The sequence below is a fragment of the Streptomyces sp. NBRC 110611 genome, from assembly GCF_001590865.1.
Lineage (GTDB): Bacteria > Actinomycetota > Actinomycetes > Streptomycetales > Streptomycetaceae > Streptomyces.
The window spans coordinates 455853-513523 of record NZ_BBUY01000005.1; the positions used below are offsets into that span (position 1 = coordinate 455853).

General features: G+C 69.1%; 42 protein-coding genes and 2 pseudogenes (2 of these 44 cut by a window edge). 21 read left to right on the plus strand and 23 right to left on the minus strand.

Annotated elements, in window-relative coordinates; all coding sequences use genetic code 11:
* The 4 genes and pseudogenes from AZE13_RS15230 to AZE13_RS39025 form a co-directional block, all read right to left on the minus strand.
* On the minus strand, nt 1–498 hold the 5' portion of the coding sequence (locus AZE13_RS15230; protein ID WP_066931233.1) for a DUF6339 family protein. It extends 390 nt beyond the left edge of the window; the window shows 498 of its 888 coding nt (coding positions 1–498); it begins with the start codon at nt 496–498; its stop codon lies off the left edge, out of view.
* Nucleotides 495–1487 carry a hypothetical protein gene (locus tag AZE13_RS15235; RefSeq protein WP_066931235.1) on the minus strand — a complete coding sequence of 331 codons (993 nt, stop codon included), beginning with the start codon at nt 1485–1487 and terminating at the stop codon, nt 495–497. Before AZE13_RS15235 ends, AZE13_RS15230 begins: the two co-directional genes overlap by 4 nt.
* Entirely contained in the window at nt 1484–3583 is a 2100-nt protein-coding gene (locus AZE13_RS38085) for a transcriptional regulator (RefSeq protein WP_066931463.1), read from the minus strand. Before AZE13_RS38085 ends, AZE13_RS15235 begins: the two co-directional genes overlap by 4 nt.
* Nucleotides 3584–3832: 249 nt before the next feature.
* Nucleotides 3833–5077, minus strand: a pseudogene (locus tag AZE13_RS39025) (RNA polymerase sigma factor RpoD/SigA); the annotation flags it as partial.
* Between the two features lie 149 nt (nt 5078–5226).
* Between AZE13_RS39025 and AZE13_RS15245 the strand changes: the two are divergent.
* Genes AZE13_RS15245 through AZE13_RS15260 form a run of 4 tightly spaced genes read left to right on the plus strand, consistent with a single transcriptional unit; the run spans nt 5227 to nt 12996 of the window.
* Nucleotides 5227–6843: a nuclease-related domain-containing DEAD/DEAH box helicase gene (locus tag AZE13_RS15245; RefSeq protein ID WP_066931237.1), complete on the plus strand. Its 1617-nt coding sequence runs from the start codon at nt 5227–5229 to the stop codon at nt 6841–6843.
* Nucleotides 6840–9998, plus strand: coding sequence for a helicase-related protein (locus AZE13_RS15250; RefSeq protein WP_066931239.1), 3159 nt, complete (start codon nt 6840–6842; stop codon nt 9996–9998). Before AZE13_RS15245 ends, AZE13_RS15250 begins: the two co-directional genes overlap by 4 nt.
* A 5-nt stretch (nt 9999–10003) precedes the next feature.
* Entirely contained in the window at nt 10004–11899 is a 1896-nt protein-coding gene (drmB, locus tag AZE13_RS34055) for a DUF1998 domain-containing protein (RefSeq protein WP_220127578.1), read from the plus strand.
* On the plus strand, nt 11896–12996 hold the full coding sequence (locus AZE13_RS15260) for an AAA family ATPase (protein WP_066931241.1): 1101 nt from the start codon (nt 11896–11898) through the stop codon (nt 12994–12996). The genes drmB and AZE13_RS15260 overlap by 4 nt, the downstream gene beginning before the upstream one ends.
* 429 nt (nt 12997–13425) lie before the next feature.
* Here AZE13_RS15260 and AZE13_RS15265 read toward each other — a convergent pair whose 3' ends face one another.
* Nucleotides 13426–14481, minus strand: a complete 1056-nt coding sequence (locus AZE13_RS15265) for a LysR family transcriptional regulator (protein WP_066931243.1) — start codon at nt 14479–14481, stop codon at nt 13426–13428.
* Nucleotides 14482–14918: 437 nt separating this feature from the next.
* Here AZE13_RS15265 and AZE13_RS15270 point away from each other — a divergent pair, with 437 nt between their 5' ends.
* From AZE13_RS15270 to AZE13_RS15295, 6 genes are read left to right on the plus strand one after another with little or no spacing between them, the layout of a single operon-like run.
* A complete protein-coding gene (locus tag AZE13_RS15270) occupies nt 14919–15656 on the plus strand; it encodes a class I SAM-dependent methyltransferase (RefSeq protein ID WP_066931245.1) in 738 nt (245 codons plus the stop codon).
* 3 nt (nt 15657–15659) lie between these two features.
* Nucleotides 15660–17291: a class I adenylate-forming enzyme family protein gene (locus tag AZE13_RS15275; protein ID WP_066931247.1), complete on the plus strand. Its 1632-nt coding sequence runs from the start codon at nt 15660–15662 to the stop codon at nt 17289–17291.
* Complete coding sequence (locus AZE13_RS15280) at nt 17284–18129, plus strand: alpha/beta fold hydrolase (RefSeq protein ID WP_066931249.1); 846 nt, start codon at nt 17284–17286, stop codon at nt 18127–18129. Before AZE13_RS15275 ends, AZE13_RS15280 begins: the two co-directional genes overlap by 8 nt.
* Before the next feature lie 42 nt (nt 18130–18171).
* Nucleotides 18172–19305 carry a RimK family alpha-L-glutamate ligase gene (locus AZE13_RS15285; RefSeq protein WP_066931251.1) on the plus strand — a complete coding sequence of 378 codons (1134 nt, stop codon included), beginning with the start codon at nt 18172–18174 and terminating at the stop codon, nt 19303–19305.
* Entirely contained in the window at nt 19302–20561 is a 1260-nt protein-coding gene (locus AZE13_RS15290; protein ID WP_066931253.1) for an AMP-binding protein, read from the plus strand. The genes AZE13_RS15285 and AZE13_RS15290 overlap by 4 nt, the downstream gene beginning before the upstream one ends.
* A complete protein-coding gene (locus AZE13_RS15295) occupies nt 20558–21982 on the plus strand; it encodes a DHA2 family efflux MFS transporter permease subunit (RefSeq protein ID WP_066931255.1) in 1425 nt (474 codons plus the stop codon). The genes AZE13_RS15290 and AZE13_RS15295 overlap by 4 nt, the downstream gene beginning before the upstream one ends.
* A 67-nt stretch (nt 21983–22049) precedes the next feature.
* Here AZE13_RS15295 and AZE13_RS15300 read toward each other — a convergent pair whose 3' ends face one another.
* Entirely contained in the window at nt 22050–22883 is an 834-nt protein-coding gene (locus AZE13_RS15300; RefSeq protein WP_220127579.1) for an alpha/beta fold hydrolase, read from the minus strand.
* A 493-nt stretch (nt 22884–23376) separates the two neighbouring features.
* Here AZE13_RS15300 and AZE13_RS15305 point away from each other — a divergent pair, with 493 nt between their 5' ends.
* Nucleotides 23377–27573, plus strand: a complete 4197-nt coding sequence (locus AZE13_RS15305; protein WP_066931260.1) for a hypothetical protein — start codon at nt 23377–23379, stop codon at nt 27571–27573.
* A 255-nt stretch (nt 27574–27828) separates the two neighbouring features.
* Nucleotides 27829–28587, plus strand: coding sequence for a glycosyltransferase family 2 protein (locus AZE13_RS15310; RefSeq protein ID WP_066931262.1), 759 nt, complete (start codon nt 27829–27831; stop codon nt 28585–28587).
* A gap of 29 nt (nt 28588–28616) precedes the next feature.
* On the opposite strand, the gene AZE13_RS15315 is transcribed toward AZE13_RS15310, so the two are convergent.
* The 6 genes and pseudogenes from AZE13_RS15315 to AZE13_RS39030 all read right to left on the minus strand — a co-directional run bounded on the left by AZE13_RS15315 (nt 28617) and on the right by AZE13_RS39030 (nt 33047).
* Entirely contained in the window at nt 28617–29837 is a 1221-nt protein-coding gene (locus AZE13_RS15315; RefSeq protein ID WP_066931264.1) for an amidohydrolase family protein, read from the minus strand.
* 149 nt (nt 29838–29986) lie between these two features.
* The gene (locus AZE13_RS15320; protein ID WP_258527804.1) at nt 29987–30487 is read right to left on the minus strand and encodes a nitroreductase family deazaflavin-dependent oxidoreductase; all 501 of its coding nucleotides are present in this window, start codon (nt 30485–30487) and stop codon (nt 29987–29989) included.
* Between the two features lie 75 nt (nt 30488–30562).
* Nucleotides 30563–31018 (minus strand): annotated as a pseudogene (locus AZE13_RS34060) (nucleotide disphospho-sugar-binding domain-containing protein); the annotation flags it as partial.
* The gene (locus AZE13_RS15330; protein WP_066931270.1) at nt 31014–31670 is read right to left on the minus strand and encodes an SDR family oxidoreductase; all 657 of its coding nucleotides are present in this window, start codon (nt 31668–31670) and stop codon (nt 31014–31016) included. The gene AZE13_RS15330 and the pseudogene AZE13_RS34060, both read right to left, overlap by 5 nt.
* A complete protein-coding gene (gene rfbB, locus AZE13_RS15335; RefSeq protein WP_066931272.1) occupies nt 31667–32653 on the minus strand; it encodes a dTDP-glucose 4,6-dehydratase in 987 nt (328 codons plus the stop codon). Before rfbB ends, AZE13_RS15330 begins: the two co-directional genes overlap by 4 nt.
* Nucleotides 32654–32753: 100 nt before the next feature.
* A complete protein-coding gene (locus AZE13_RS39030; protein ID WP_066931274.1) occupies nt 32754–33047 on the minus strand; it encodes a hypothetical protein in 294 nt (97 codons plus the stop codon).
* Nucleotides 33048–33544: 497 nt separating this feature from the next.
* Between AZE13_RS39030 and AZE13_RS15350 the strand changes: the two genes are divergently transcribed.
* The 3 genes from AZE13_RS15350 to AZE13_RS15360 all read left to right on the plus strand — a co-directional run bounded on the left by AZE13_RS15350 (nt 33545) and on the right by AZE13_RS15360 (nt 34626).
* A complete protein-coding gene (locus AZE13_RS15350) occupies nt 33545–33907 on the plus strand; it encodes a hypothetical protein (protein ID WP_066931278.1) in 363 nt (120 codons plus the stop codon).
* A 162-nt stretch (nt 33908–34069) separates the two neighbouring features.
* The gene (locus AZE13_RS15355) at nt 34070–34396 is read left to right on the plus strand and encodes an ArsR/SmtB family transcription factor (RefSeq protein ID WP_066931280.1); all 327 of its coding nucleotides are present in this window, start codon (nt 34070–34072) and stop codon (nt 34394–34396) included.
* A complete protein-coding gene (locus tag AZE13_RS15360) occupies nt 34393–34626 on the plus strand; it encodes a hypothetical protein (protein ID WP_066931282.1) in 234 nt (77 codons plus the stop codon). Before AZE13_RS15355 ends, AZE13_RS15360 begins: the two co-directional genes overlap by 4 nt.
* A 22-nt stretch (nt 34627–34648) precedes the next feature.
* On the opposite strand, the gene AZE13_RS15365 is transcribed toward AZE13_RS15360, so the two are convergent.
* The 4 genes from AZE13_RS15365 to AZE13_RS15380 all read right to left on the minus strand — a co-directional run bounded on the left by AZE13_RS15365 (nt 34649) and on the right by AZE13_RS15380 (nt 39199).
* A complete protein-coding gene (locus tag AZE13_RS15365; RefSeq protein WP_066931284.1) occupies nt 34649–34849 on the minus strand; it encodes a hypothetical protein in 201 nt (66 codons plus the stop codon).
* A gap of 195 nt (nt 34850–35044) precedes the next feature.
* Nucleotides 35045–35356 (minus strand): phospholipase, encoded by a 312-nt coding sequence (locus AZE13_RS15370; protein WP_066931286.1) that lies wholly within the window; start codon nt 35354–35356, stop codon nt 35045–35047.
* Between the two features lie 345 nt (nt 35357–35701).
* Nucleotides 35702–36679, minus strand: coding sequence for a helix-turn-helix domain-containing protein (locus tag AZE13_RS15375; protein ID WP_066931288.1), 978 nt, complete (start codon nt 36677–36679; stop codon nt 35702–35704).
* Between the two features lie 162 nt (nt 36680–36841).
* The gene (locus AZE13_RS15380) at nt 36842–39199 is read right to left on the minus strand and encodes an MMPL family transporter (RefSeq protein ID WP_107288347.1); all 2358 of its coding nucleotides are present in this window, start codon (nt 39197–39199) and stop codon (nt 36842–36844) included.
* 335 nt (nt 39200–39534) lie between these two features.
* On the opposite strand from AZE13_RS15380, the gene AZE13_RS15385 reads away from it, so the two are divergent.
* Complete coding sequence (locus tag AZE13_RS15385; RefSeq protein WP_066931292.1) at nt 39535–40242, plus strand: TetR/AcrR family transcriptional regulator; 708 nt, start codon at nt 39535–39537, stop codon at nt 40240–40242.
* A 183-nt stretch (nt 40243–40425) separates the two neighbouring features.
* Entirely contained in the window at nt 40426–41715 is a 1290-nt protein-coding gene (locus AZE13_RS15390; RefSeq protein ID WP_066931293.1) for a cytochrome P450 family protein, read from the plus strand.
* 183 nt (nt 41716–41898) lie between these two features.
* Here AZE13_RS15390 and AZE13_RS15395 read toward each other — a convergent pair whose 3' ends face one another.
* A complete protein-coding gene (locus AZE13_RS15395; protein ID WP_066931295.1) occupies nt 41899–42732 on the minus strand; it encodes a class I SAM-dependent methyltransferase in 834 nt (277 codons plus the stop codon).
* 171 nt (nt 42733–42903) lie between these two features.
* Here AZE13_RS15395 and AZE13_RS15400 point away from each other — a divergent pair, with 171 nt between their 5' ends.
* Nucleotides 42904–44700, plus strand: coding sequence for a prolyl oligopeptidase family serine peptidase (locus tag AZE13_RS15400; protein ID WP_066931467.1), 1797 nt, complete (start codon nt 42904–42906; stop codon nt 44698–44700).
* 144 nt (nt 44701–44844) lie between these two features.
* On the opposite strand, the gene AZE13_RS15405 is transcribed toward AZE13_RS15400, so the two are convergent.
* From AZE13_RS15405 to AZE13_RS15430, 6 genes are all read right to left on the minus strand, one after another.
* On the minus strand, nt 44845–45942 hold the full coding sequence (locus AZE13_RS15405; RefSeq protein ID WP_079124011.1) for a cation diffusion facilitator family transporter: 1098 nt from the start codon (nt 45940–45942) through the stop codon (nt 44845–44847).
* Between the two features lie 279 nt (nt 45943–46221).
* Nucleotides 46222–47031 carry an SURF1 family protein gene (locus AZE13_RS15410; protein ID WP_066931299.1) on the minus strand — a complete coding sequence of 270 codons (810 nt, stop codon included), beginning with the start codon at nt 47029–47031 and terminating at the stop codon, nt 46222–46224.
* A gap of 111 nt (nt 47032–47142) precedes the next feature.
* Nucleotides 47143–48471: a hypothetical protein gene (locus AZE13_RS15415; RefSeq protein ID WP_258527805.1), complete on the minus strand. Its 1329-nt coding sequence runs from the start codon at nt 48469–48471 to the stop codon at nt 47143–47145.
* Nucleotides 48468–49130 (minus strand): SigE family RNA polymerase sigma factor, encoded by a 663-nt coding sequence (locus AZE13_RS15420; protein WP_398780150.1) that lies wholly within the window; start codon nt 49128–49130, stop codon nt 48468–48470. The genes AZE13_RS15415 and AZE13_RS15420 overlap by 4 nt, the downstream gene beginning before the upstream one ends.
* A 438-nt stretch (nt 49131–49568) precedes the next feature.
* A complete protein-coding gene (locus AZE13_RS15425) occupies nt 49569–50684 on the minus strand; it encodes an aspartate-semialdehyde dehydrogenase (protein WP_066931303.1) in 1116 nt (371 codons plus the stop codon).
* Nucleotides 50681–51952 carry an aspartate kinase gene (locus tag AZE13_RS15430; RefSeq protein ID WP_066931305.1) on the minus strand — a complete coding sequence of 424 codons (1272 nt, stop codon included), beginning with the start codon at nt 51950–51952 and terminating at the stop codon, nt 50681–50683. The genes AZE13_RS15425 and AZE13_RS15430 overlap by 4 nt, the downstream gene beginning before the upstream one ends.
* A 381-nt stretch (nt 51953–52333) precedes the next feature.
* Between AZE13_RS15430 and AZE13_RS15435 the strand changes: the two genes are divergently transcribed.
* The 3 genes in view from AZE13_RS15435 to AZE13_RS15445 are tightly spaced (each overlapping or abutting the next) and all read left to right on the plus strand, a layout consistent with a single transcriptional unit that may run on beyond the window.
* The gene (locus AZE13_RS15435) at nt 52334–55900 is read left to right on the plus strand and encodes a DEAD/DEAH box helicase family protein (RefSeq protein WP_066931471.1); all 3567 of its coding nucleotides are present in this window, start codon (nt 52334–52336) and stop codon (nt 55898–55900) included.
* Nucleotides 55897–57336 (plus strand): restriction endonuclease subunit S, encoded by a 1440-nt coding sequence (locus AZE13_RS15440; protein WP_066931307.1) that lies wholly within the window; start codon nt 55897–55899, stop codon nt 57334–57336. Before AZE13_RS15435 ends, AZE13_RS15440 begins: the two co-directional genes overlap by 4 nt.
* Nucleotides 57333–57671, plus strand: partial view of a class I SAM-dependent DNA methyltransferase gene (locus AZE13_RS15445; protein WP_066931309.1) — the beginning only. Its footprint extends 1233 nt past the window's final position; the window shows 339 of its 1572 coding nt (coding positions 1–339); it begins with the start codon at nt 57333–57335; its stop codon lies beyond the right edge, outside the window. The genes AZE13_RS15440 and AZE13_RS15445 overlap by 4 nt, the downstream gene beginning before the upstream one ends.

Sequence of the window (57671 nt, forward strand, 5' to 3'; positions counted from 1 at the left end):
GACTACAGGGTGATAGTCCGAGCCGTCGCGGAACAGCTCGGCCGCCCACCAGAGTCGGGCGAACGCCTGCTTGTAGTGCGCGCCGACGAACTTGTCCCGGGCCACACGGCCACGCGAGCCGTCCGCCTTCGGCTCGGACAGGTGCCGCCAGACAACATAATCCGGCGCCACCCCTAGGGCCATATACGTCCAGAGCCGCTTCTCGGCCGCTTCCCTGCGCGTCAGCCGAAGTGTCTCGTGCAGACGCGGCGCCAGCCACGCATCCGCTGCCGTGGGGCGCTCGTCCCGGAATTTGTCCAGGGCATCGTCTATCAGATCTCGAATCCGGTGCAGCCGCATTCGCACGTCGTCGCCGGGCAGCGGCTCGGCAACCTTGTTCAGCGCGATGGAAGGGACGTCCTCACGTCCCTCGAGCAGCCCTGTGGAAATGTACTCGGCGGCCTGCGCATCGGAGATCAGGGCAAGCCGTTCCGGCAGGTGCTCGGGGCGGGAAGTCACGCGTGGGTCTCCTGATCGAGTCGTTCGATGTCGCGGACCGTGCCGGCCAGCGCTTTGGGCACCTCGGCCCGGCGTGCGGCGGCGTAGTGGATGCGCGGTTGCAGATCGCTCCAACTCCCCTCGCCGGTACGGCGAATGTGTACCTCGCGGAGAGCATCCTCCAGCGACCGTCCGGGAACGATGTCCGGGAGCATCTCGCGGAGCACCGCACCTCGCCAGTCGGGAGGGAAGAGCGGCGCCCCGTCGTCTTCGATCTCCAGGTCGCCGATGGCGGTATGGAAGACGGCGGTCCACACGTCGGCGCACATCTGGGCCAGCACCATCTCCCCCACCATGCTCTCCAACTTCGAGCCCTCGCCTTCCACGAGCGCTGCAAGCCCCTCGAAGTCAGAGTTCAGACGAACGGTGGGCATCCGGCCCGAGATGTCCACAACCCAGGGTGCGTCCCGAAAGCCCTGCAACCACTCGGTGCTGCGGGCGAAACTGACGGTACTGACGTCGAGCTGCCGGTCCCTCAGCGGCACGTCGGCCGTCACGTCGACCAGCCAGTCCTGGTCGGTGGAGGCGATGATCCGGCCGGCCGTCCCGTCGACTGTGGCCACCACGTGCACGGCGAGCGTCGCGCGGTCGAAGTGGTCGTTCCGGTTGAGCTCGATCTCCCCGGTCCAATCCCTCCCGCCCTGCGGACCGGGTTCCAATCGGGCGACCGTGCGCGCGTTGGTGGCCCCTTCCGCCAGAACGGCGATCACCGCGATGTCCGACCAGTGCCCCTTCGCCTCGATCTCGCGAACCGGGACGGTCGCCGCCAGCGCGAGCCGTGCCGTGTGCCAGTCGTCGCGCTCCGCTCTGCCGAGTGCCACGACCTGCTCGACAACCGAATACCCCTTGGTGTCCAACTGCTCACGACTGTCTCCGGGGCCACGCAGCCGAACGGCCGTGACCCTCGCCGTCACCGCGCCGGTCAATCGGGGGTACGGGTAGACCTTCATGCGGCGCCTCCCTTGCTCTCCTGGAGTTCGACAACGAGACCGGTCAGGGCTGCCCGAACCGGATGCGTGGACACATCGGTGACGCCTCGAAACACGGCACGGCGGGACCCGGGCGTGAAGTGCAGCACGCCGTCGGCCAGTTCACAGTTGCTGACAGCGACGAGCTCGGCCCATTTGACCACCGGCCGAGGTCCGGAACGTACCTCCAGCTTCGCGACGGGACTCATGCGCCAGAGTTCTTGCCCGGCGGGCACCTTGACCTCGGCAGTGACCTGCCACGCCCCGGAGGAGTCGATCACAGCCTCGAGGTCCTGCAGCTTCGGCGGCCCCACCGTCCCCCTCGCCTTGGTGGTCGACTTGCCCGAGATCTTGAGACGCTTGCTCACCTTGCTCGCGCCGCCGGCTCTCTTCTCCCTGGGCACTGCCACAAGTCCGTGCACGGCCCTGTTGGTCTCCGTGGTCAGTGCGGCGATCCGCCGGTGGGCCGAGGGGGAGTAGCGCATCCTCAGTTCCTCGGTCTGGCCCCACTTGTTGTGCTCGGGCGGTTCGGAGGACCGCAGAAAATCTTCGGCTTCCGCTGCGAACGGCGCGCCGCCTCCTGCTGCCCGGCCTGCGAGCAGAACTGCCTGAAACGGGTTGGTCCCCACCGGCAGACCCGGGACCCAACTGGTCTTCACCGTCATGCGATTGCCACGCATCGCAGTCACCTGGTTGATCCTGCCGTCGGCATCCGTGGCCTCGGTGACGAGAAGCACAGCCCGGTGCTCTCCGGCCGTACCGGAGAGGCCATCTCTTTCAGGCACCTTCAACGGCACTGTGGTGAGGGCCACCTGACCTGCCTCGGTGAGCCGGTCCACCGTGGTGCCGTCCAGGAACGCCTGGAGAGCACGCGTGCGCGCGGGCTGGTGCACCCGCGGCTCGACCCGCTCCTCCTCGATGTACTCCACACCGTTGCGAAGGGTCCGCACCGATGCCTCCAGCAACGGCTGGTGGTCGCCCCCCGCCGTCATTGCAGCCCAGAAATTGCGGCCGAGTGCGCCCACCAGCCTGTGGTGCATGCGTTCCAGGCTGTCCTCGTCCTCCTCCGCATCGCCTTCGTGGGCCCTACCGACCTCGGCGAGGCTGGCCACATCGTGTGCTCCGACGATCAGGAAGGAGGTGCCGGGGTCGGAGCCCTCACGGGTGAGATGCAGACTCTCGACCGTCTCCTCGTCGGCCCACCAGGAGCGGACCACCTCCGTGTTCTCCGCCTCACCGTCCGGCTTCCCCAGCCAGGCCGGGCCGGCGAATCTCCGGCCGCCCACCTCCCTCCAGGGGAGATCGATCCGACCGACCAAACGTCGCTCCGTGCGCCCCTCGTGCGGCTCGGCGAGCGTTGAGTTCATGAGGACGAGCCCCAGGCGACTGGTCGCCCAGAGCGTGGCCTTCCCGAGGCCGTACGAACCTCCGGCCGCCGCATCCGTCTTCCGGCTGTCGAGTTGGCGACGTACCACGGCGGCGAAACGGCCGTCCTCGTAATCGTCACCGGTCAGCCCGTTGGCGTTGTAGTCGTCGACGCGCAGAAGCACCAGCCGGTCCCTCTCGCGCATTTCCCGCAAGCCGGCTTGGATGACGCGTCCGACCTTCTGGTCCTGCGCAGCGGCCGCCTCGTAGTGGGGGTAGAGGTCGTCCCAGTTTATTGCGGTGCGGAACCGCGCCAGGGCCTCACCGGTCAATTCATGCAGGGTGTAACGGACCCTGACCGGACAGTCATTCCTCCGGTCGCGTTCGTCCAGGCTGTTCTGCGTCGCCTCACGGGCCAGGACCTCCAGGTCGGCCTCGAAGGCGAAGGCCGCCGCGTTGCCGAATTCCCGACCACCGTCGTCGTGTCCAGGGCGGTGGTACCAGACGGCCGGCGTCATCGCGTGATGGTCCTGGCGCTCAGGAGCGACGACGGAACCGCGTCGGTCGTCCTCCTGGGGCGCCAGGACCTCCCGAAGCTCGACCATGAGCTCCGGACGAGGCACGGATCGGCCATTGATCCAGGCTTCGACCAGCGCCGACGTCACTCCCAGCCGGTGCGCAAGTCCACTTGCGTCCATTCCACCCTCGTGCATCCGATCGGCCAACCACCGATCGAACTCTGTCTCCTTCGAGGCCACCGCTCCCTCTCTCCTGTCGGAACTGCTTTTCGTCTGCGGGGTGCCGATCCTGCTCGACTGCGAATCGCCGGTACCCAATTTCTGCCGCTCCTCGGGGACTCCGCGACATACGCCCCCTCCAATCCGCCGAGTCACACTGCGAGCGACCCTCGGGCGGCGTCCCGCGGCAGGGTCATCGGGATCCAAGCCCATTTCAACCCGGAGGGCCTGCAGAGCGCGCTTCTCGATCTGCCGAATTCGTTCTCGCGTGACACCGAATTGCTTACCGATGTCTTCCAGGGTCCAGGATCTGTCATCGATGAACCCGTACCGCAGCAGAAGCACTTTTCGACTTCTCTCCGGGAACTCGCACGCGTCGAAGAACTGGAAAAGCTCCTGGCGTTCGAACTCGGGCCACAGCGCCCGCTCCGGCCCCGGAACCGATCGGAACTCATCGACAACCAACTCTCCCAGAGCCACGCCCTCACCGACGGGTTGCTCAAGTGAGAGGACCCGCCGGCGGATCAGCCGCAGGTACTCCTCCACCCTTTCGGGACTGAGCCCACACGCCAGCGAAAGGTCCATCGCATTGGGGATTCTGCCCTGGTCGAGGAAGGCCCGCTCACTCTTCCGCACCTTCTCCACTTCGGTCCACACGTGCACCGGGAGCCTGATGGTCGACCCTTCGTTTGCCATCCCTCGTGTGATGTGTTGCCGAATCCACCAGGAGGCATAGGTGGAAAACTTGCACCCCAGCAAAACGTTGAACTTCTCCACGGCGCGGATCAACCCGATCATGCCATGCTGCGCGAGATCCTCGTACATGGGACTGCCGGCCCGGTGCCCCAAGCCGTTCAGGATCTTATGAACGAGCCGCTGATTGTGGATGACCATTGCGGATAAGGCCCGATGCGCCTCACCGACCCGCGAAAGCGTCGCCACATAGCCATCGGGCAACGGCTCCGATGGCTTTACGGCACCACGGAACAACAGGCAGAGTCCCACTTCCTCCTCGGCACTCAGCACACGCCGGTGCGGATCCGGCCGCCTGCGATCGATCTCGAGCAGGTCCCGAGCGGCACGGCGAGCCGCCTCCCAGTCCTCGACACGTACAGTTCCGCGGAGCGACTCGAGGTCCGGGACCTCTTCGTCCTCCGCTTCTTCCTCGGAGGGATCGGTGTCGCCCGGCAGCCGTTCCGGATCGGCACGCCCGTCGGCAGCTTCACCGCTACCGAACACCCGTTCCGATTGGGTGCGCTCGCCTTCCCCCTCTTCCTCCTCCGCCGCCATCACGGCTTCGTACAAGGTCCGGGCGTCCTGCACATCCAAGCGCCCGGCTCTCACCACTTGCCCCAAGGCCGTACGGAGTTCCACGTCCTCGGCCAGGAACCGACGCACGAGCCCGGCGAGCAGAACCCGACGGGGCCCCGTTATCCGGCTACCGGACGCACGATCCCGCTCCCTGGTCATCACACCCCCGTGCCTGTGCTCCGCCTTGCTCCGCTCAGTCCATCATTCATCGGGCCACCGCTGCCAGCGCCTCCGCACCGGTGCCCGCATCCCGAGAATCCAGCACTCGGTATTTTGAAGGTGCGTGGGCGCGATCACGAGGAGAGTAGATGCGGATCATTCCGAGCGAGATCTCGAACAACACCAAGAGCCCGGCCGAGCGCAGTGTGTTCGCAGCACTCAAGGCGATTCCCGACGACCAGAGCATCGCACTGCACTCGGTTCACCTCCCCCGACACCACAAGAAGCGTGTCGGGGAGATCGATTTCGTCGTCATCATGCCCGACATTCTGCTCTTCATCGAGGTCAAGGGCGGCGAGGTCCATCACCGCGATGGAGGGTGGTACTATGGTCCGCTCGGCCGCGAAGCAGGCCCCAAGGAGAGCCCTTTCGCGCAGGCCAGCGGGGGTATGCATGAGTTCGAACGAGAGATCGGCGCCCTGATAGGCGACTTGAGGGCCCACGGCGTGCCCAGCGGCTACCTCGTGATCACCACAGATGTCGACATCCAGCGAACGACCGAGTTCGAGCCCCAGCAGTATCTCGGCAGCACCGCGTACGACGGCGGACGTGGTCTGGCCAAGGGCATCGAACGAGCCACCCGGTTCTGGTTGGCGCGAAACAGATGGGCCCGCACCCCTGTCTCCGCTGCCTTGCGCAAGAGGATGCTCGAGGCCGTCCGCCCGGATTTCGACCGCGTGCCCAATCTGCAGTCCCGACTGACGCACCTCGATGTCGCCTTCGAACGCCTCACCAACGAACAGCTCATAAGGCTCGACGAGTTGGAAACCAACCCACGCCTCATATGGACCGGAGGCGCAGGCACCGGAAAGACGTTCCTCGCCGCCGAGGCCGCCCGCCGCAAGTCCGCCCACGGCAGCGTCCTGTTCACCTGCTCCAGCATCACGCTCACAGCCCACATGGACCGGATCCTCACCGACGACGCGATCACCGTCCTGCCGTTCGAACGACTCGACGAGGTTCGGAACCGCTCCTTCGACCATCTGATCGTGGACGAGGCGCAGGACCTGATGACCTTCGCCAGGCTTGGCACCTTGGAGGAGCTGGTGCCGGGCGGCCTCGCCGAAGGGCGATGGATCTTCATGCTCGACCAGAACAACCAGGTGCTGGCCCCTGAGGCGTACGATCATGATGCCTGGGAGTATCTGCGCTCTCTGGGCTCCGTGTGCGGGCCCATGAGGCGCAACTGCCGCAACACTGTGCAGATCGTCAAACAGGTCCGCTTCTACACGGGCGCGGACCTGGGCGTCGCCTCCGCGGGTGAGGGGGAGCCGGTCCGGTTCGCCGACGTGCATGACGCGCAGGAGGAGGCCACCGTTCTCGACGCCTATGTGAACGAACTGGTGCAGGAGGGCGTCTCACCGCGGGACATCACGCTGCTGTCCGCTTCCGGTGACTGGGGGACAAGCTCGGCCCATCTGTCACAGAGAGCCTCCAGGATCGAGCAATTCACGGACGTGGTCGGGACCGCCCGAACGAAGCACCGGCTCACCTGGTCCTCCGTATCCGACTTCAAGGGCCACGAGAACCATGTCGTCTGTCTGATCGACCTCGAACCCGAACATCTCGACGGGCGTCTCGACGCCCTCTACGTCGCCTGGACCAGGGCACGCGCCCAGCTCTGGGTCGCCTGCCGCCCCGGCACCCGTCAGAAACTCAAGGAACTGGGCGTGGCCGCACTGACCCGGGAGGGGCATCTCGGATGAACGACTTCGCATCACGGCTCTCCGATCACCGGGCCGACTTCGTGACGTACCTTCGCCGGCAACTGGTCGGCCCGGCCATCGCCGAGGACGAGATCCTCGTCGACCCTCCGGACCGGCGTTACCTGATGGGGACCTTGTATCCGCGTGGAGCCTCCCTGCTGGAGCACTCGAAAGAGGCCGGCGAGCAGGCCTTCGACGAGGCAACGGCCGGCAACGGAGAGGAAGACGGCTTCGCCGACGATCCGGTGGCCGAGGCCAACGCGTGGCTCCCGTCCTCTCTGGGCTTCTCCTTCTTCACCAACGCCCACCGTATCGAGGTGTCCTGTGGGGCCTCCCGCTACGTGACGTCCCGCGAGGGCGGACGTCGCAGCTGGCGAAGGCAACCCCGACTCTCCGCGACGGAGACCATCGGCGTGGAACAGCGGGACTCGATCCCTGTACTGGACGGACACGGTCGTCTCCATGTGCGGTGGCGCCCGTTCGGCTCCGGGCACCTCGTCACATGCGTGCTGGCCAACGCGCACCACGAAGAGGAGAGCGCGTACAAGGACCGGGACCTGATGCTCTTCCAGGCCGAACTGCAGGCGACGACGCTCGGCGGGACGATCCTTGAGTATCCGAGCACTCGCCTCAACAGCCGCGACGAGGAGGAGCAAGAGCTTCGCGTCCAGTACCGGCACATCGTGACCAGGGCCGTGGGGCACGGATGTGCTGTCGAGTGGGACGACGGGTTCGCCCCCGTCACCACCGTGCGGGCGCAGGTCATGCCTCAGCAGGTGGTCGAGCACATCAAGCCCGACGGGCCCAAGGATCTCTCGGTACTCAATCTCGCGCACCTGTCCCGGCCCGGCCTTGCAGCGGAAGACCTCCGAGCCGAACTGCACTCGTTCGTCCTGGGCTACCGCAAGTGGTTCGACACCCAGCAGTCGGAGGCGGAGTCCCTGCGTCGATGGGCCGCAGCACCCGCCGCTCGTATCCTCGACCGCATCAAGGCTGCGCTCGACCGCATGGCCTCGGGGGTGGACGCGCTCACCGCATCGACACCAGCAGGCGCCACGGCACGCGAGGCTTTTCGTCTGGCCAACCGGGCCATGGCGCTCCAGATGCTCCACAGCCTGCCGGAACTGGCGGGCAGCCGGCACCGTAGGAACAGCGATGTGGTCGAACTCACCGAGCCTGATGGCGCCCTTGCATGGCATCCGTTCCAGCTCGCCTACTTCCTGCTCGTGGTCGAGGGCCTGATGAACCCCGAGCACGAAGATCGTAGGACGGTCGACCTCATCTGGTTCCCCACCGGTGGCGGCAAGACGGAGGCATATCTCCTCACCGCCTGCTTCGAGATCCTCTGGCGCCGGCTGCGGTTCGGTGCAGCAGGGGGCGGCACGGCCGTGCTGAGTCGATACACGCTGAGTCTGCTCACCACCCAGCAGTTCCAACGCACGGCGACGGCCATCTGCGCCCTCGAATACATCAGGATGGGGCACGACGGGCCACTGCCCCACGGCCTCGGACAGGAGCCCATCTCCATCGGGCTCTGGGTGGGCAAGGAGACGACGCCGAACAAGATCTCCGCCGCACAGGAAGCGCTCGGGAGCCTGAAGCAGATGAGCGAACCCGATGATCGCTTTCTTCTGGAACGTTGCCCCTGGTGCGGCACCGAGATCGTCCCGGAGCGACAGGGACAGGACCGGGACTTCGGCATCCGGGCCGACGGAGTCACCACCTCGTTCTTCTGCCCGCGCCGCACCTGTGTCTTCCACAACCGGCTCCCGGTGTCCGTGGTGGACGAAGAGATCTACAGAGAGCCTCCGACCTTCGTTCTCGGCACCGTCGACAAGTTCGCGCGACTGGCATGGGAACCGGAGGCCGGCAGCCTCTTCGGCAGAGACGGCAGGCGCGCACCCTCGCTGGTGATCCAGGACGAGTTGCACCTGCTCGCCGGCCCCTTGGGGACAACTGTCGGTCTGTACGAGTCGGCGGTCCTCGAACTCTGCGCCTGGCGTGGCACCGTCCCGAAGGTCATCGCGTCGACAGCGACCATCCGACGCTCGCAGGATCAGATTCGCAGCCTCTACGGCCGCCCCGCTCAGCTCTTTCCCCCGGCCGGAATCAAAGCCGGTCACTCCTATTTCGCCTCACCCGACACGGACAAGCCCGGACGCCTGTACGTGGGGGTCATGGCACAGGGCCACACAGCCTCGACCTCGACCGTTCACGTGGGTGCCGCCGCGTTGCAGGCCCCGAAGGAGATCTGTGACGACGACAGCCTCCGCGACGCGTACTGGACTGCGGTCGCCTACCACAACAGCCTGCGAGAACTCGGACGGACTGTCACGATCGCGAGGGACGACATCCCGGCGCGGCTCGAGCATCTGACGAAGAACGACTCCCGGCGACGCCAGCTGATCGACGACTCGGTGGTCGAGCTCACCAGCAACATCCCACGTGCTGCTCAACCCCGACTCCTCGAACGTCTGGGCAAGAGCTTCAAGGAACGTGGCAGCGTCTCCTTCCTCGCCACGACCAACATGCTCTCCGTGGGCGTCGACGTTCCGCGACTCGGCCTCATGATCATGAATGGACAGCCCAAGACCACGTCGGAGTACATCCAGGCCACCAGCCGTGTCGGTCGCCGTCATGTACCAGGGCTGATCGTCACGCTCTTCCGCTCGACCAAACCCCGCGACCGGTCCCACTACGAGTCGTTCGCCGTCTACCACCGCTCTCTCTACCGGCACGTCGAGCCGACCAGCGTCACGCCGTGGTCCATGCCCTCTCGAAAACGAGCCCTGCACGCGGTGCTCACCATCCTCGTGCGACATGGAATCGGCCTGAACGCGGAGAACAGGGCAGGCGACATCCTCGATCACACGGACGACGTCGCGCGGATCCGAGGCCTGGTGGTGGATCACGTGCGGCGCGCCGATCCGGAGGAGGCCGACGCCGCCACCGAACAGTTGGACTCGCTGATCGAATCCTGGCAACAGGAGGCCGAAATCGCGCGTGGCGAGGGCAGCCGTCTCTACTACCAGTCCCAGGGCCGGGGGTACATATCGCTCCTCACCGACTTCGGCAAGCAAGGGGGCCTGTGGGAGACGGCGCAGTCGATGCGCAACGTCGACCGCGAGTGCCTCATCGACGTGAGAGGAACGTGAGAGCAGTGAAGGACATTCGCCGCAAGGTCCGCAGGGCACAGACCATCGTTCCCTTCGGCGTCGGTGGAATCATCGATCTCCGAGGCGAGTCGTTCGTAGCCGCCGACATACGCAGTTGGGCCGCGAGAGGCGAGCGGGTGGAGTCACCACGGCTCGCATCGAAATTGAGGGTCGAGGGCTTCCGTTCGGCTCCCGTCATCCCCTCCGGAAAGGCCGCTTACACGACCCGTAGCGGGCCCACGTACGTACGGTTCCCCAAGTGGCTGTTCTGCCCCCAGTGCAGGGAAATGCAACTCTGGCGTCAGGAACTCGAGCTTCGGGACAAGCAACCGACCTGCGGGCGATGCCCCGGAAGGCCCCAACTGGCCCCGATGCGCTTCATCCAGGTGTGCAGGGCAGGCCACATGGCTGACATCGACTGGCATAAATGGTCTCACTCCAAGAGTGAAGGACATGATCAACGCCAATGCCGGGTTCGCCGGGGGCTTCGGTTCATTGCAAGTCCCGAATCCTCCGGGCTGGAAGCCCTGTGCGTCGTCTGTGCCGTCTGCCGGGCCGAACGAAATCTGGCGGGCATCAGCCAGAAGAACATCCTCAAGCAGATCGGACTGCAGTGCCGGGGAACCCACCCCTGGCAATCCGAGGCCGATGAAGCGGATCCCTGCGAGGAAACGCCGCAAGCGGTACAGCGTGGTGCCTCCAACGTGTACTTTCCGATCACGCACTCGGCGATCGACATCCCCGCGCCTGCGGGCCCATCCGACGACGACGAATTGGCCCAGCAGGTCGTCAATCATCCTCACTGGCCGAACCTCAACAGTACGGATGGCAGCCCGATATACGATGCCTTCAGAGCTGTCATCGCCAACCAGTGCGAAGTCACCGAGGAATTCGTGGAAACGCTGCGGCGCCGCCACGCTGACGAGGCTGCGGCAATGCCGTCAGCGGCCGATTCCGACGACGACCTCAGCATCGCCGAATGGGCGGCCTTTTCCGACCCGGAATCCGTCGCCGATTCGAAAACGTTCTCCGTGCGGCGGACCCACCTCGGGATCGGCCAGGATGATCCTCACTCCATGCAGGAGCTGGCCGCGCGAATCTCCGCCGTCGTCGTCGCGGACCGCGTGCGTGAGGTTCGTGCACTTGAAGGATTCTCGCGCTACGAGCCCAACTTCGGCGACAGTGATGAGGGCGCGGGCGGCCGCATCGTGTCGGTCAACACGGCCGCCCGGGCCCGGTGGCTGCCCGCCGTGGAAACGTATGGCGAGGGCATCTTCATCGCCGTTGACGAGGACCGCTTGAGCGCCTGGGAGAGGCTCCCGTCGGTGCGTGATTGGACACAACGGATCGAGCGCAACCTCGACGCCTCCTTCAAGGCCGAGCGGCTGAGAGGAAAATCGGGCCCGACGCTGCTCCCGCGATTCGTGATGCTGCACACCCTGGCCCATCAGTTCATACGCCAACTCTCCTATGACAGCGGGTACAACGCCGCGTCGTTGAGGGAACGCGTATACGCTCGAAGCCACGCCCCTGGCAGCGAACTTCCCGCGCAAGCAGGTGTGTTCATCTATACGGCCGCCGGGGATGCGGAAGGGACGCTGGGCGGGCTCGTCCGCCAGGGACAACCACCAAACCTCGTCGAGACGTTGATCCGCCTGCTGGAATCGGCGCAGTGGTGCTCGCAGGACCCTCTGTGCGCCGACTCGACCGGCAGGTCCTTGGCCAACCTCAATCGTGCTGCCTGCCATGCCTGCACGCTTCTTCCGGAGACATGCTGCGAGGTCGACAACTCGCTCTTGGACAGGACCCTGTTGATCGGTGACGGCGAAGTGCCGGGATTCTTTCAGGGAGTCATCCGGGCTGCACTCGTGGAATCGGCCGAAGCCGTCGATCTGCCATGAAGTTCCCTTCTCTCCTCGCCCTCGAGACCGAACAGCACGCAGTCATCGATCTGCCGTTCCACGGAATTCACGTCGTCACTGGGTCGCCTGGCGCCGGAAAGACCGTGATGGCTGTCTATCGCGCTTGGGCACTGACAACCGCCGGGCGCGACGTCGTCCTCCTCACTCGCTCCAATCTGCTGCATCAGTACCTCGCGCAATTGGCACCGGACCTCACGGAAGCACTCAATGTCACCACCTACCATCGGTGGATCAGGGATTTCTGGCGAGTGCGCTTCCAGGCCGACGCCCCGCAGACCGACGAGGATGGTTGGAGCTACGACTGGATCGAGATGCAGCGGGACTGCATCCTGCACAAGGTCACATCGACCGCGCAGCTGGTGATCGATGAGGGACAGAATCTGCCCATCGGCTTCTATCAGTTGTGTCGAGTACTCGGTGTGGGCGTTACCGTGTTCGCAGATGAGAACCAGCAGATCGACGGGGATCAGAGCACCATATCCGAGATATGCCGGGCACTCGCCCTGCGGGGCGTTCCACTCGTGCTGCGAGAGAACCGGCGGAACAGTCGCGAGATCGCGATGCTGGCCTACGAGTTCTGTAAGGAGAATCGGGACGAGATTCCCTTGCCGGAACGCACTGGCAATACACCCACTCTCCTGAAAGTCCCCTCCCTGGAATATCTGCTCGCCGGAGTTTCTCAGTACTTCAACGCGCATCCGGAGCGAAGCATCGGAATCATCTGCAGATCAACCCACTTGTTGCGGGATATCGAGAACAAACTCACGCACCTCGGGCTTGCGAAGTACACACAGGCTTATGTGCATGACGATCGATACCGGGACGCCATCGACTTCTCAACGCGCCCCATCCGGATCGTGAGTACGGCCAGTATGAAAGGCTTGGAGTTCGACAGCGTTTTCGTACCGGATCTGGACGCCTACACAGAAGACCCGACCGGCGTGGAGGCGCGTCTCCGCTTCTCCACGCTGTGTACTCGCGCGCGCGAGGACCTGCACTTCGCTCTCCGCGGCCCTCGGGAGCCCGCCATCCTGTCGAGGATTCCGAAAACCTTGTTGGTGCGACACACCAGTTGAATTCTGCGCGCCCCGCGCCGGCAGATCGGCCGGCGCGCCACCCCGCTCGACGACTGCCCGTCGTGTCTGCCCCCCCACGTCCTCGACCATGCCGAGGGCGGCCCAGCGAGTAGCCGTTTCCGGATCGCACCGATCGTGGTCGCCGTGCTGCGGTGACCGGCACCGGCACGAAGGGAGTCCGCCATGCCACGGCATAAGAACACCGCGCCGCGCGTCTGCGGGCGGCACACGCGGCGCCATATGGACGTCCTCCATGCACACGGCGGGGCCTCGGGCCCCTGAATGCCGGCACGTCGACTACCGGTACCCCGGTTCGTACCCGAGTGCACTTGCCGAGACGGCAGGCCATCCTTGCTCGGTCCCCGCCGCACGTTGACGCGCGAGGCGTTCGCCGGTCTCGTTCGGTTCGCCTAGACCCACGGGTGAGCCTCAGCCGTTCCGGGCGGAAGCCGTTCCGGCCAGAGCTCCGCCCCTCCGCCTGTTTCGGAGCGGCGGGGCTTCGGGCTGGACAGCGGGTGTCTGGATGGCGGGTGTCCGGACAGCGGGTGCGGGGTCGGCGGTGAGGTAGGGGCGCAGGGCCTGCTGAGCGGCGAAGAAGGCGGCCTCGGCCGTCGTCGCGCCGACGCGTGGTGCGACGGAGAGGGAGACGGTCAGGGGTTCGGGCGTCGGGAGCGCCTCGGCGGGCAGCCGCTGCACGCCCCTCGCGTCGAGCCCGGCGGCGGGCAGGCAGGTCACCCCCAGGCCGGCGGCCACCGCGGCCCGCAGTCCTGTCACATCGGGTCCCTCGTAGGCGAGGTGCCAGGGCCGGTCGTGGGCGGTGAGCGCGCCGAGGATGTGGCGGCGCAGATTGCACGGCTCGCCGCACAGCGCGATCGGTACGGAGCGGGCGGACGAAGACGTGGGAGTGGGAGTGGACGCCGGCGCGGACGCGGAAGTGGGCGCGGAAGTGGGCGTCGGTGTGGGGGTGGATGATGGGATGGGGCCGTACCAGGCGAGGGGCAGGGTTCCCACGGGCTCGGAGTGGGGGTCGCCTGACGGGCGCAGCAGCAGTCCGACGTCTATGTCGCCGTCCGCCACCCGGTCCGCCAGCGATTCGCTCAGCCCGGTGTGCACGGTGGGGCGGATCCACGGCATCAGGCTGGCGAAGGCGGAGAGGAGCCCCGGCAGGGCGCCTTCGAGGTAGGGGGACACGCCGATCCTGAGGCAGGTCTGCTGGCCGGCGGCGGTGATCCGGTCGGCGGCCTCGTCGTTGAGCGCGACGATACGGCAGGCGTAGTGGTACAACTCCCGCCCCGCGCCGGAGAGTTCGAGGCGTCGGCCGGTGCTGGCGAAGACCGGGCCGCCCAGCACCGCCTCCAGCCGCCGTATGTGCTGACTGACGGCGGGCTGGGTGAGCGATAACGCTTCCGCTGCCCGCCGGAAGCCTCCGGTGCGCATGATGGTGATGAGCGTTCGGAGCTGACCGACGTCCAGATTGCGATACACCGGCCCGCCTCCTCGTAGCTGATCATTGCCTCATTGCCCTCATCCTCGCCGTCAACACGGCGATCCACGCCGCCCTCAGCGCTTATGAGAACTTTTTTGCCTGCCCTTTCACTTTCCACGTGGCTGAGCGATTGATTTCAGACAGGTGTAGAGGGCACGTTCATGGCCGCGGTGCGGCGTAATGACGGCGGAGTAGTCAATCCGGAGTGCGATGGAAAGTGGCTGAAAAGCGCCCTGGCGGGGCAGCGAGAGGGGGCGTGGATGCGGTCGCGCGAGTACTTCCGCTGATCGAGCCGATAAGGAAGAAGAGTTTGCTCGGATCATCGGACCACCCGTAGCCTGACGGCGGTTTAGAAGAATTTCCGCCCAAAAGGCGAAGACAGAAGCGCGCAAACACTGAAACTCATTCACGGTAATTTAACGGGGAAGGTTCAATAATGTCGCAGACGACGACTGCCGCGACCGCCACGACTGCCTCCAGCGCCTCCGCCGATGCCGAACTGTGGAATCCGGAAACCTATGACGCGCTGCGCAGGCAGCTCATCCCGTCCTTCGATCTGCTCTATGACAGTGCGGTCGGCGCGGTGGCCATGACGGTGGGGGCCGCGGGGGCAGTGGGGTCCGGGCCGCGCGTTTTGGACCTGGGTGCGGGGACCGGGCTGCTCAGCGCCGCCCTGCGCAAGCGTCTTCCCGGCGCGGAACTGCTGCTCCAGGACCGCTCGGAGCTGATGCTCGGCCAGGCACGGCAGCGCTTCGCCGCGGACGACCAGGTATTGGTACGGGTGGCGGACCACCTGGACGAGCTGCCCGCCGGCCCCTTCGACGCCGTGGTGTCCGCGCTATCCATCCACCATCTGACGCACGAGAACAAGCAGGATCTCTTCGCGCGCATCCGCAAGGTTCTTCGCCCAGGCGGAATTTTCGTCAATGTCGAGCAGGTTCTGGCACCGACCCCCGCGCTGGAGAAGATGTACGACCAGCAACACGAATCGCATGTGCACGCCTCCGGAACTCCGGCCGAGGAATGGGCTGCCGGCCGCGAGCGCATGAAGCACGACATTCCCATCGACGTGGACACCCAGATCCAGTGGCTGCGCGAAGCGGGCTTCAGCACCGTCGACTGCCTCGCCAAGGACTGGCGTTTCGCCACCTACGCGGGCTGGAACGCGGGGTGAAGCGTGCTCTACCAAGCCCTGTGTGACATCGCGGCGCGGCAGCCGGACGCCCGGGCCGTCACAGCAACCGCAACCGCAACTGCCACTGCCACCGACGGCCCGGCGGTCAGTTACGCAGAACTGGTCGAGCTCGTCGACCGTACGGCCGCCGGGCTGCGTGGCCACGGCGTCGGCGCCGATGACGTCGTCGCCTGCTCGCTGCGCAACAGCATCGGCTATGTGGCGCTCATCCTGGCCGTGGCCCGCACCGGCGCCCGGTACGTACCGCTGATGAGCAACTTCGACGCGGCCGACACCGCGACGGCGCTGCGCCTGACCCGGCCCCGGCTGATCGTGACCGATCACGTCCCCGAGCACGAGCACGTCCCCGGGCACGTCCCCGGGCACGTCCCCGGGCACGATCACGGTCACGTCTCCGAGCACGACTACGGCCATGACCGCGTCCGCGAGTTCCCCGGCGGCGCCCCGCCCCGGGTCCGGCTCGACGACCTCACCCGTGCCGAACCGGCGCCGCGCCGGCCGGCCGAGACGTACGCCGGCCCTTTCCGCGCGCTGTGGACCTCCGGGTCGACGGGGTTCCCCAAGCAGATGGTCTGGCGGCAGGACCGCTTCCTGCGCGAACGTCGCCGCTGGCTCGCGGACACCGGCATCACCGCCGAGGACGTCTTCTTCTGCCGCCACACCCTCGACGTGGCACACGCCACCGACCTGCACGTCTTCGCCGCCCTGCTGTCCAGCGCGGAGCTGGTGCTCGCGGACCCGCATGCCGCACCCGGGGTGTTGCTGCGGCAGATCGCGGAGTACCGCGCCACCGCGATGAGCGCGCTGCCCCGCCACTACGAGGAGTACGTACGGGCCACGGCCGACGGACCGGCGCCGGACCTGTCGCGGCTGCGCCGCCCGCTGTGCGGCGGCGCATACCTCAGCGCGGCCCAACTGGACGACGCCGCCGAAGTATTGGGCATCCACATCCGGCAGATCTACGGATCGACCGAGTTCGGCCTGGCCCTCGGCAATATGGCCGACGTTCGCCAGACGGGCCTGGGGATGTTCCCCGTCGCGGGCGTGGGCACCCGGCTCGAACCCCTCTCCCCCGACTCCCCCGGGCTCGGCGAGCTGGTGCTGATGTCGGACTGCACGAGCGAGGGGTACGTCGGAAACGACGAGGCCAACGCCCGTACCTTCCGGGGCGCGGAGTTCTGGACCGGCGATGTCGCCCAACGGGAAGCGGACGGATCGCTGCGCATCCTGGGCCGGGTCGCCGAGACCCTGGCGGCCTCCGGCGGGCCGCTGCCCGCGCCGATGCTGGACGAGGAGATCGCCGCGAGCTGCCCGGTCCTGGAGTCGGTGGCGCTGCCCGCCCGCCCCGGCACGTACGGCGACCAGGTCCTGCTGGCGGTTCATGGCGACCCGGGCCGGCCCGAGGACGACGTACGCAAGTCCGTCGAAGCGGTCCTGCGCGGCCATGGTCTGCGGGGCACCGTCCGCCTGACCGACGACATCCCGCACACACCGGTCGGCAAGCCGGACAAGCCGCTGCTGCGGAAGCGGTGGGAACGGTGGGAACGGTGGGAGAGCGAACCCCGTGGGCAGTACGCACCCCCGCGCGAAAGCAGGGCCGACGACCGTGGCTGAACTCTCCCTGGACGACGGGCAGATCCTCCGCTTCGAGGACACCGGAGGCAGCGGGCCGCCGCTCCTCCTCGTCCACGGCCTCGGCGCGCCGTCGGCCTTCTTCGCCCGTACCGTCGCCGACCTGGCCCGCGACCACCGCGTCCTCACCATCGACCTGCGCGGCCACGGAGCCACCCAGCAAGGGACGGAGGGGACCGCCGGCACCGAGGGGACCGAGCCGGTCACCGTGGCCCGCTGTGCGGCTGATCTCCACGCTCTGGCCGAGAAGCTGGACATACGGCGGCTGACCCTGCTCGGCTGGTCGCTCGGCGCCACCGTCGCCTACCACTACCTGGACCGGTACGGATCCGAACGGGTCTCCTCCCTGGTCTCGGTGGAGCAGACGCCGTACCTCCTCACCGAGGGCGGCTGGCCGCATGCGGCTTTCGGCTCTCTGGACGCCACCTGCGCGGAAGACGTCGGCCGGGCGCTCGGCTCGCCGGACCGTGCCACGCTCGCCGGTCTGGTCGGCAGCTTCTTCGCCCAAGGCACCTCCCCGGTACCGGCGTTGCTCGACGAGCTGACCGACGCGGCTGCCACCTGCCACGCCGGCGCCAAGCGGCAGCTGTGGCAGGACGCCCTGCGGCAGGACTGGCGCGACCGCCTGCCCTCGCTGGGGGTGCCGACGCTGTTCCTGCACGGCGCCCTGAGCCAGGTCTACCCGAGCGCCGTCGGGGCCTGGCTGGCGGAGGCCGTGCCCGGGGCGCGGCTGGAGATGTTCGAGCGCAGCGGCCACCTGCCGTTCCTGGAGGAACCCGAGAGGTTCCACCGCGTGATCCGCGCGTGGATCGCCCGATGACGGACGGAAGCAGAACAACGAACGGAAGCGGAGCGAGCGTTGATGACCACTGCACCCGCTGAGCAGGACCAGGAGCAGGAGAAAGAGGACGAGAAAGAGAAAGAGGAAGAGAAAGGGCAGGAGCGGGCGGCCGGCCGCAGGCTGTGCTGGATCTACCCGGACCGCGGCACCGAGCGGATGCGCACCAAGGAGTGGACCCACGTCTGGGGGATCTACGAGGAGGTGGCCCGGGAGCGCGGCTGGGCGCTGTCGTTGCACCAGCCGGAAGAGGTGTCCGTGGACGCCTCCGCCGAGGGCGGCCCACGGGTCTTCCTGGACGGTGCGGCCGTCACCCCGCAGGACACGGTGTTCGTGACCTCGCTGTGGTCGCTGGCGCACCACGCCCCGGACGTCTGCAACCAGCTCTACCTCTACACCATCCTCGAAGCCGCCGGTTTCTACCTGCCCATTCCGCCCCGGCTGTCGTACATCGCCAACGACAAGACCTCGACCATGCTGCACCTCGCGGGCAGCCCGCTCCCCCAGGTGCCGACCGTGCGGATCGGGGCCGGCCGGGACTCGCCGACCAGGACGTACGAGGCGGCGCTGAGCGGGCTGAGCTATCCGCTCATCGTCAAGCCCGCCTACTGGGGCATGGGCCAGGGCGTGTGCCTGGTGCGCAGCGCCGAGGAGCTGAAGGGGGTGGTCGGGCTCGCCGCCGGTGCGGAGACCGCTCTGGTGTGCCAGCCGTATCTCGGCGAGGGCATCGAGGACTTCCGGGTGTACGTCGTCGACGGCAAGCCGCACACCGTGCTGCGCCGCATCCCGCAGGGCGCCGCGCTGACCGCCAACCTCTCGGCGGGCGGCGGGATGCAGCACGTACCGCTGCCGCCGGAGCTCGCCGACGCCGTCGACTACGTCATGGCCCGGATGCCCATGCCGTACATCGCCGTGGACTTCCTCCATGACGGGGAGCGGTTCTGGCTGTCGGAGGTGGAGCCGGACGGCGCGGTCGCGTTCCCCGGTTCCGAGCAGGCGGCGCGCGAGCAGCGGCAGATCATCGCGGCGCGCTTCGACGCGTACCGCGACGCACACCAGGAATTCCTGCGCCGGAACCGGGAATTCCCGGACCGGGACCAGACATTGCCGAACCGGAACCAGGCGTTCCCGAGCCGGAACCAGGAGCAGGGGCGATGATCGGGCACATCCCCGCGGACCGTCTGCTGGCGCACGCCAGGGAGCTGGCCGCGGCCGGCGGTCCGCCCGTACCCGAGTCCGCGCGGGAGGTGGCCGACCTGGCCGTCACCGGCCCCGTGGAGATCTACACCCACACCCGCGCGGCCGCCGCACAGGGCACCGGCAGCGTCCTGATGTCCAGCGGCGGCACGACGGGCCGGCCCAAACTGACCCACGTACCGCACGGCATGGGCCTGGACCGCCTGCTGGACTTCTGGCGGCCGCTGCGGCCGGGCGACGTCCTGCTCAACCTCTTCAACGCGGGCCGCATGTGGGGCTCCCACTACTACATGCAGACGCTGGCCGAGAAGAGCCACTGCACGGTCATCCCCTCCGGCCCCTACTCCCCCGAGGAAGTCGCCGGCTGGCTGGAGATGTTCGCGGAGGTCGGGGTGACCGCCCTCGCGGGTACCCCGACCGGGCTCGCCGACTTCGCCCAGGGCGTCCTCGACGCCGGTGCCGCTGCCGGTGCCACTGCCGGTACGAGCATCCCCGAACGCCCCGTACACCCCGTACTCCCCATACGCACCATCATCTGGATGGCCGAGCCGTGGACCGGCAACAAGCGCGACCTGGTCCGCGAGGCGTTCCCCGACGCCGGCCTGTGGGGCAACTACGGCTCGGTGGAGACCTGGGTGATGGCCGCCAACCAGCCCGGCTGCGACGAGACCACGCTGCATCTGCTGCCGGGTCAGATCATGGAGCCGGACGAGGACGGCGCCCTGCTGAGCCGGGTCGGCGACGGCTGGACCGTCCCCGTCGTGCGCTACCGCCTCGGCGACCGGGTCGCCCCGGCCACCTGCCGCTGCGGCCGCCCCGACGCGCTGACGGTGCTGGGCCGGGCCGACGACTCCCTCACCCTGCGCAGCGCGCTGTTCAAGGTGAGCGAGCTGATCGACCTGGTGCGCGGTGAACCGGGTGTCGTGGAGGCCCAGTTGAGGCTCACCCGCAGCACCGATTCGGCCCGGGCGGCCAGTGCGCTGACGCTGGACTTCACCGGCACCGCCGAGCCGGAGGCCGTCCGCGCCCGCCTGACCGGGGAGTTCTACCACCTGGCGGCGGTGGCCCGGCAGTACCCGGACGCCCTGCGGGCACGCCGGGTGAGCCGGCTGGCCCGTATCGAGCGCACCAACAAGGTGCCCGCGATGGTGTGGCAGGAGACCCCGGCGAACGACGACACGCAACAGCACGAGACGGAGGGTGAGAACGCCGCATGAACAAGATCCGAGGCAACCCCTGGGCGATCCTGGTCGTACTCTCCCTCGGCTTCTTCATGACGCTGCTGGACCTGACGATCGTCAATATCGCCATCCCCAGCATGATCGACAGCCTGCACGCCTCCTTCGACGAGGTGCTGTGGTCGATGAACGGCTACATCCTCGTGCTCGCCGCGCTGCTGATCACCGCGGGCCGACTGGGCGACCTGCGTGGCCCGCGCCAGCTCTTCGCGGTCGGGGTCGCGCTGTTCACGGTCGCGAGCCTGGCATGCGGCCTGGTGGACGGCCCGGCCGAACTGATCGTCGCCCGTGTGGTGCAGGGCCTGGGCGCGGCGCTGCTCGTCCCGCAGACCATGACCCTGATCGTCGGGGCATTCCCGGCCGAGCGGCGCGGCGCGGCCCTGGGCGTGTGGGGCGCGGTGGCCGGGGTCGCCGCCGTGGCCGGCCCGGCGCTGGGCGGACTCCTGGTCAGCGGGCTCGGCTGGCGCTGGATCTTCTTCGTCAACGTGCCGGTCGGCGCCCTCGTCCTGGCCGCCCTGTTCCTCGTCGTCCCGGACATCCGCCAGGGGACCACCCACCGGCTCGACCTCACCGGCGTACTGGTGTCCTCGGCCGCGGTGTTCTGTCTCACCTTCGGCCTGACCGAGGGCGAGCGCTACCACTGGAACGGCTTTGTCTGGGCCCTGCTCGCCGCCGCCGTGGTCCTCTTCGCGGCCTTCGTCGCCCAGCAGCGGCGCCGCCAGGACAACGAGCCCCTGGTGCCCTTCGCCCTCTTCCGCAACCGCAACTTCACCGCGATGAACTTCGTCTCGGCCGCGGTCTCGGTCGGCGTCCTCGGCCTGATGCTGCTGCTCTCGCTCTACTTCCAGAACGTCCTGCACTTCAGCGCCCTGAAGGCGGGCCTCGCGCTCGCCCCCGCCTCTCTGGTCTCGATGGCCCTCGCGCCGTTCGCCGGACGGCTCACCGACAAGATCGACGGCAAGTACGTACTGTTCACGGGCATGCTGCTGACGGCCGTCGGGATGCTCTGGAACGCCCTGGTCATGGGTCCGGACACGGCATGGGCGGCGTTCCTCGCCCCGATGATCGTGGTCGGCATGGGCAACGGCTGTCTGATCGCCCCCATGGCGGCCGTGGCGATGCAGGGCGTGGACCCGAAGGTGGCGGGCGCGGCCTCGGGCGTACTCAACACCGTGCGGCAGCTGGGCTCGGTCGTCGGCAGCTCGGCGGTCGGCGCACTGGTGCAGACGCAGACGGCGGGCGGCCACGGCGGAGTCACCGCGATGCGCACGTCGATGGCGCTCCCCATCGGCGTCATCGTCCTCGGCGCCATCGCCTGCGCGACGGCCCGCCGCAAGGACGCACCGGCCGCCGCACCGGCGGCTCCCGCGCGGGCGGAGGAGGCGACGGTGGCCGACTGAGGAAGCAGCAGTGGCCGACTGAACTGAGGAGCGGGCAACGGCGGCTGAGACTGGGCTCAGGCCCGGCTCAGCCGCCGTACCCCACGGAATCGAAGAACTCCTCCAGGGCGGCCGTGATCTCCGACGGCCGCTCCAGTGGTGGCAGATGACCGGTATCGGGAAGGTCGAGGCGCCGGGCCCCGGGAATCCCCCGCGCCAGCAACGCGGACACCTCCTGGATCTCCGGCACGTCGGCCAGCCCGCTGATCACCAGCGTCGGGGCCGTCACCTCGGCCAGCCGCTCCTTCGCCGCCGGCCGCGGCCTCGACCTCGGCTCGGCGGGCCGTGGTTCGGCTGAGCGCGGCTCGGCGGATCGCGGCCCGCGCCACATCCGTTCCCGCGTCAGCCGGTTCATCGCCACCGCCAGCTCCCAGACCTCGGGACGGAGCGCCGTACGGTCCCTCCCCTCCCCCGCCACCAGGAACTCCGCCTCCGCCGCCGCGACGGCGTCCAGGTCGGCGGGGTCGATCCACTCGGCGGCGCCCTCCTCGTAACGCCGCAGGCGCTCGGCCGGGACCGCACCGTGCAGGCACTGCCGCGCCCGCTCCACCATCGAGCCGGGCCACCGGTGCCCCGACAGCCCGGCGGCGATCAGTACCAGCGCCGCGAACCGGTCCGGTGCCGTCAGCACGGCGTCCAGCGCGATCCTCCCGCCGTCGGACGCCCCGACCACGGCGGCCCGCCGGATACCCAGCTCATCCATCAGGCCGATCAGATCGTGCGGGTGCGCCACCTCACCGGCCGCGTCCGCGGACTCGCCCCGCCCCCGCCAGTCGTAACGGATCACCCGGTACCGCGCCGCCAGGGCCTCGAACTGCGCCTGCCACATACGCCGGTCCGCACACCCGGCGTGCACGAACACGACGGGCTCCCCGCTCCCCGCCACCTCGTACACGATCCCCGCCCGCATCGGCCGAGCCGCTACGACACCCAATGCCGCCTCCCAGACCCCAGACATCTCGTACCGTTTGAGCGGGCCGCTCCGTGCGGTCTGCTCGTGCAGTCCGCTCCACGCGGTCTCCGCTCCGTGCGGTGGATCTACCCGTTGCGACGGGCGGGCCCCGGCGGTTTCACTCCGGGTGAACGGCTCCCGGTGAACAGCTCCGGGGGAACGGCGTGGTGCGCCGCTCGGTACCGGTCCCTCCCCTGTGAGGACCGGTACCGAACGACGCGCCCGGTTTGTGTGCCGCTGGGCGTGATCCTGCCCCTTGAAGCGACCGCTGAGAAGGTTCCGGCTCCGGAACCAGGGCTAATGCACAGGTCAGCGAGCTAAGGTGAGTTTTCCGGTCCGGATGTCCGCGTACCGGGGTAGTACCGGGTGCGGGGGAAGCAACCGAGTGCGGGGGAAGTAAGGAGTGGGCACCTTGGGTTCCGACTCAGGGGCACGTACAGCCTTCGCGGAGCGTCTCGCACTGCTGTACAAGGAAGCCGGCAACCCTCCCCTCAAGAAAGTGGCCGAGGCGGTCGTCCGGCTTCGGCGGGTCGACGAGCGAGGCCGGCCCGTACGGGTGTCCGTGCAGCGGATCAGCGACTGGCGACGGGCCAGGAACGTGCCCGCGCAGTTCGCCGCCCTCGCGGCGGTGCTGCACGTACTGATCCCCGAGGCCCGGCGCTTGCGGCCGGTGCCGGTGGTCGCGGACCTGTACGACCTGGCCCAGTGGCAGCGTCTGTGGGAGCGGGCGGTCGCCGTCCCGGCCGGCGACCACGCCGCGGCAGCCGCGCAGGGGGAGGAGCGTTCCCCGGCCGAGCCTCCGGCCGTCCCCGGTGTGTGCCCGTACCGCGGGCTGGCTTCGTACCGTCAGCAGGACGCGCGGTGGTTCTTCGGCCGGGAGCGGAGCACGGCCGCCCTCGTCGCCCAACTCCGGGCGGCAGAGAAAGCCGAGGAGTCGGACGAAGCGGACAGGACGGGTGGTCTGGTCATGCTCGTCGGCGCCTCCGGGGCGGGAAAGTCGTCCCTGCTGCACGCCGGACTGGTCCCCGCGGTGGAGAGGGGCGCGCTGGACGACGGGAACGGCCAGAAGGAGGAGGCCCGGGAAGGGAGGGACCGGGAAGGGAGGGACCGGGAAGGGGAAGCCCGGGACGGAAATGCCCCGAAGAGGGAAGTACTTCAGCTCGTACCGGGAGGCGATCCGCTCGCGGAGCTGACCCGCCGGATTCCCGAGCTCGCGCCCGTCATCTCCGCCGCGAAGAGGGCGGCGGCGCAGGAACCGGCAGCGACGGAGATGGGACAGAGACCGGGGCCGGGACCCGGTACCGCGCACTTCGCACAGGCGGTGCGGGAGGCCGTCACGGCGTGGGCGCAACGCGAGGAGCCCTCCGCGCCCCGCCCGGTCGTGGTGGTGGATCAGTTCGAGGAGGCGTTCACCCTCTGCTCCGACGAGGCGGCCCGGCGCACGTTCATCCAGGTCCTCCACGCCGCCTGCACACCCGCAGGACCCACCGAGCCCACCGAACCCGTAGGCCCCACCGGCCCCGGCGGGTCGCCCCCCGCCCCCGCCCTCGTCATCATCGGCATACGCGCCGACTTCTACGAACACTGCCTCGGCTACCCCGAACTGGCCGACGCGCTCCAGCACCGGCACATGGTCCTCGGGCCGCTGACCACCACGGAGCTGCGCGAGGCGGTGACCGGCCCGGCCAAGGCCGTGGGCCTGGAACTCGAACCGGGGCTGGCGGAACTGATCGTCCGGGAGGTGAGCGCCGACGGCCCCGGCGGTGCGCACCACGCGGGGGTGCTGCCGCTCCTCTCGCACGCCCTGCTCGCCACCTGGCAGCGCCGGAAGGCGGGCCGGCTGACGCTGTCCGGCTACCGCGCGGCGGGCGGAATCCAGGGGGCGGTGGCGGCGACCGCCGAGCGGGCCTGGTCCGGTCTCGACCCGACGGCCCGCACGGCCGCGCGGCTGCTCCTGCTCAGGCTGGTCCGGCTGGGCGAGGACACCCAGGCCACCCGCAGGCGGGGGACGCGGCGTCAGCTGGCGGCCGAGTCGACAGATCCGGACAAGACGGAGGAATCGCTTGAAGCGCTGGTCCACGCCCGGTTGGTGACGCTGGACGCGGAGGCCGTCGAGATCACTCATGAGGCGCTGCTCCACGCCTGGCCGCGCCTGCGCGACTGGATCGACGAGGACCGGAACGGCAATCTGCTGCGCCAGCGGCTGGAGGAGGACGGCCGGGCCTGGGAGACCTCGGACCGCGACCCGTCGTTGCTCTACCGGGGTTCCCGTCTGGAGCAGGCCCGCGCCTGGGCGGATTCCGCCGGGGACACCCTCCTGACCCGCAGCGCGGTGGAGTTCCTGGCCGCTTCGGCCAGACTCCGCAAGCGCTCCGTCCGGCTCCGCCGTGGTGCGGTGGCGGCGCTGGTCGTCATGGCACTGCTGGCCGTCGGTTCCGCGGTGGTCGCGTGGCAGCAGCGCGACGACACCGTCTTCCAGCAGGTGCTCTCCCAGGCCGACCGCGCCCAGTACACGGACCCGTCCCTGTCGGCCCAGCTCGACCTGGTGGCACACCGCCTGCGGCCCGGCGACGAGGGCGCGAAGAACCGCCTGATCTCGATCGTGAACGCGCCCCTGGCCACGCCGCTCCGGGGCCACACCGGCGCCGTCTACCTCACCTCGTTCAGCCCGGACGGGCGGGTCCTGGCCACCGCCAGCTACGACCGGACCGTCCGCCTGTGGGACGTGGCGGACCCGACCCGCCCGCGCCCCCTGGGCACCCCTCTCACCGGCCACACGAGCTGGGTGAGCACCGCCGTCTTCAGCCCGGACGGGCAGACCCTCGCCAGCGCCTCGGACGACGGCACGATCCGGCTGTGGGACGTACGCGATCCCCGTCACCCACGCCCGCTCGGCGCTCCCCTGACCGGCCATGAGGGCGCGGTCTACCTGCTCGCCTTCAGCCCGGACGGCGAGACGCTGGCCTCCGCCGGCGACGATCACACCGTGCGCCTGTGGGACGTGGCGGATCCCCGCCGGCCGGCCGCGCGCGACACCCTGACCGGCCACACCGCCGCCGTGCGCTCCGTGGCCTTCAGCCCCGACGGGCGGACGGTGGCGGCCGGCGGCGACGACAGCACGATCCGGCTGTGGGACCTGACCGACCGGCGCCACCCGACGCCCATCGACACGGTACTCACCGGCCACACGAGCACCGTGCACTCCGTGGCCTTCAGCCCCGACGGGCGCACGCTCGCCAGCGGCGGCTCGGACAACACCCTCCGGTTCTGGAACGTGGCCGTCCCGCGTGACGCGGCACCGCTCGGCCGGCCGCTCACCGGCCACACCGGTCCCGTGTGGTCGGTGGCCTTCAGCCCCGACGGCAGCATGCTCGCCGCCGGCAGCGCGGACAGCACGGCGAGCCTGTGGAACGTCCGCGATCCGGCGTACCCGTCGCAGGTCGGCGAGCCCCTCGCGGGCAGTAGCGGCGAGATGTTCGCGGTGGGCTTCAGCCCCGACGGCCGGACCCTCGCCACCGGGACCGGCGACAGCAAGATCCGCCTGTGGTCGATCCCGGCGTCGAACATGGTCGGCCGGGCAGGGGCGTTCCGCCCGGACGGCCGGGTGCTCGCCACGGCCGCCCTCGACGGCAGGGTCCGGCTGTGGAACGTGACGGCTCCCGAGCGGCCCGTGCCGGTGGGCAAGCCGTTCATGCCCGGCGACGGCGGCCAGCGCGCGCAGGTGTTCTCCCCCGACGGACACACCCTCGCGGTGCTGACGGGAAACCGCGCGGTGCACCTGTGGAATGTCACCGACCCGGCCCACCCCGTCTCCTACGGACCGCCCCTCCGCCTGCGCACCCGGTTCATGGGGGCCGACGCACTGGCGTACAGCCCGGACGGACGCACCCTGGCGACCGCCTACGACGACCGCACCATCCAGCTGTGGGACGTCGCCGACCCCGCCCACGCCGTTCCGCTCGGCGCGCCGCTCACCGGCCACAAGGGCTACGTCAACTCCCTGGTCTTCAGCCCGGACGGACAGAGCCTGGCCAGCGGCAGCGCGGACGCCACCATCCGGCTCTGGAACACCGCCGACCCACGCCACACCGTCCCGCGCGGCGCGCCGCTCACCGAGCACCTGGGCCCCGTCAACACACTCGCCTACAGCCCCGACGGCCACACCCTGGCCAGCGGCAGCGAGGACAACTCCGTCCGCCTCTGGAACACGGCCGACCCCCACAAGCCGACCCGGCTGGGCCCCGCGCTCACCGGCCACACCCAGGCGGTCGTCTCGCTGACCTTCAGCAACGACGGCCGCACCCTGGCGAGCGGCGGCGACGACAGCACGGTCCACTTCTGGAACGTCACGGTCCCCTCCCGGGCCGCCCCCATCGGCCAGTCGACCAGCCCCAACGCCAAGACCGGCAACTTCCTCTCCTTCAGTCCGGGAAGCCACCTGCTCGGAGTGTCGAGCGGCGCCGGCACCGTCCGGCTGTGGAACCTGGACGCCGACACCGCGATCCGCCGCATCTGTTCGACCACCCGAGGGGTCCTGACATCGGAGAAATGGCACGAGTACCTGCCCCATCTCCCGTACGAGCCGCCATGCGGCGCATAACGGCCGACCCCTGCAACGGGAACTTGACGTGACTCCGATCACAACTCCTGGTTTCAATCCGGCAGTTGGCTCCCACCTGACGGTCAGTCTTGCTAGGCTTGGGCACAGCCCGATCGCTGGTGCATCCCCCGTCGCCAGCGATCGGGCACTTTCGTTTTCTGCTCAACCTCTCGTCCGTGCTCAGAACATGAACGACGTGCGTCATGAGCTGAGGTTCACGTTCACCACTTCCCCGGAAAGGTGGTGAGTGCTGCCGTGCCCCGGCGCATCATCATCGTCACCGCCGTCCATGCGCCGTCCGCCCACTTCCTGACGGACGCCTACACGTCGCTCCGCCGGCAGCAACTCCCCGACGGCTGGGAATGGCACTGGCTCATCCAGGAGGACGGAACCTCCGACGAGGTCGCGCCCCACGTCCCCGACGACCCCCGGGTGACCTTCCGTCAGGGCCGGCCCGGCGGCCCCGGCGTCGCCCGCACCCTCGCCCTCGCGCACGCCGACGGCGAGTACGTCAAAGTCCTGGACGCCGACGACCAGCTGACGCCCGGCACCCTCGCCCGCGACCTGGCCGCCCTCGAAGCCGACCACACCCTCGCCTGGGCGACCTCCCGGGCCCTCGACCTCCTGCCCGACGGCACCACCACCGGCTTCCCCGGCGACCCCGCCCCCGGCCCGATCGAGCGCGGGACCGTCCTCGACTTCTGGAAGGCGAACGATTTCCGCGCCCAGGTACACCCGGCGACCCTCTTCGTCCGCCGCGACCTGCTGCTCGCCCTCGGCGGCTGGATGGCCCTCCCGGCCTCCGAGGACACCGGACTCCTTCTCGCCCTCAACGCCACCAGCCGCGGCTGGTTCTCCGCGGAGACCGGACTCCTCTACCGCAAGTGGCCCGGCCAGGCCACCGGCCACCCCTCCCACACCGACACCGCCGAACGCACCGCCCGCATGGCCATCGCCGAGGCCCGAGCCCACCACCTCACCCACCTCAAGTGGCGCTACCCACCCGAGGCGTGACCCACTACTACCGGCCGCCCCCGGTCGAACTACGGCAGGTCGAGGCCGAGCATGCGGATCGCGTTGCCGCGCAGCAGCTTGTAGGCGATGTCCTCGGGGAGGTGGCCCACATGCTCGGCCGCCACCTCCTTCGTGTGCGGCCAGGTGGAGTCGACATGCGGGTAGTCGGTTTCGAACGTCGCGTTGTCCACCCCCACCACGTCGATCGCGTCGATACCGTGCTTGTCGCGGAAGAAGCAGCAGAAGATCTGCCGGTAGTAGTACGTGGACGGCGGCTCGGGGATCAGGTCCTTCACCCCGCCCCACGCCCGGTGCTCCTCCCAGACGTCGTCCGCCCGCTCCAGGGCGTACGGGATCCACCCCATCTGCCCCTCGCTGTACGCGAGCTTCAACGCCGGGAACCTCACCAGCACCCCGCTGAACAGGAAGTCCATCATCGAGGCCATCGCGTTGTTGAAGCTCAGCGAGGCCTGCACGGCGGGCGGTGCGTCCGGTGACGCCGCCGGCATCTGCGACGACGATCCGATGTGCATGTTCACCACCGTGCCCGTCTCCTCGCACGCGGCGAAGAACGGGTCCCAGTACCCGGAGTGGATGGACGGCAGCCCCAGGTACGTCGGAATCTCGCTGAAGGTCACCGCCCGCACCCCGCGCGCCGCGTTCCGCCGGATCTCGGCCACCGCCAGCCCGACGTCCCACAGGGGAATCAGGCACAGCGGAATCAGCCGCCCGCCGCTGTCCCCGCACCACTCCTCCACCATCCAGTCGTTGTACGCCCGGACGCAGGCGAGCCCGACCTCCTTGTCCTCGGCCTCGGCGAAGGTCTGCCCGCAGAAGCGCGGGAACGTCGGGAAGCACAGCGACGCCTCGACATGATTGAGATCCATGTCCGCCAGCCGGGCCTTGGGGTCCCAGCACCCCCGCCGCATCTGCTCCCTGGTGATCCCGTCGAGGGTCATCTCGTCGCGGGAGAATCCGACGGCGGCGATGATGCGCTTGTACGGGAACAGCTGCCCCTCGTACTCCCACCAGTCCGTGAGCTGCCCCTCCGGATCGGTGGTGAACCGGTACTTCCCGCCGACGTACGCCAGCTCACCGATACCGGCGGTGAGGGGCTTCGGCCCCTTGTCGCGGTACTTCCGCGGCAGCCAGGTCTCGAAGAGGTGCGCGGGCTCGATCACGTGATCGTCCACGCTGATGACCTCGGGAAGCTCCACTGCGTCCACTGTGCCGCGCTTGTCGCTGCTCACGCTGTACCTCGACTCTCCGCCGGTGTGCCACACCCGTTCCCATCCGACCTATCTGACGTACCGTCAGTTCGGAGATTATGGGCTCACCCCTGCCCCGACAAGGGGACGGTGCGACGGGCAGGCGAAGTCGAGCGGACGGTCGGATCCGCCTACGGCTCCGACCGTGATCCGTCGGAGTCGGGCGCGTTCCGGTCGGCCAACTCGAAACGTACGAAGGGGATCGAGGTTCCCACCCGTCGGAATTCCTCGGCGGTCCCGTCCGTTACCTCGAAGCCCATGAAGGCGCTCAGTCGCCGTGCCGTCCTCGGATGCCGCACCGCGTACCGTGCCATGAGTTCCCCGCCTTCCTCCGGGGATAGGAAATGCGCGACCACGTCGTGTCGCTGGGTGCCGGTCTGGATCGTCGCCTGGGGCCTGGCCCGTAGATTCCGGTACCACGCGGCCTGCGGACCGAATCCGGAGGCCACCGTCCACGAGGGGCGGCACGGATCATCCCGCGCGACTACCTCGACCACGACCCGTCGCAGCTTTCCCGACTTCCGCCCGATGTGCTCCAGCAGCAGGAACCGCCGGCCCAGCAGCCGGCCCAGCCGGGCGCGGTAGAGCCGGATCGGCAGCCGGAGGAGAAAGCGCCGCCAGCCCGCCGGCAATGGCGGCCGACCCGGTTCAGAAATGCCTGAACCACTCACATCAACACCCTACGGCAGCGGCCACCGCCGGAGGCGTCAGCATTCGGGAAGGGACGGGACGCGGGGAAGGAGTTCGGCCTCGATGAGGTCGGCGGCGTGCGGGGTGCCGCCCTCGGTGGTCATGGACTGGCGGATCCGGGTGGCGCGGAGGGGGACATCCGGGTCGGCGAGGAGGGCGAGTGCTGCGGCACGGAGGGTGTGGGGGGTGGCCTGTTCCTTGGGGACGTGGCGGGCGACGCCCAGGGATTCGAGCATTTCGGCGTTGGCGAACTGGTCGACGGCCTGCGGGACGGCCACCATCGGGACACCGCAGGCGAGGGCCTCCTGTGCGCTGCCGGCGCCCGCGTGGGTGAGGAAGAGGTCGGCCTGTTCGAGGATGGCCTGCTGGGGGACCCAGTGGTGGACCTCGACGTTGGCGGGGATCGCGCCGAGTTCGGCCGGGGTGACGCCGGAGCCGATTTGGAGGATGACGTGCCATCCGGGCAGATCACCGATGGGCGAGCACGCTGTAGGCGGGCCGGGGCGCCGGGCGGACGTAGCGGTCGCTGGTGGTGGGACGGACCCGCGCGGGATCCGCGCCCAGCAGGCGGAAGATCTCGCGGCAGAAGGTGAACCACGTGGCCTGTCCGCCGCTGCTGCCGTGGTAGACACCGGCCGGAGCGGCACCGGTCAACAACCGCTCCCCCAGCCGGACCAGTTGCCGGGCGAGGTCGGCCGTCCAGGTCGGCTGGCCCCACTGGTCGTCGACCACGTCGAGGGTCGCGCGCTCGGCCGGGGCGTGCTCCGGGTACGGCGCGCGGGCGCGGCCGTCGAAGACGTAGTCCGTGGAGATGTGGAGCAGGACGCTTCCCGACGCGCGGCAGGCCTCGGCCAGCAGGCGGGGGCCGGTGCCGTCGACCGCGAGGGCCGCGGACTCGTCCGCCTCGGCGGCGTCCACCGCGGTCCAGGCGGCGCAGTTGACCACCACGGCGGGGCGGTGGACGGCGAAGGCGGTGCGCACCGACTCCGGGTCGGTGATGTCCAGGTCGCCGCGGCCGGCCGGCACGGCCGCGATACCGTCGGCGGCCAGCCGGCCGAGCAGGTCCCGGGCGAGCATGCCCTGTGCGCCGGACACCAGCCAGGGGCGCGCGTCGGGTGTCGTCACAGCGCCGCTCGCGCCTTCAGGGGCTCCCACCAGGCGCGGTTGTCGCGGTACCACTGGACGGTCTCCGCCAGGCCCTCCTCGAAGCTCCTACGGGGCTCGTAACCGAGCTCTTCGCGGATCTTGGTGCAGTCGACGGAGTAGCGGCGGTCGTGGCCCTTGCGGTCCGCGACGTACTCGACGCTGGTCTCCCAGTCGGCGCCGCACGCCTTCAGCAGCAGCTCGGTGAGCTGTTTGTTGGACAGCTCGGTGCCGCCGCCGATGTTGTAGACCTCGCCCGGGCGGCCCTTGGTGCGCACCAGCTCGATGCCCTGGACGTGGTCGTCTATGTGCAGCCAGTCGCGGACGTTGCCGCCGTCGCCGTACAGCGGGACCTTCTTGCCGTCGAGGAGGTTGGTCACGAAGAGCGGGATGACCTTCTCGGGGAAGTGGTGGTGCCCGTAGTTGTTGGAGCAGCGGGTCACGCGCACGTCCAGGCCGTGGGTGCGGTGGTACGACAGCGCGATCAGGTCGCTGGAGGCCTTCGCCGAGGAGTACGGGGAGTTGGGCCGCAGCGGGTGGGTCTCGGGCCAGGAGCCCGCGTCGAGGGAGCCGTAGACCTCGTCGGTGGAGATGTGGACGAAGGTCTCGGTGCCGGCGCGGTGGGCGGCGTCGATGAGCGTGTGCGTGCCGACGACGTTCGTACGGACGAACTCCGCGCCGCCGTCGATCGACCGGTCCACGTGTGACTCGGCGGCGAAGTGCACCACTTGGTCGTGTTCCGCCATCAGCCCGTGCACGGTCCCGGGGTCGCAGATGTCGCCCTGGACGAAGGTGAACCCCGGATGGCCGCGCACCTCGTCGAGGTTGGCGGGGTTGCCCGCGTAGGTGAGCTTGTCGAGCACGGTGACGGACACGTCGCCGGGACCCTGCGGGCCGAGCAGCGTGCGGACGTAGTGGGAGCCGATGAATCCGGCTCCCCCGGTCACGAGTATCCGGTTCGTCATGAGGTTGCCCACCTTGCTGTGATCACTGGCCGGGGCCGGTCGGTCGGTCGGGGAGTGATGAAAGTTAGGGAAGTTAGGGAAGTTACGAAAGTTATGGGAATCACGGGAGTTGCGGGAGTGCGGGGTCGCTGGGCACCACGATGGCGGTGAGCAGCAGGCGGCGGGAGGCACGCCAGGTTCCGTCGAGCACCGTCGGCACCTCGCCACCGACCCCGTCCGGTACGGCCCGGAGGATGTGCGCGCGGAACGTACCGGTCACCGTGCCGTCGGGCGGCGCCGCATCGGACGGCGCCGCATCGGACGGAGCCGCATCGGACGGAGCCGCATCGGCCGGGGCGATGCGTACCGAGGCCTCGTGGAAGCCCAGCCAGGTGCGGGTCAGCGGCGACCACACCTTGTATACCGCCTCCTTGGCAGAACAGCAGGCGGTCCCAGCACACACCGTCCGCCCGGTGGGACAGCGCGCGCTGGGTTTCCCGCTCCGCCGGCAGCGCGATGCGGTGCAGCATGCCGTCCGGCAGCGGCCGGTGGGGCTCGGCGTCGGTGCCGATGGCCCGTACGTGCGCGCAGCGGGCCAGGGCCGCGGCACGGTCCCGTGCACGATCAGTTCGTCGACCGCGTCGTCCGGGACGGCCATCACCGCGCGCCAGCGGTCGGCCGCGTCAAGGCCGCCCGCCAGGTGGACGACCCGGCCGTACAGAACGCCATCAGCGTGCGCATCGAGGTGGACGTCTCCCGGGGCGATGTCGATCCTCGACTACGCGGCCGCCGCCGTCCTCCAGGAACAGCAGACCCCCCGGTCGGCCTGACGGAGAAACGATCGCCAGGTGATCGATAGCCCACTGCTCGATATCGATAAAGTGTGCTATCGATCAACTGGGAAGGTGTGGCATGGGCTGGTGGTGGATGCTGGTCCCCCTCGTCATCATGGGTGGGGGCTGGCTGAGCGAGAGCGTCCGGAGTGCGCTGAAGACCCGGCACAAGCGCAAGCTGGCGCTGCTCAAGGCCACCGAAAAGCACCAGCTCGCACTGGACGCGGCGAGCCGCCCGCCCGAGCCGGTCTGCGGCTGCACGCACCACCTCGCCAAGCACGACAAGGCCGGCCGCTGCCATGAGGTGGTCGAAGCCCCGACCGCCTGGGACGCCGAGCGCAAACCGCTGCGCTACGAGCCCCGCCCGTGCAACTGCCAGCAGTACATCGGCCCCGAACCGCTGGGCACGGTCTTCGCGACGGAGATCGTGGACCCACGCTGACCCGGACACCGTCCGCGCCGGCCGTAAGGCAGCACAGCCACCGGGCACCATCCTTGACAGCCGTAATCGACTGCCGTAATTGACTTCTGTAATTGACCGCCATTCCCGGCATGTGAAAGATTCGGCTGACACATACAGTCCGGCAGGCCGGGGAGGCGGGCGTTGACCAGCGAGGAGTTGCTGACCTTCCTCGCCGCGGTGGGGCACGCCCAGCGTCTACGGGCCATCGCGGGGCTCGCCAACGGCCGGATGTACGTCAGCGAACTGGCCCGGGAGCTGGGCATGTCCCGCCCCCTGCTCTATATGCACCTCGAACGCCTGGAAAAGGCGGGCCTGGTCGTCGGCAATCTGGAACTCTCCGACGACGGCAAGGCTTTGAAGTACTTCGAGCTGGCGCCGTTCGACGTTCGCCTCAATGTGCAGACGATCCTGGACGTCCTCCGCGCCGACGAAGAATCTCAGCACGCCTCAGGGGGGAACCAGTCATGACCGGCGCCATCGTCTCCGTCACCATCGTCCTGATCGTCATCGGGGGCATCACGGCGATCGTGCTGTCGCACTTCCGGCTGCAACGCCACCGCGCCGACGCCGCGGCCATGGCCTCGTACCGCAAGCTCGCCGAAGAGGCGGTCTCGCAACAGCGCCAGTTGCAGGCCGAATTGGCCGCCCTCAAGGGCCGGGTGAGCTCGATCGACGACATGCTCCGCCGAATCGAATAACCGACGCGGACGGTGTGGGCCCTCAGGCGGTGATCTCGTGGTCCTTGGAGCAGGTATAGGCGCCCTGGATCGAGAGACACGCGTGCATCATGTACTTGTTGCCGTCCGGGAGCCTGCCCTTTTTGCAGACCATGGCCGGGGCGGTCCGGCCGGCTGTCGAGACGGTGCGCCCGGTTTCCGGTTTGGCATGGATGGCATAGCCGTCACGGAGAAAGTCGCGCACGCACAGCTTGCCCTCGGAGGGATACCAAGCCGCGCTCCCGACATAGTGTTTGTCGACTTTGATGCTGATGAAGGACTCGCCGCGCAGGCCCCCCTACCGACTGGGGAGGTGCGGGACCCCGGCAGTCGGAGTCCCGCACCGATGCGCTGGGGCACGCGCGGCACACAGTGCCGTCACACCCTCATGTGCGCGCCACTAACCGGCCTTGCGCACCGCCGCGTAGTAGTAGGACGCCTGGGTCTTGCAGAAGCCCCGCTTGGGGTTGCTGTACTTGTCGCAGACCGCGTACATGTCCTTGGCGAAGATCGCGTCCACCCGCTTTTTACGGGCCTCGTTGAAGGCCTGCTGCTTCTTGAGGTTGCGGTATCCGAAGTCATGCCGCTGGCAGGACGGCAGGAAGTTGAAACCGTACGGCTTGTCCGGCGCCCAGCTGCACCCGTCGGAGGACCAGTCGATTCCCTTCTTCGCCCAGACCCGAGCCTTCCGGGCAGCCTGAAAATCACCCATCGGCGCGAGGATGAGCTCACTGATCTTCTGCAGAACCGCTGGATTCGACGCAGCAGCAGCGGCCGGCCGGGCCTCCGCAGCATATGCCTCACCAGCCGTGGCCAGGCCCCCAGAAGTGGCGACACATAGCAGCGCTGCAGCCGACAGAATCGTTTTCCGCACTCGAAATCCCAACTCTTGGAGTCGTTCGACGCGAGACTTTCGCCGAACCCGTGTGCATCAAGGATCTCGGAATCCCGGGGGGACAGTCGTTAGCGCACGGTCCACAAGTTCCTTTGCTGTGCGTCGACTTACCCAACTTCCTGCTCACCTCCGTGCCTGCCGCCCACAGCCCCGGGCCGTAGTTCACTCGCAGTGCCGGAGGGCCTGGTGCCGGTGGTCCTTGGGCGTGGTCCCGTAGGCGGCGCGGTGGGTGCGGCTGAAGTCGGCTGCGCGGGGGAATCCCCAGCGGGCGGCGATCGCGTGGATGGGCGTGGCGCGGAGCGCCGGGTCGGCGAGGTCGCGGCGAGCCGCTTCCAGGCGCAGGCGGCGGATCCACGCGGCGACCGTGGCGTCTTCGTCCTCGAACAGGCGATGCAGGTAGCTGGTGGAGATGTGGTGCGCGGCCGCGATCGTGGCCGGGGTGAGCTGCGGGTCGTGCAGGTGCGACCGGATGAACGACTTGATGCGCAGGGTGAGGGCCCGTCGGTGGGTCTCCGGGGAGAGGCAGTCGCCGGCTTCGAGGATGTGGGCGAAGAGCGCGGCGACCAGATCGGTCACGAGGGTGGCCAGTCGCGGCCGGTCGGCGGGCCGGTACGCGGCCGGGTCCGCGACCAGCTGGGTGAGGAACCCCGCCAGCAGGGCCCCCATCCCTTCCCGGCCCGACACCGCCGCCCCGACGATCCGGCCGGCGAGGCCGCAGGGCAGCGGCAGCAGAGCCTTGGGAACTTCCAGCGCCACGGTCTGCTGGACCGGGTCCCCGCCGCTGTGGACGTCGTTCGGCAGCGAGGACGAGTTGATGAACAAGTCGTACGGCATGTACCGGGTCTCCCGGTGCCGCCACACGCCCGCCCCGCCCCCGCGTACGACGAGCGACAGGTGGTACACCTCGGGATCGGACTGCCGGATCAGCTTCGGCGTACGCCGGAAGACCAGCGGCTGGAACGTGGCGGACCACACGGTGACGGCACCGAGATCCAGCACCCGCTGGGAAGCCCGGAAGTCGTCGGCGTGGTCGCTGCGCAGCTCCATGGGCGCATGGGTACGGCCCAACAGCTCGGACCAGTAGTCGAGCCGGTCCGCCGCGGCCAGATCCTCGCTCCGGAACACCATCTCGTCCAACATCTGTCTCCCCCGTCTCTGAAGCCTCTGGTCAAAGGCTCCTGGGAGGTGACTGTCCGACTGGTCGCTCCGGTTCCACCTCGCGCCGGTGAGGGTGGCGGCGCAGCTCGCCCCCCCCCGCCCGGTATCCCCGACGTCGTCCCCGTCCGCGACGGCAAGGCCCCTTCACGGCCCCGCGCTGGTCTTCCCGGCCGTCGGCCGGGCCTGCTGCGTCGCCGCGGTCAGGAGCGGGGACTCCTCCGCCCGACCGCGGGACGGCCACCATGTGGCCTTGCCCAGCAGCGTCATGGCCGACGGCAGGATCATGATGCGTACGACGAACGCGTCCAGCAGGACCGCGACGGCGAGGACGAAGCCCATCTGCTTCATCTCGACCAGGCTGAGGAAGACGAAGCTGGCGAAGACGGTGACCATGACGAGCGCGGCGCTGGTCACCACGCCCGCGGAGCTGCCGATTCCGTCCAGTACGGCCCTACGGGTGTCCAGCCCGCGCCGCACCGCCTCCCGGATCCGGCTGACCACGAAGACCTGGTAGTCCATCGACAGTCCGAAGAGGATGACGAACAGGAACAGCGGCACCCGGGATCCGATCGCACCGGTGGCATGGAAATCGAGGATGCCCGCCGCCCACTCGCCCTGGAAGACCACGACCAGCACACCGAACGCGGCTGCCGCCGACAGCAGGTTGAGCGCGATGCCGATCAGGCCGATGACCACCGAGCGGAACGTCATCACCGTCATCGCGAACGTCACGAGCAGCAAGAACCCGACGACCAGCGGGAGTTTGGCGTTCTGGTGGTCGAGGTAATCGGCGTCACGGGCGAGGTCACCGGTGACGTAGGCCTCGGCGCCGGGCACCTTGCCGACCGTCGCGGGGAGGTAGTCGTCACGGAGGTGGGCGAGCGAGTCGAGCGCCTGGGGTGAACTGGGCCTGACCGGCACGGAGAGCGTCAGGCTGCTGATCCGGGCGTCGCCGGAGGTACGTACCGTGGCGTCGGCGCCGTCGTTGGTGAACAGCGGGTCGGCCTGGGCGCGCCTGCGGAGGTCCTCCAGTGCCTTCGCCACCCTGGATGCGCGGTCCGCGTCGGCGCGTACCACGACCTGGTGCTGGACCAGACGCTCCGGGAAGGCGGCGGTCAGGCGGTCGTAGGCCTGCACCGCGGGGATGTCGCGGGAGAAGGTGTCCTTGCCCAGCACGCTCAGCTTCAGGCCGAGTGCGGGCGCCGCCAGGCCCAGCATGAGGAGCACGGAGACCAGCAGGGTGCGGCCCGGACGCCGGGTGGCGGGCCGCAGCAGGGCGTGCCACACCTTGCTGGTGCCGGTGTGGTGGTCCCGGTTGCGCTGCCCCTGGGCGGCGTGGCGGGCGTCACGGATCTCGGCGCGGCGTCCGGCACGGCGTTCAGCGCGGCGTTCGTTGCGGCGTTCGTTGCGGCGGTCGGTGCGGCGGTCGTTGCGGTGTTCAGCGCGGCGTTCGGCACGGGCGCCGAGCTTGGCCAGCAGGGCGGGCAGCACGGTCAGCGAGCTGGCCATCGCGACGAACACGACGATGATGGTGCCGGTGGCCAGCGACGAGAAGATGACGTCGGTGGCGAGGTAGAGCGTCGCGGTCGAGACGATCACCGCGAAGCCGGAGGCCACGATGGCGCGGCCGGCGGTCGCCGCGGCGAGCCGTACGACGGCCGGTGAGCCGAGCCTGCCGCCCGCACGGGCGCGCTCCTCGCGGTCCCGCTTGAGGTAGAAGAGCGAATAGTCGACTCCGACGGCCATGCCGATCAGCAGGATGATGTTGTTGCCGACCCCCGCGTCCGGCAACACGTGCGACACCAGTGCGGACAGTCCCATCGCGGCGGCGATCGAGGAGAGCGCCAGCAGGACGGGGACACCGGCCGCGATCACCGAGCCGAACGCGATCATCAGGGTGAGGACGGTGACCGGCAGGGCGAGCTTCTCGGAGAAGGCGAGGTCGTCACCGCGCTGCTGGTCGAGGCCCTTGCTCATCGAGGGGCCGCCGGTCTCCGCCAGCCGCACTCCGGGGTGGCTCTTCTGCACTGCCGCGGTCTGTGCGACCAGCGGGTCGACGTGCTTACTCGCGGCGAGCTCCTCGCCCTTCATGACCACTTCGACCAGGAGGACCGCGCGGTTCTTCGACAGCTCCGGCCGCTCGACCCGGTCGACCTCCGGCAGCTTCGCCATCCGCGCCGTGAGGTCCGCGGCGGCCGCCCGGGCCGCCGGGAGGTCCAGCGGGCCGGAGCGGGAGTCGATGACGATCTGTTCGACCGGCCGGCGCTGCAGGCCGCCCTCGGCGGCTATCGCCTCGGCCTGCCCGGCCTTGCCGACCCGGTAGTCCTCGGTCGTGGCGCTGTGCGTACCGGCGACGGCGGACGCCGCGAGGGACAGCGCGACGAAGAGGAACCACCCGACGATGGCCCGCCATGGGTGCGCGGCACTCCAACTCGCCACCCTGACAATGACCGACTGCCTCTCCCCTGACTGCACCGACTCCACTGATTCCAATGACCCCATCCCCCTACTTACCTCTCACGCCTCACAGACGTCCGCCCACGTCTCACAGACGCCTGCTCAACGTCACCCATGCCTTTTACATGTCAGCCGAACCTTACATGTGAATGATGGCGCGTCAATCGCTCCGCGCGAACGCGCAAATTCGTTGGCGCTACAGCCAGTTAGCCGCCTGGTGGCCGAAAACCGCCTTATGCCGCGCGCGCCGGCCACCTACCTTTGACTCCGTGACCAGATTTCACATCCGGTCATGAGGTCACGAAGGCACGAAGGAAGGCCTCAACAGCCTCAACGGGGAAGACGACAACAACGGGGAAGGGCTCAAAGGGGGACGAGCCGTGGTACGCGCGGAGCGCGCCGAGCGCATCCTCACGGCGGCAGCGGACCTGCTGCTCGCCTGGGGGTACCGGCGGGTGACGATCGACGAGATCGCCCATCGCGCCAAGGTCGGCAAGGGAACGGTCTATCTGCACTGGAAAACCAAGGAATCACTGTTCCTGGGCGTGCTGATCAAGGAACAACTCCAGAGTCACTACAGCCAGTTGGAGATGATGCGGAACGACCCGCTGGAGATCCTGCCCAGTCGGCGGGCCGGCGGTCTCTTCCGTGAGTTCCTGGGCCGGCCCGTGCTGCGCGCCCTGTACACCGACGACTCCGACCTCCTCGGCCGGCTCAACGACACCGCGAAGAAGGAGTTCGCGCACCTGATGGCCGAGGGCGACCGCATCACCGGCTGCCAATTCGAAGTGCTGCGCGAGCACGGCCTGTTGCGCGACGACGCGGACATCCGCCACCAGCAGTACTCCCTGATGGCGATCATCACCGGCTTCTTCACCGCGGAGGGCCTGCTCGCGGAGCGCGCCCCGGACACCCCGGAAGTACGGGCCGATCTGCTCGCTCGCACAGTGCACAGCGCACTGGAGACCTCGGTCCCCGATTCCGTACGTGCCGACGCGGCGGCCGCGGCCGCGCCTGAAGTCATCGCTCTCTACGAGCACTTGGCCGAACTCAGCGCACAGGAGATGAGCCGCCAGCTCCGCGGCTGAGCGAAACCGACGGGCTCCGGCCAGGCAGGCCCCTGGCCACACCCGGCCGGAGCCCCACAGCGCCACCCGAGTCCCACCCCTGGCGCCATCCCGGTTCCACCCCCTATTTCCACCCCTGGTTCCACCCCGAGCCCCATCCCCGACTCTCTCTGTCACCCACTCCCAACCGGAGGAGGACGCACGATGTCGGCACCACCCTCGCCGCTCACCGAGCACGTCGGGAAACACCCGGACGAGCCCAACGTCATGGACCCGTCGTTGCTGAACGACCCGGTCACCGGCTACGGCAAACTGCGCGAGCAGGGCCCGGTCGTCCGCGGACGGTTCTTCGACGACGCACCCGTGTGGTTCGTGACCCGCTTCGAGGAGGTCCGCCAGGTCCTGCGCGACCCGCGGTTCGTGAACGACCCACTGACGCCGGCCCTGGACCGCGCGCCTGAGGACACCCCGGTGCTCCGCTTCATGGAGCAGTTGGGCCTCCCCGAGCACCTCCGCCCGTACCTGACCGGGTCGATCCTCAACAAAGACGCCCTCGACCACACCCGGCTCCGCCGCCTCGTCTCCCGCGCCTTCACCGCACGGAAGATCACCGACCTGCGGCCGCGCGTCGAGCAGATAACCGACGAGCTGCTGGCCCGGCTTCCCGAGCATGCCGAGGACGGCGTCGTCGACCTGATCCAGCACTTCGCCTACCCGCTGCCGATCACGGTCATCTGCGAACTGGTCGGCATCGCCGAGGAGGACCGCCCGCAGTGGCGGAAGTGGGGCTCCGCCCTGGTCTCCCTGGAGCCGGACCGGCTCAGCACCACGTTCCCCGAGATGATCGACCACATCCACGAGCTGATCCGGGAGCGGCGCGACAGCCTCACCGACGACCTGCTCAGCGAGCTGATCCGGACCCATGACGACGACGGTAGCCGGCTGAGCGACGTCGAGATGGTCACCATGGTCCTCACGCTGATTCTGGCCGGCCATGAGACCACCGCCCACCTCATAGGCAACGGCACACTGGCTCTGCTCACCCACCCCGACCAGCTGCGCCTCCTCAAGGACGACCCGGCCCTGATGCCGCGCGCCGTCCACGAGCTGATGCGCTGGTGCGGACCGGTGCAGATGGCCCAGCTGCGCTACGCCACCGAGGACGTCGAGATCGCCGGCACCATGATCCGCAAGGGCGACAACGTCGTGCCCATCCTGGTCGCGGCGAACTTCGACCCCCGCCACTACACCGACCCGGAACGCCTCGACCTGACCCGGCACCCCGCCGGGCGCGCCGAGAACCATGTCGGTTTCGGCCACGGCGCGCACTACTGTCTGGGCGCCAGCCTCGCCCGGCAGGAGGGCGAGGTCGCTTTCAGCCGACTGTTCGCCCGCTACCCCGACGTCTCCCTGGGCGTCGCACCCGAAAATCTGGAACGGCCGGCACTGCCGGGCAACTCGCGCCTGTCGTCCCTGCCACTACGGCTGAACTGACCGCTGAACTGACCACTGAGCACACCGCTGAACAGACCGCTGAGCAGAGCGCTGAGCAGAGCGCCCAACGGAGCGAACGGAGCACTGAAAGGAGCTCGCAGTGCTGTGGTGGCATCCGCACAGCTGCCACCACAGCACTCGGTCACCCAGCGGTCACTCAGGACTCGGTGCCCCAGGACTCGGTCACTCGGGCCGGCTCGCCCGCAACGAGTACATCAGCGGGATTCTCGGCCGATCGCCCGGAAAGCGGTAGTAGCCGTCGCCATCGCGCCGCAGCACACCGAACCGCTGGAACATCGTCATGTCGTGCTCGTGCAGGAAATCGATGCGCAGACCGGCCCCGGCCAGCGCGGAGACGACATCACCGAGCGGATGCTGCCACTCGACGCTGCCGTTGTTGACCGTCGGCGCGTCGAAGTCCGTGTACGTGCCGGGCGTATCGCCGACCCAGGCGTCCCGGCTGAAGTAGTCGTGGACGACGCGCGTCCCGGTCTCGTCGTCCAGGGCATCGGTCAGCGGATGGAATTCGGCGAGGTACAGAAAGCCGCCGGGCGCGACGAGCGAGGCGGCGGTATCGGCCCAGCGCTCGAGGTCCGGGAGCCAGTTCAGCGCCCCGAGACCGGTGTAGACGATGTCGTACGCGCCGTCCGGGACGGCCTCGGCGGCGTCGTACACATCGGCGGCGACGAACGCCGCCCGGTCCGGACCGTAGCCGAGCTCGGCGGCCAGTTCACGTGCGGTCTCGATGGCTCGTTCGGAGAAATCCAGGCCGACGACGCGGGCGGCGCCGCGGTGGGCCCACGACAGGGTGTCCTGGCCGAAGTGGCACTGGAGGTGGAGCAGGGACCGGCCGGTGACCTCGCCAACCTCCGCGACCTCGAAGTCACGGATCACGTCCCGGGCCCGGCGGAATCCGTCCTGGTCATAAAAATCGCTGGCGGTGTGGATGGCGACGCGCTCGTCCCACCTGGCGCGATTCGTCTCCCGCCAGTCGTCGGGACCGGTGTGTCCTCGCATACGGCGAAGTTATCCACAGACTGGGGACCCTCGCCAACGCTTTTCCCGCGCCGGCCGCAGAATGGGCCCATGACTGACGAGACGACCGCCGGCCCCGACCACCGCTCCACCGACCCGACCGCCCCGACGACTGCCCCCGCCCGCTCCTCCGGCGTGGCGACGGGCCCGGGCATGCCCGACTGGGAGAAGCGCTTCCGCGCACCGCGGATCGGCCTGCCGGAGTGGGCCGAGGACGCCCCGGCCCGCTCCCTGTTCGTCTCGAACGCCACCGGCACCTTCGAGCTGTACGCCTGGGACCGCGAAACGGGCGGACAGCGGCAGATCACAGACCGGCCGAACGGCACGACGGACGGGACACTGTCCCCCGACGGCGAGTGGATCTGGTGGTTCTCGGACACCGACGGTGACGAGTTCGGCGTCTGGATGCGCCAGCCCTTCGCGGGCGGCCCGGACGAGCCCGCCGCCCCGGGCCTCGCCCCCTCCTACCCGGGCGGCCTGGCGATCAGCCGGGACGGCACGTCGGTCATCGGCCGCTCCACCGACGAGGACGGCTCGACGGTGCACCTCGTCCGCCCGGGACAGCAGCCTGTGGAGATCTACCGCCACCGCGAGTCCGCAGGCGTCGGTGACCTCTCGTACGACGGCTCGCTGATCGCCATCGATCACACCGAGCACGGCGACGCGATGCACTCCGCGATCCGCGTCGTCCGCCCCGACGGCTCCACGGTCGCGGAGCTGGACGACACCAAGGGCGGGACGGAGGAGCTGGGCCTGGCGGTGATGGGCTTCGCTCCCGTGGACGGTGACTCCCGGATTCTGGTGGGACACCAGCGCCGCGGTCGCTGGGAACCGATGATCTGGGACCCGCTGACCGGTGTGGAGACACCGCTGGAGATCGACCTTCCCGGCGATGTGGGCGCCGACTGGTATCCGGACGGCTCGGCCCTGCTGGTGGAGCACGAGTACCAGGCACGCACCGAACTGTGGCGTTACGAGCTGGACGGTGCTGACGGCCCCGCCCTCGTCCGGGTCGACACCCCGGCCGGCACGGTCTCGGGCGCGACGGCCCGGCCGGACGGAACCGTCGAGTTCCTCTGGTCGTCGGCCGCCCAGCCCCCGGAGGTGCGCTCGACGAACGGCACGGTCGTCCTGGACCCGCCCGGTGGGAAAGCCCCCGGCTCGGTACCGGTGCGGGACGCCTGGGTGGACGGCCCCGGCGGCCGGATCCACGCCCTGGTCCAGCAGCCGGCGGGCGACGGGCCCTTCCCCACCCTCTTCGACGTGCACGGCGGGCCGACCCACCACGACAGCGACGTCTTCGCCTCGTCACCGGCCGCCTGGGTGGACCACGGCTTCGCCGTCATCCGCGTCAACTACCGCGGCTCGACCGGCTACGGCCGGGCCTGGACGGATGCGCTCAAGCACCGCGTCGGCCTGATCGAGCTGGAGGACATCGCCGCGGTGCGGGAGTGGGCGGTCGAGTCCGGTCTCGCGGACCCCGAGCGGCTGGTGCTGGCGGGCGGCTCCTGGGGCGGCTATCTGACGCTGCTCGGGCTCGGCACGCAGCCGGACGCCTGGGCGCTGGGCCTGGCCGCGGTCCCGGTCGCCGACTACGTCACGGCATACAACGACGAGATGGAAGCGCTGAAGGCGATGGACCGCACCCTGCTGGGCGGCACTCCTGAGGAGGTGCCCGAGCGGTTCGAAGCCTCCTCCCCCCTGACGTACGTGGACGCCGTACGGGCACCGGTCTACATCTCCGCCGGCGTCAACGACCCCCGCTGCCCGATCCAGCAGGTCGAGAACTACGTCAAGCGCCTGGAGGACCGCGGCCACCCCCACGAGGTCTACCGCTACGACGCCGGCCACGGCTCCCTCGTCGTGGAGGAGCGCATCAAGCAGCTCCGCCTGGAACTCGACTTCGTCCAGCGCCACCTCCACATACCGGCAGCGAACCAGCAGAGCTGAACCAGCACAGCCGAGGAACCGCAGGCAGTCCGGCAGCCGGCGGCCGGGAGTCCTGGATGCCGGGCGGCTGCCTGCGCTCCTGGAGACCAGGAAATGCAGGCAGCCTGGCCCGGGCCAGGAGGTCGGAGTCAGGCAGTCACGCAGTCAGGCGGCGGCGTGGTGTGCCAGGGCTGCGTGCGGGTCCGTGCCATCGCTGGTGTGGTCCGTGTGGACGGTCGCGGCGGTGAGCCGGGGGACCGCGTGGATGAGGGCGTGTTCGGCGGCGACGGCGAGCACATGGGCCTCCACCACGGTCAGCTCCGCGTCGACGACGATGTCGGCCTCGGCACGCAGGGTATGGCCTATCCAGCGCATACGGACCTGCCCGACGCCGCGGACACCGTCCACCGCGCGCAAAGCGGCCTCGGCCGCGTCGACGAGCTGAGGATCGACCGAGTCCATCAGACGCCGGTAGACCTCGCGGGCGGCGTCCCGCAGAACCATCAGGATGACGACGGTGATCAGCAGACCGACGAGCGGGTCGGCCAGGCGCCAGCCGAGCACCGTACCGCCCGCACTGAGAAGAACGGCGAGGGAGGTGAACCCATCGGTACGGGCATGCAGGCCGTCGGCGACCAACGCCGCGGAGCCGATCCTGCGGCCCGCGCGGATGCGGTAACGGGCCACCCACTCGTTACCGATGAACCCGGCCACCGCGGCCATGGCCACGGCCCACAGGTGGCTGACGTCCCGAGGGTGCAGCAACCGATCGACGGCCTCGTAGGCGGCCAGGAAGGAGGAGGCGGCGATGGTCAGCACGATGGCGATACCCGCGAGGTCCTCGGCTCGGCCGTAGCCGTAGGTGTAGCGGCGGTTGGCCACCCGCCGGCCGAGGACGAAGGCGATGCCGAGCGGAACGGCGGTCAGGGCGTCGGCAAGGTTGTGGATCGTGTCACCGAGCAGCGCCACTGACCCGGACAGCACCACGATCACCGCCTGGACCACACCGGTCAGCCCGAGGACGCCGAGCGACAGCCACAACGCCCGCATCCCGGCCCGCGAGCTCTCCATCGCCACATCGACCTTGTCCAGGCCCGCGTGACCATGCGGCGTCACCACATGCCAGACCCAACGAACCCAGTGTCCGAAACGGCGCGGCTCGTGGTGTGGCTCATGGTGCGGCTCATGCAGGTGGTCATGACCGCGCGCGGACGGTTCGTGCACCTGGTCACGACCGTGCGGGCATGGGGCATCGCCTGCCATAGGACCACCGTGGCACGCCGACCCGATTGCAGCCACCACGCTCGTACACAGCAAGACCAGGTGCGACACCGCGGCAGTGCGGCGGTGCAGTGCTGCGGCGCGTCGCAGCGGTGCCGCGGTGCGGTGCAGCGGTGCTGCGGTGCGGTGCTGCGGTGCAGTGCTGGCGGTGTGGTGCTGCGGTGCTGCATCGGTGTCGCACTGCAAACAGGGGGTGGGGTGGGGCGGGGGCGGGGGGAGGCCCCCCGGAGGCGGGGCTGCCGCCTCCGGGTTTCGGCGGTGCTATGCCTCGCGCGTATCGTCCAGCGGCGCGATGCCCAGTGCCGCGTCCTTGGCGGCTTCGGTTTCGCGGCGGAAGAGGCGGAACCACATGAAGACCACAAAACCGGCGAAGACGAACCATTCGCCGGTGTAGCCGAGGTTCTGGAATGCCTTGAGGTCCAGACCGCTGCCCTCGGCGGCGACCGGGGGGACGGCGCGCAGTGGGGGCTGGGCGTCGGTGAGGGTGATCCAGGCGTCATAGACGTCGTACGGCACGACGTTGACCAGCGACGCCGCACTGATCATGCCGAGCTGCCCCTGCGGCAGCCCCCCGGCCGCATGGACGCCGTCGGTGCCCTGGTTCTCGGAGGCCTGCAGCGCCCCGGTGACCGTCACCTCGCCCTTGGGCGGCGCGGGCACCTTCGCCGTATCGGGCGTCGCATCGGCGTCGCCGGGCAGCCAGCCGCGTACGACCGGAAGGGCCTTGCCGCTGTCCGTACGCAGCAGGGTGAGGACGTAGAAGCCCTCCCGCTCACCGCGCCCGTCCTTCAAGGTGCGGGCCGGTACGAGCAGTTGGTGTCCGGTGTCGTAGTGCCCGCGGGCACTGGCCTGACGCCCGGAGGTGACCTTGTCGACGGGCAACAGGCTGTCGAGGGGCCGGGGGGCCGCGGCCTTGGCCTGGGCGGAGCGGTCCGTCTGCTGCTGGTGGCTGTCGACCCGGTCCTCGAAGCGGCCCAGCTGCCAGCTGCCCATGAAGATGCAGAAGGGAATCGCCAGTACGGCGAAGACGTTGATCCCCCACCACCGCGGGGTCAGCAGGAACCGGTACACACCACCAACGGTACGGGGCCAGGTACGGCGCCCCTATGGCGGGTCCGCACCGCACCCCACCGGGAGCACGGGTTCCCGACCGGCCGGCAGCCGCCGGCGTGAAGCCGGACGCTACTCGGTCGGCAGTGCCGTCGTGCGGTAAACCGTTCCGGCGCAGGCATCGTTGATCTTGGCGTCCGCCGCGGCAGGCTCGCCGGCCTCGGGCGTATGGCTGAGAACGATCCCGCCGGACGTGGCCCCGCCCGCCTCGGCACCCGTGTCGCCGCCCGCCTGGCCGCTGCCCTGGTCGGGCGGCGGGGCCCCGGCTCCGCTGTCCGCGGACTGCTCCGGGCTCTTGGACGGCTGGGGCGTCGGCGAGGGCTTCGGAGCGACGCATCCCGTGGGCCCGCCACCGGCCTCCGGGATCCAGGCGAACTGGACCTCGTACGCCTCACCCGGCTTGAGAACCAGCTGGCCAGGAGTGGCGGCCGGATCGGGCAGTCCGGTCGCGTCGTCACCCGAGGTGTGGTCGACGACATGGATGCGGTCGACGTTCGTGCTGCCCTGTGCCACCACGCCGACGGCGCCGCCGCCCTCGACGGAGCAGGCCGCATTGGAGACGTTGAGCACCCGGAACGAGCCGTAGACGCGGCCCGAGGAGTCCGCCGGCCGGACCGTGCTGCTGCCGTGCCCGAGCTGGTCGCGGCTGCAGACCGGCGAGGCGATCTCCATGGTGTTGTCCGGCGCGGGGGAGCCACCGACACCGGGCACGGCCTCTGCCCCTGCGCTCTGGCCCGGGCTGTGCTGCTCGGTCTCCTTGCCCTTCTCCGGGTGCTTGGTGTCGCCGGGCTTGGCGGGGCCCGTGCCGGGCTTCGGCCGCGGACCGGCCTGCTCGGTGCCCTCGCCATGTCCGCCGTCGGTGCCGGCGTGCGCCCGCTGACTGCTCGCGGTGTTGGCGGAACGGTCCGTGGAGCCGCCCGTATTCGCCGCCACGTGGACCATGGCGGGGATGGACGTGCCGCCGAACAGCAGCGCGGCCGCCGCGCCGACGACGACATGCCGACGGCGCTGCCGACGGGCGGGCACGGCGCGGTGCAGCCGTTCCAGTGCGTCGGGGGACGGCTCGAGGTCGCGGACGCGGGCCTGCAGCAGCTGCCTCAGCTCGTCCTCGCCGCCGACATCACCGCCGAAGCCGCCGGTGGGACGGCCACGGCCGGTGCGGTCGCCGCCGTTGCCGTCGCCCTCGTGGTCGCACTCGTCGCCGTCGTACTCGTCGTGGTCGTACCCGTCGTGCGCATCGTGCTCGTACGCGTCGCGATCACACGCGTCGCCATCAGACGCGTCGCAGCCACGCGCGCCGTCCGACATCGGGAGCGGGTCGTACCGACCGGCCCTCTGACCGCCCGTGCCGCTCATGCCACTCATATCGCCCGTGCCGCCTGTGCCGCCCGTGCCGCTCATGCCGGAGCCTCCATCGCGACACGGAGCGCCGCGATCCCCCGCGACCCGTACGCCTTGACCGAACCGAGCGATATGCCCAGCGTCTCAGCGACCTGCGCCTCGGTCATATCGGCGAAGTAGCGCAGCACCAGCACCTCACGCTGCCGGCGCTGCAGCCCGCGCATCGCCTTGATCAGCTGATCGCGCTCCAGCAGGTCGTACGCGCCCTCCTCGGCACTCGCCATGTCGGGCATCGGCTTCGAGAGCAGCTTGAGCCCGAGGATGCGGCGCCGCAGCGCGGAGCGCGAGAGGTTGACGACGGTCTGCCGGAGGTAGGCGAGGGTCTTTTCGGGGTCGCGGACGCGTCCGCGCGCGGAGTGCACACGGATGAAGGCCTCCTGGACGACGTCCTCACAGGAGGCGGTGTCGTCGAGGAGCAGTGCGGCGAGGCCGAGCAGGGAGCGGTAGTGCGCGCGGTAGGTCTCGGTGAGGTGGTCGACTGTGGTGCCCGCTGCCATCGCGTCGTCAGTGTCCCCACGCTGAGAAGGAAGCTGCGCGGGGCGCGTGGCGGACCAGGGGGCGATCACTGGCATGCCCCCGGGTGCACGGGGCGGCTGCGGGCACACCGCTGCGCCGGCTGCGCCCACCGGGGCGATCGTGAATCCGAGTACCTCTGCCACGCCTGTTGGACACGCTTCCCCCCATAAGGGTTGTACGCGCAAGGCACCGCTTGCGGCGATGCGTTAAACGCCCTCATGCGTACCAGCTCTTCCTGAATGCCCTATTCATCCCGACACGCTTGCCCACGACACCCGAGGGCTTGCGATCGGCCCGCGGACATTCCGAGCCACCCCGAGGGGCGGCCACAAAGACGCTCCCCGCCCGACTGCCGGTTGCAGCGCAACGGGGGGCGAATGGTCGAACAGAACGTCATCCCAGATCAAGACGTATTAGTCGGCAACTCGCTTACAGGATCTTCACACATCCTGCAACATACCTCCCAGGAGGTATCCCCGCGACGCCCCCTCACACCAAGCCGCTACGCGACGCCCTCTCACACCAAACCGCTCCTCGATGCGCCCTCACACCGAGCCGCGCTCCCCTACCCCCACATCCCCCTACCCCCACATCTCCGCCGCCACCAGCTCACCGATCTGCGCCGCATTCAAGGCCGCCCCCTTGCGCAGGTTGTCCCCGCACACGAACAGCTGCAGCACCCGCGGATCGTCCATCGAGCGCCGCACCCGCCCGACCCACGTCGGATCGGTCCCGACCACATCGGACGGCGTGGGGAACTCCCCGTCCGCCGGGGCGTCACACAGCACCACCCCCGGCGCCGCCGCCAGGATCTCGTGTGCGCCGCCGACCGTGACCTCGTTCTCGAAGCGTGCGTGCACGGCCATCGAGTGAGTGGTGAGCACCGGCACCCGTACGCAGGTCGCGGTGACCGGGAGGTCCGGCAGTCCCAGGATCTTGCGGGACTCGTGGCGGATCCCGAGCTCCTCCGAGGACCAGCCGTCCTCCTGGAGCGAGCCGGCCCAGGGCACCACGTTCAGCGCGATCGGTGCCGGGAACGGCCCCAGCGTGTCCCCGACGGCCCGCCGTATGTCACCGGGCGTCGCCCCCAGCTCCGTACCGCACACCGCGGACAGCTGTGCGCGCAAGGTGTCCACACCGGCCTTCCCCTCCGCGGAGACGGCCTGGTACGAGGAGACGATCAGCTCGCTCAGCCCGTACTCGGCGTGCAGCGCACCCAGCGCGACGATCATCGACGCCGTGGCGCAGGTGGGGTTGGCGATGATGCCGCGCGGACGCACCCGCGCGGCATGGGCGTTGACCTCGGGAATGACCAGCGGCACATCCGGATCCATCCGGAAAGCGTCCGAATTGTCCACGACCACCGCGCCCTTGGAGACCGCCACCGGCGCCCACTGCGCGGAGACCTCGTCCGGCACGTCGAACATCACGACGTCGATCCCGTCGAAGGCCGCCTCGCTCAGCGCGACGACCTCGACCTGCTCCCCGCGGACGGTCAGCTTGCGGCCGGCCGAACGCGGGGAAGCGATCAGCCGGATCTCGCCCCAGATGTCGGCGCGCTCGGACAGGATGCCGAGCAGCACCGTGCCGACGGCACCAGTGGCACCGACGACGGCGAGCTGCGGCTTCCGGGCCGTACGGGCGTCCGCCCCCGCCGTGTCAGCGAGGGACGGACGGCCCGCCTCGGCCGGAATCATCGTCCGGTGCCGCCATAGACCACGGCTTCGTCGCTCTCCGAGTCGAGACCGAAGGCGGTGTGCACGGCGCGCACGGCCTCGTTGACGTCATCGGCGCGGGTCACGACCGAGATACGGATCTCGGAGGTCGAGATGAGCTCGATGTTCACGCCGGCGTTCGACAGCGCCTCGAAGAACGTCGCGGTGACGCCCGGATTGGTCTTCATCCCCGCGCCGACCAGGGAGATCTTGGCGATCTGGTCGTCGTAGCGCAGCGAGTCGAAGCCGACCACCGCACGAGTCTTCTCCAGAGCCGCCACGGCCTTGCGGCCCTCGCTCTTCGGCAGCGTGAAGGAGATATCGGTCAGACCGGTCGACGCGGACGACACGTTCTGCACGACCATGTCGATGTTCGCGTCGGAGTCGGCGATCGCACGGAAGATGAGCGCGGCCTCGCCCGGCTTGTCCGGGACTCCGACGACCGTGACCTTCGCCTCGGAGGTGTCGTGTGCGACGCCCGAGATGATTGCCTGCTCCATCGGCTGGTCCCCTTGCGGTTCGTTGCTGACCCAGGTGCCCGGCAGGCCCGAGAAGGACGAGCGGACGTGGATCGGGATGTTGTAACGGCGTGCGTACTCGACGCAGCGGTGCAGCAGCACCTTGGAACCGGAGCTGGCGAGCTCCAGCATGTCCTCGAAGGAGATCCAGTCGATCTTCCGGGCCTTCTTCACGACCCGCGGGTCGGCGGTGAAGACGCCGTCCACATCGGTGTAGATCTCACAGACGTCGGCGTCGAGGGCGGCGGCCAGCGCCACCGCGGTGGTGTCCGAGCCACCGCGCCCCAGCGTCGTGATGTCCTTCTTGTCCTGGGACACACCCTGGAAACCGGCGACGATGGCGATATTGCCCTCGTCGACCGAGGCCTGAATACGGCCCGGCGTGACGTCGATGATCCGCGCCTTGTTATGCGCGGAGTCGGTGATCACACCGGCCTGGCTGCCGGTGAAGGACTGCGCCTCGTGACCGAGGTTTTTGATCGCCATCGCCAGCAGGGCCATGGAGATCCGCTCTCCGGCGGTCAGCAGCATGTCGAACTCGCGCCCCGACGGGATCGGGGACACTTCCTGCGCGAGATCGATCAGCTCGTCCGTCGTGTCGCCCATCGCCGAGACCACCACGACAACCTGGTTGCCGTTCTTCTTGGCCTCGACGATTCGCTTGGCGACGCGCTTGATGCCCTCGGCATCCGCAACGGATGAGCCGCCGTACTTCTGCACGACAAGGCCCACGTGCGCTCCTCGCAACTGTCTCTTCGGGAGATTTCTCCCGGACCCCCGGATATGGGGGTACTGCGGTCGGCTCAGTCTATCGAGCGGCCGGAACTAGCCCTCCGGGTATCGCATGGTGAGACAAGCGCTCACCACGCGGAATCGGCGGGAGGCACCCTGCGCGCCCCGCCCCGCTCAGTGTCGCCCCTGCCCGTTCCAGACCCCAGCACACGGAAACGTAAGCCAGCTCACAGCGCCGCTGTCGTGCCCCCTGGTTGCCCGTCGCTCCTCAAGGCACCAGGCTGCCAGGCCGGGATTCCGCCGTCTGGGGCACGTCCGGTTCCGTAAGCTTGCTCGTCTGCGAACAGTACGGGACAGCTCACCAGGATGGAGTGGCACATCGTGGACGAGCGATTGCACGAGCTGGCTAAGAATTCACCCAACTTCGGCCTCCTGCTACCACTCCAGCCGCTCCTGGCGATCTACGGTGCCCAAGCCGAGGCGAGCGTCTTCGCCAACCCCAACGCCTCCCTCATCCAGTCCGGCCAGTTCGGCGAGGTCCTGGCAGAGGAGCTGGTCAGCCGCATCGGACTGCGCGTCGGCGGTACTCACCAGGTCGACCGGCTGAGGGCACTCACCGACGCCGGGGTCCTCATCCCCGAGACCCGCGGCTACTTCGACCAGATCCGGCTGGACCGCAACCGCGCCGCCCACCACCTTTTCGACACCACCCTCGCCCTCGCGGCCGTCCGCACCTGCTACAAGCTGGGCATCTGGTTCCACGACGCGATCACCGACAGGCGCACGGTCGCCGAGTTCGTGCCGCCCACCGAGCCGGAAGCCGCGGCCCAGGTCACCGACCCGGCCGAGCTCGCCGAGCTCCGCAAAGCCCTGGACGGCCACCGCAAGGCCCTCACCGAGGCCCGGACGCGGCTCACTGAATACAAGGACCGGTTCGAGGCCGAGCAGCGGGCCCGCATTGAGGCCCAGAACCTGATCAACAACGCCGCCGCCGTCAAGGCGGACGCTACCCGGATCGAACTGCTGACCCCCGAGGTCGACGCACTGCGCACCGCCCAGCGCACCGCGTACGAAACCGCCCGCACCTCCCCCCGCCGCATCGACGAGGCCGCCCGCGACGCCATCGTCCACCGCGCCCAGCGCCCCGCCCCGCTCAACGAGATCCAGGCCCGCGAAACGATCGACGCGATGCTGCGCGCCGCCGGCTGGGTCGTCCAGGACCGCGACCAGGTCAACCCGGACGCCGACCAGGGTGTCGCGGTCCGTGAATTCACCGTCGCCACCGGTCGCGCCGACTACGTGCTGTACGTGGACGGCAAGATCGTCGGCGTGATCGAGGCCAAGCGGGAAGGCGATCACCTCAGCAGCGCCCTCATCCAGAACGACCGCTACGCAGCCGGGGTCCTCAAAGAGCACAGCCTGGCCGTCTGGCGCCGGGAAGAACCCTTCGCCTTCCGTTACGCCACCACGGGCGCCGAGACGTACTTCCTCAACCGCCTCGACCCCTACGCCCGCTCCCGCGAGGTCTTCACCTTCCACCGCCCTGAGACCGTCGCCCGGTGGATGGACCAGGCCGACACCACCCCGGACGCCCCCACCTGGCGCGCCGCCCTGCGCCGCATCCCGGACCTGGAACCCAACGGGCTACGGCTCGCGCAGATCAGCGCGATCACCGGCCTGGAGGCCTCCCTGGCCCAGGATCTGCCCCACGCGCTGATCCAGATGGCCACCGGCGCCGGCAAGACCTACACGGCGGTCGCCCAGTCGTACCGCCTGCTGAAGTACGCGGATGCCCGCCGCGTCCTCTTCCTCGTCGACCGCAACAACCTCAGCCGCCAGACGGTCGACGAGTTCGAGCGCTTCACCGCCCCCGACGACGGGCGGAAGCTCAAGGACCTCTACAACATCGACCGCCTCGGCGCAGCCGGTCTCCAGGAGACGTCATCGGTGGTCGTCTCGACCATCCAGAAGATGTACCGGCTGCTCTCCGGCGAGCAGCTCACCGACGACGACACGGCCGACGACGCCGCCGACAACACCTCGTACTCCTTCGACGAGGACAGCTACGAGACCTCCCTGCCCATCGAGGTCCGCTACAACCCCGACGTGCCGATCGAGTCCTTCGACCTGATCATCGTCGACGAGTGCCACCGCTCCATCTACGGCAAGTGGCGCGGCGTCCTGGAGTACTTCGACGCGCACATCGTCGGCCTCACCGCCACACCGACCCTGCAGACCCTGGGGTTCTTCCAGCGCAACCTGGTCTCGGAGTACACCCAGGCGCAGGCCGTCGCCGACGGCGTCAACGTCGACTTCGACCTGGTACGGCTCAACACCGACCTCCGCGAGAACGGCGGCGCCACCATAGAGTCCGGCATCACCGTCAAGATCCGGGACCGCAAGACGCGGCGCCAGCGCTACCAGGAACTCGACGACGACTACAGCTACACCACCCGGCAGATCGGCCGCTCCGTGGTGACCGTGGACGAGATCCGCGCCGTCCTGACCACGTACAAGAACAACTGGAAGCGCTGGTTCCCCGACCGCGCCGAGATCCCCAAAACTCTGATCTTCGCGGTCGGCGAGAACCACGCGGAGGACGTGCTCGCCCAGGTCAAGGAGGTCTTCGGGCGCGGCGACGAATTCGCCAAGAAGATCACCTACAAGAGCCGCCAGCAAGGCGAGAACCCCGACGACCTCATCCGGGACCTGCGCAACTCTGCGCAGCTCCGCGTCGCCGTCACCGTCGACATGATCGCAACGGGTACGGACGTACGAGCCCTGGAGTGCGTCATCTTCCTGCGCGACGTGCGCAGCGCGGTCCTCTTCGAGCAGATGAAGGGCCGCGGCGCCCGCACCATCGACGCCACCGAACTGCGCGAGGTCACCCCCGACGCCGCCGCCACGGTGCGCAAGGACCGCTTTCTCCTGATCGACCCCGTCGGCGTCACCGACTCCCCCCGCCTCGACGCCCGCCCGCTGGCCCCGCCCGAGGGCGACCGCCGGCTCTCCCTGTCCCAGCTCCTCGACAAGACCGGTACGAAGACGATCGACGCCGGCGAGGCGGAGGTCCTGGCCGGCCGACTCGCCCGACTGAACCAGCAGCTCACCGAGAAGGAGAGGGAGCTCCTCACGTCCGCCGCGGACGGCCGGAGCCTGTCAGAGATCGCCAGCGGGATCATGCGGGCCGCCGACCCCGACTGCCAGGAGCGCCTGACGGACGAGGAAGGCCCGGCAGCCGCGCGGAAGGCGATCGAGAGCGCGATCGCCCCGCTGACCGGCAGCCCGCAGCTGCGCCGCCAGATCCTGGACCTCCGCCGGGACAAGGACTACGTGATTGACGAGTTCACGTCCGTGACGGTGACGGACATCAAGGAGACCTCGCGCGAGGAACGTGCGGAGGGGCACATCGCCGCCTGGCGCCGACTCCTGGAGGACGAGCGGGACCAGCTCGCGGCGGTGTCCATCGCCATGAACAGCCCGCACAAGGTCTCGCCCACAGAGGCGTACGCATCCTTGAAGGAGCTGGCCGCCCGCATCGAGCGCCCCCAGTACGCCTGGACACCGCACATCCTGTGGGGCTACTACGAGGACCTGGGCAAGGCCACCGCCCGCCCGGGCAAGGAGGCGGGCGTCCCGGACCTGATCTCGCTGATCCGCTACGAACTCGGCGTGGACGAGGAACTGAAGCCCTATCGGACGGCGGTCGAGGAACGCTTCGAGGCGTGGCTGCTACGGCAGCGGCAGGCGGGGGCAGAATTCACGGACGGGCAGTTGCGGTGGCTGGAGGCCATACGCGATGCGGTCGTGAGCGCCGTGGGGATCACCGGAGACGAGTTCCAGCGCGAACCGCTGCGCGGGCTTGGCGGTGGACGCGGGTTCCGAAGGGCGTTTGAAGGCCGCGATGTGCGGGTGCTGTTGGATGAGCTGAATCGAGAACTGGCGTGAGCGAGAAGGAACTTCCTGAAGGGTGGACTCAGACAAGGCTGGGAGCGGTCTGCGAACCTGTCGACAAAGTCGGCCGCGAAGGGATCCAGACAGAGCGCTTTCGGTACATCGACATCAGCTCAGTAGACAGCGAAACCAAGCAGATTAGGGCCAAATGGGTGGACGCAGTCAGCGCCCCTGGCCGGGCTCGCCAGGTCGTGCGCACTGGGGATACCGTTTACTCCACCGTGCGCCCTTACCTCCGCAAGATCGCTCACGTTTCCCCCACGCTGGACAAGCAAATCGCCTCCACTGGATTCGCTGTTATCCGCCCTAATCTCCATGTGGAATCGCGCTACCTTTTTTACGCTGTCCAGCACCGTGACTTCGAAAAGCAGGTTCTTCCAAAGCAGCGGGGAGTCAGCTATCCGGCGGTCAGGGATGCCGATGTCTTCGAAGCCCTGCTCCCGCTGCCGCCAGCGGCAGAGCAGCGACGGATCGTCGAAGCGCTCGAAGAGCACCTCTCGCACCTCGACGCTGCAGCGGGCACCCTCGCGATGAACCGTCGACGCGTCATCAGCCTCCAAAAGTCCCTTCTGCTGTCGCTCATCCCAGAACAGGTCCCGGAATCCTGGGAACTGACCACCGTCGGCTCCGCAGGCACCATCGACCTTGGCAGGCAACGCCACCCCGACTGGCACCACGGTCCGGAAATACGCCCGTACCTGCGCGTCGCCAACGTCTTCGAAGATCGCATCGACACCTCCGATGTCATGGAGATGGACTTCTCAGGCGTCTTCGACAGATACAAGCTCCGGCCTGGCGACGTCCTACTGAACGAGGGCCAGAGCCCTCACCTCGTAGGCAGGCCCGCGCTGTACCGCGGCGTCCCCGAGAACGTCGCGTTCACCAATAGCCTGCTGCGCTTCCGCGCCCGGCCCGGCGTGCTGCCTGAATGGGCACTGCTGGTATTCCGGCGCCATCTCCACGCTCGGCGCTTTATGCAAGAGGTGCGCATTACCACCAACATCGCGCATCTATCGGCCAAGCGCCTCAAGGCCGTCGAGTTCCCGATCCCGCCAATGGCCGAGCAAAAGAAGCTGGTTCAGCTCTGCGAGGAGCGAATGGCCTCACTCGACACGCTGGATCGCGAGCTCGAAAAGGCCGAGCTGCGGTCACGGCACCTCCGTCAGGCCCTGCTGAGCCACGCCTTCGCCGGGCGGCTCGTTCCTCAGGACCCCGACGACGAACCCGCCTCCGAGCTGCTCGCGCGTATTCAGGCCGAGCGGGCCACGCGCGCCGCGCAGGCGAAGCCCAAGCGGGCGCGGCGGGCCGTACCGAGGGCTCGAAGCAGCGCGGGGCCGGCGACCGCGGCCGAAGCGCCGCCGCCCGAGCCGTCCGCCACCCCCCTCCCCCGCGCAGCCGTCCAACAGACCTTCGAGGTATTCGACCAGTGACCACCCCCGACGCCACCGCCGCAGAGAACGCCACCGCCCAGGCGCATTCCCAGACCAACACCCTTGTCGCCAAGCTCTGGAACTACTGCAACGTCCTGCGCGACAACGGCCTGTCCACCATCGAATACGTCGAGCAGCTCTCCTACCTCCTCTTCCTGAAGATGGCGGACGAGCTGTCGGACGACCCCTTCAATCCGAAGTCCATCGTCCCCGAGGGCTTCGACTGGCCGTCGCTCGCCTCCAAGAAGGGCGCCGCCCTCGAAGTCCATTACCGCAACATCCTCCAGGAGCTCGCCGCCAAGCCCGGCACCACCCTCGGCACCATCTTCGCCAAG

Bases quoted from the DNA above. Each gene is read 5' to 3' on its own strand.
- AZE13_RS15400 (WP_066931467.1), top strand. From the start codon at position 42,904: ATGCCCGACTGGGAGAAGCGCTTCCGCGCACCGCGGATCGGCCTGCCG.
- AZE13_RS15360 (WP_066931282.1), top strand. From the start codon at position 34,393: ATGACCGGCGCCATCGTCTCCGTCACCATCGTCCTGATCGTCATCGGG.
- AZE13_RS15390 (WP_066931293.1), top strand. From the start codon at position 40,426: ATGTCGGCACCACCCTCGCCGCTCACCGAGCACGTCGGGAAACACCCG.
- AZE13_RS15245 (WP_066931237.1), top strand. From the start codon at position 5,227: ATGCGGATCATTCCGAGCGAGATCTCGAACAACACCAAGAGCCCGGCC.
- AZE13_RS15270 (WP_066931245.1), top strand. From the start codon at position 14,919: ATGTCGCAGACGACGACTGCCGCGACCGCCACGACTGCCTCCAGCGCC.
- AZE13_RS15295 (WP_066931255.1), top strand. From the start codon at position 20,558: ATGAACAAGATCCGAGGCAACCCCTGGGCGATCCTGGTCGTACTCTCC.
- AZE13_RS15415 (WP_258527805.1), bottom strand. From the start codon at position 48,471: ATGAGCGGCACGGGCGGCACAGGCGGCACGGGCGATATGAGTGGCATG.
- AZE13_RS15260 (WP_066931241.1), top strand. From the start codon at position 11,896: ATGAAGTTCCCTTCTCTCCTCGCCCTCGAGACCGAACAGCACGCAGTC.
- AZE13_RS15285 (WP_066931251.1), top strand. From the start codon at position 18,172: ATGACCACTGCACCCGCTGAGCAGGACCAGGAGCAGGAGAAAGAGGAC.
- AZE13_RS15395 (WP_066931295.1), bottom strand. From the start codon at position 42,732: ATGCGAGGACACACCGGTCCCGACGACTGGCGGGAGACGAATCGCGCC.
- AZE13_RS15350 (WP_066931278.1), top strand. From the start codon at position 33,545: ATGGGCTGGTGGTGGATGCTGGTCCCCCTCGTCATCATGGGTGGGGGC.
- AZE13_RS15290 (WP_066931253.1), top strand. From the start codon at position 19,302: ATGATCGGGCACATCCCCGCGGACCGTCTGCTGGCGCACGCCAGGGAG.
- AZE13_RS15235 (WP_066931235.1), bottom strand. From the start codon at position 1,487: ATGAAGGTCTACCCGTACCCCCGATTGACCGGCGCGGTGACGGCGAGG.
- AZE13_RS15405 (WP_079124011.1), bottom strand. From the start codon at position 45,942: ATGGCAGGCGATGCCCCATGCCCGCACGGTCGTGACCAGGTGCACGAA.
- AZE13_RS15380 (WP_107288347.1), bottom strand. From the start codon at position 39,199: ATGGGGTCATTGGAATCAGTGGAGTCGGTGCAGTCAGGGGAGAGGCAG.
- AZE13_RS15250 (WP_066931239.1), top strand. From the start codon at position 6,840: ATGAACGACTTCGCATCACGGCTCTCCGATCACCGGGCCGACTTCGTG.
- AZE13_RS15370 (WP_066931286.1), bottom strand. From the start codon at position 35,356: ATGGGTGATTTTCAGGCTGCCCGGAAGGCTCGGGTCTGGGCGAAGAAG.
- AZE13_RS15375 (WP_066931288.1), bottom strand. From the start codon at position 36,679: ATGTTGGACGAGATGGTGTTCCGGAGCGAGGATCTGGCCGCGGCGGAC.
- AZE13_RS15425 (WP_066931303.1), bottom strand. From the start codon at position 50,684: ATGATTCCGGCCGAGGCGGGCCGTCCGTCCCTCGCTGACACGGCGGGG.
- rfbB (WP_066931272.1), bottom strand. From the start codon at position 32,653: ATGACGAACCGGATACTCGTGACCGGGGGAGCCGGATTCATCGGCTCC.
- AZE13_RS38085 (WP_066931463.1), bottom strand. From the start codon at position 3,583: ATGCACGAGGGTGGAATGGACGCAAGTGGACTTGCGCACCGGCTGGGA.